The following is a 57,671-nucleotide window of genomic DNA, read 5'->3' on the forward strand; positions in this document are numbered from 1 at the left end:
GTCCTTGCCCTCCTTCCAGACCAGGTGCCCCGCGTAGCGCTTCTTCTTGCCTGCCTGGAAGAAACGGCGGTAGACCTTCTCGAACTTGATGGAGAAGTAGTGCGTATCGGCGTTCAGCTCGGTCTTCGCAAAGTCGCCGTAGCTCGCGTTCAGCGTCGCCTCGATCTCCCTCGCCCGCGCAATGGTCGCCTCGAGATCGCCCGGCGGAACCTCGATCATGCAGGAGTCGGTGTCGCCGTAGAGGACGGTGTAGCCGAGATTGGTGATGATATCCCGGGTGTGCCTGATGATCGCCCGGCCGACCGAAGTGACCGCCGACCCGATCTCGCGGTCGTAGAGCCTGAACCGGGTGTAGCCCGAGACTCCGTAGTAGGAGTTCATGATCACCTTCAGGACGTTCTGCTGGAGGTCGTAGAGAACGTACTCCGGCGACCCGAAGGGGTAAAGGTTTCGGAGGCGCTTGCGCTCGTCCCGCTCCTCGAGGAGCTCGGCGATGATGCTCCTCGTCAGCCCGTCCGGCTCCCGGGAGAACCGGATGCCGTTCGGGGCCCGCAGTTCGCCGTCCGGGTTCTTCGTCTCGGGCGAGGCGTTGATCGTCATCATCGCCATCGGGTAGAGCGATTTCAGGTCGAGGACCACCACGTTCTCCCGGAGGCCCGTCGCGGGCTCAAAGACCGTCGCTCCCTCGAACTCGTCGCCTGCGGCGAGCCCTTTTGAAGGGAGGACGAACGCGCCCGACGCCTTCCGGAGAACGAAGATGTCGATGACGTTCGAGGAGTTCAGCGTCCGGTCGAGCGGGCACCCGACGTACCGGGCGATCTCCCGGTAGAACTCGATGATGTTGTTCTTTTGATCGATCCCGACGCAGAGCTCGACGTCGCGGTAGTTGTACTCCACAAGCCGCTTCGGGTCGGTACGCCAGAGGTCGGTGATCGTCCCGGTGTAGCGGACCTTCGTCACCCCGAGTTCCTCCCCGGCGATCGCATCGAGCCGGTAGGACTCCTTCTGGGCCTGGTGCATCTTCCGGTAGGCAGCGAGGAGATCGAAGATCGAGCGGCCCCGGACGGCGTTTCGCTCGGTCTGTCCCGGGATACGGGCGAGATCCTCGGCCTTGAGACCGAGCGCCCCCATCCGTTTCACGATGTAGGGGATATCGAACTCTACGAAGTTCCAGCCCGAGAGGATATCGGGGTCGCGTTTTTTGACGTAGTCGAGGAGCCCCTTGAGCATCGCGATCTCGTCCGGGTACCGGACAACCCGGTGCCGCTCTTGGACGCAAAGATCCGGCGCGTCGCCCGCCGCCTCGCCGGGTTGCCAGAGGAGGGTCGTGTAGTCGTCGTCGAACGAGTCCCAGCAGGTGACGCAGATGATCGGGTCGCGCTCGGGCTCGGGGAACCCCTGCTCGTCCACGCACTCGATATCCATGATGCAGGTGCGGGCCGGGGCTTTGATCTCGGCCGGCGCGAGTTCACGACACTCTATCTCAAAGGCACCATCGGGCGATTCAACTGCACCGGCAGGCAATTCGACACCGGCGGTAAGACCGCAGTCTATCATGAATCGGGTGGTAAACGGGATATCGGCCTCATAGTGCTGCGAAAATACATCGCGGACGGCACGGACATCGCCGGGACGCCGGGTGTAGAGCCGCCGGAGGGGAACGCCCTGGATAGAGCGATAGGTTGTATTTTCTTCAACGCCGACGATCTCCTGCGGGAGAGATCTGCCATCCACCTGATCGGCAGGCGCATAGAAGTAGGGCCGAAAACCGCGCACCCTGACTTGAATGGCCTTCCCGGATGCGTCCCGGCCGAAGATATAAACGACCGGGGTATCGGCACCGACGTTACCGTACTCTACTTGATGGATGCCGATCCGCGCTTTCCCGAAGTCCCCCAGCGTTGCCGGAACGCTCATGCCGGACTCGAGCACCCGGTCAGCCATCGAACCTCCTGCAGAGTTCCCGCACGAACGCTCCCGCCTCCGCCATCTTCGCGGACTCCCAGGGATCGAGGTCCCACTCCTCGATGCCGAGGATGCCCTCGCGGCCTATCCGGGCGGGGACGCCGAGGGAGCAGCCGGAGAGGCCGTATTCACCGTCCAGCACGCACGAGCAGGGCAGCACCTCGCGCCGGTCGTGGAGGATCGCCCGGATCAGCATGGCGATGTGATACGCCGGCCCAAAGACCGTCCCTCCTTTGCCGCGGATCACCTCCATGCTCGCCCCCCGCATCCGGGAGAGGGTTGCTTCGCGCTCACCGGCATCAAGATCGCTGCCGGTCTTCGAGAAGATCGGTACCTGGCGATCGCCGTGCTCCCCGAGCACCCACGCAGGCCCGCCGATCCCTACCTCGCGGAGGAACCCGCCAAACCGTGCGCTGTCGAGCTGGCCGCCGAAACCGATGCACCGCTGCCGGTCGATGCCCATCATCTTCCAGAGGCCGTAGTTGTTCGCGTCCATCGGGTTCGTGACGGAGATGACGACACCGGGGAACCCCTCCAGGAGCTCGCTGCACCGCTTCGCCACCGGGATATTGGCCTCGAGAAGGTCGGCCCGGGTCCTGATATCCGGTGTCCTCGGGGTGCCCGCCGCAAAGACGAATATATCGGCATCCCGCATCGCCGCCGTTTCGGTGGAGACCGTGACGTCGATACCCGTGTGCTGCAGGTCGAGCACCTGTGCCCGGAGGAGGGGCTCGTATACATCGTAGACGACGATCTCGTCTACGAGACCGAGCGCGGCGGAGAGGAACGCCGTCTCGCCCCCCACCTTTCCGACGCCCAAGATTGCAAGCGAGGTCATAGTATCGGTCCTGATTCTCGGTAATGGTATATGGTATGCGCGCAAAGAGGCCCTTGACTGCACGGAGAATAACGATCCGGCGGGGAAAAGAGCCATCTTACCGTCTCCCGTGCCGGTACCCGGGCTCCGGAGAGCGGAGCACATGTTTTCCTGTTAGTACACTTGGCGCGAGAGTATAATAATACTCTACTCCTACCTTTTTTCAATGGTTGCGCTTTATCCAGGCCCCATCGAGGTCGGCGGCGTCCGACTGAGGAACCACCTGCTGCTCGCGGCCGGCGTCCTCGGTACCACCGGGGCGTCGCTCGCCCGTATTCTCGCGAACGGCGCGGGCGGCGTGGTCACGAAATCCATCGGCCCGAGCCCGAAAGAGGGGCACCCCGGCCCCTGCCTGGTCGTGGTCGACGGCGGCATCATCAACGCCATGGGCCTGCCGAACCCCTCGGCCGCGTTCAAGGACGAACTGGCCGCTCTTCAAGGGGAGCCGGTGATCGTGAGCATCTTCGGCGGGACGCCTGAGGAGTTCCGGACGGTCGCCGGGTGGTTCGCCGGCACGGCCTCCGGGCTCGAGTTGAACCTCTCCTGCCCCCACGCGGAGGGCTACGGGGCGGCCATCGGGAGCGACCCGGCTCTCGTGGAGGAGTGCACCCGGGCCGTAGCCTCCCTCGGGGTTCCGACCTGGGTGAAACTCACCCCGAACGTCGCCGATATCGCCGAGATCGGGGCGGCAGCGGAGCGCGGCGGGGCGGACGCGATCGTCGCGGCCAATACCGTGAAGGCGATGCGGATATCGACTGCACTCCGTCGGCCGGTGCTCGGGAACCGGTTCGGCGGGCTCTCGGGTAAAGCCATCTTCCCCGTTGCGGTCCGGTGCGTCTACGACCTCTACGAGGCGTGCTCCATCCCGATCGTCGGGTGCGGCGGAGTCTCCACCGCCGACAACGTCGTCGAGATGATGATGGCGGGCGCGAGCGCCGTCGAGATCGGGAGCGCGATCATCGACGACATCGGGATCTTTGCTGCAATTGCAGACGACCTCTATAGCCTCGACGGCATCGACGCGGGCGAGATCGTGGGGTGCGCCCATGCATGAGCAGATGCCCGCAGGGGTTACGATAACACAGATCGTTGAGGAGACACCGTCGATCAGGACGTTCGTCTTCGACCGCGAGATTGCAGCACGGCCGGGCCAGTTCGCGATGATCTGGGTGCCGGACGTGGACGAGGTCCCGATGGCCCTCTCCTCCCCGTCCTCGATCACCGTCCAGAACGTCGGCGACGCAACCGCCGCTCTCTTTGCGATGCACGAAGGCGACCGGATCGGGATACGGGGTCCGTACGGGAACGGGTTTGCCGTCTCCGGCAGAACGCTTGCCGTCGGCGGCGGTGTCGGGGCCTCCCCGCTGCTGCCGCTTGTCACGGCAGGGCAGGTGGACACCTTCCTCCTCGGCGCCAGGACGGCCTCCGAACTCCTCTTCGCGGAGAGGATACGCGATGCGGCGACGCTGATGGTCGCGACCGACGACGGCACCGCCGGCCACCACGGGTTCGTGACCCAGCTCTTATCAAGGGTGGATCTTGCCGACTTCGAGCACATCTGCGTCTGCGGGCCCGAGGTCATGATGGCGGCGGTGCTCGCCGTCCTCGACCGGGAAGGGTGTGCCGGGCGGGGGCTCTTCTCCCTCCACCGCTACATGAAATGCGGGGTCGGCCTCTGCGGGTCGTGCTGCACCGACCCGCACGGCCTGCGGGTCTGCAGGGACGGCCCCGTCTTCTCCGGCGACGTCCTGCTCGACAGCGAGTTCGGGCACTATGCGCGCGACGCAAGCGGGAGCAGACGCCACGTTTAGCGCCCTCTCTGGCTGAAATACAGAGGGTCAGGCCAGGAAGTCTTCCTGGGGTTCAAAGAGAAGGGAGAGGATGTTCTCCACCCACCCGAACACCCTTGAGGTTATCGGGACTTCCCGGGCCCCGGCGCTTACTTCCGCCGCCGTATCCGTGCCGGTGTTCTCGGGGGCCGGAGGAACGGTCACGCCGACCGTCACGTTGTCCGACGGTTCGGTCTCGTTGATCGCTGTCTCCGGCTGATTCCAGGCCTCGATCAGGTCCGGATCGTTTGTGAAGAGACGGATTGACCGATCGCCTTCGCCGCCCCCGACGACGAGGAACGAACCGTCGGGGGTCACCGCGACGGACTCCGCACGGCCCTTGAGGGCGATCTTCTGGACCTCGGCTCCCGTGTAGTCGAGGACATGGATTGTCCTGCCGGCTGCAGCAAAAATCCTCCTTGCCTCGTTCGTCAGGGCCGTCGAGATGACGGCATCCCCCACGGGGTATTTCCAGAGGTGTTCCCCCTCCCCCGTGGAGAGGTAGAGGCACCGGTCGACCGACCCGGCCGTCACGAACCGTCCGTCGGGGGTGAGGTCAATCCCCCTCACCATTTTGCCGGTCCCGTAACTCCAGGACTCTCCCTCCCTGCTGTTGAGGAGGTAGACCCCCTGGTTATCGCAGCCGATAGCGATCCTGCGGCCGTTCTCCGATATCGCGAGATCGTAGCTGTCGGTTCCCATGTCGTAGTCCCAGAGCTGTTTCTTGTTCCGGTCGAAGATGTAGACCGCACCGTTGTCGCATCCGGCGGCAACGTACATGCCGTTCGACGAGAGATCCACACTCCGGTAGACGAACGTCGTCTTCTCGGTCCAGAGCAGGTCTCCGTCCCCGTCGTAGAGATAGAGCTTGTCTGCAGCAACCCCTATCCCCGACCCTTCGGGCGATATCCCGACGCTGTTCACCCTTCCGCCGACATTGGCCTTCCAGAGGACGTCTCCCTGCCGGTCGAGAACGTACACCGCGGAGCCTGCAGAGGCGACGATCGTGGAACCGTCGTGCGTGACCGCCACGGAACTAACAGGGCCGTTGGCCCCCTGTCCCCAGACGGGAACGTACTCCCCCTCGTCCGCGGAGGCAACCCCACACAGGGCAGCGGTAAGGCAGCATAACAGAAGGAGCACCCTCTTGATACGCCCGGAATCCACAAGCCCGGAACAAGCCCGGACCCTGACGGTAGAACTGGATGAAGTCACTTCCCCCGATGACATCAGGCCCTGATCCACGGAGATAACATATATACCTTTCGGGCAACGTTCCGCATCAGGGTTCCGGGACGGTTCTCCGGCTCCTGCCCGGCCTCAATCAGGGACGGCCGGAGGCCGCCGCGGTTTCGGGAATACCGGTAGAACTTTTTGAGGATTCGAGAGGGGCGGCCTCGGGAACTCACCGGCCGGGTCGCGAGAAAAGGGCGGTTCACGACCGGAATGCTCGCAAGGACGGTGCGGAGGGCGGTCTCCCGCCCGCTTACGGGCCAGGGCTCCAAACGTTCAGCAGGGGTCACGCGGGTCGTCGGTATCGTGCCCTGCCACAGGATCGATCGACTCCAGGTCTTCGAGATTGTTGATATTCGTAAACGTCAACAGACCCGGATCGATCTCGCGAATCTTTTCTACAGGCACGTACCGGGTATTGAGACTCCAGATCATCGGCCGGAGCGAGAGCGACTCGTGCTTCTCCAGGTAGCCGAGCAGTGCGCTCCTCCGGTAGACCGCGTGGAGCGGTTCGAGCATATCGGCATTCCAGCAGGGAATAGCGGCATCGTAGCCGACGGCGGCATCAAAGAGCATTCTCACCACACCCGGGTGAATACAGGGCATGTCGCAGGCTGCAACGAAGACGTACTCACCGTGCACCGCGAATGTCCCCGCGTGCAGCCCGCCGATGGGGCCAAGACCTCTCCGGACGTCCGATATGCACCTGACATCCCCAATATGGCCGAACCGCTCGCACTGTTCGGGGTCACGCGCGACCACCACGATCTCGTCCGCCACCTCCTTCAGGGTGTCGATGAGACGGTCGATGAAGGTCTTGCCCCGGAACGTAAAGAAGTACTTCTCCCGCCCGCCGGCACGCCGTGCCGCCCCGCCAACGAGGACTATTGCAGATCGCATGCTCTTCTCTCCCGGCGTCAGATCCGCTCCCGGAAGCGGATCAGTTCGGCGATACAGGTGTTGTAAGCCGCATCGATGCCGTGCTGTTCGGCGAGTGCCGCCACCGCACCGTTCATGAAGTCGATCTCGGTCTTCCTCCCGCCGGCGATATCCTGGAGCATCGACGAGTGGTGGGCGGCCGTCGCGGGGAGCTGGGTCGCCCGGAGATACTCCAGGTACGCCTCCGCCGTCTCCCAGGGGAGGGGGACGGCCTCGGCCTCCGCCACCCGGTAAGCCTCCTCTACGATTGCGGCGACGACCCCCCATGCGTGCGGATCGGTGAGCGCGCCGTAAGGAACGTTCATGAGGGCGCCGAGCGGGTTTAATGCGCAGTTGTAGAGGGTCTTGCCCCAGATGTCCGTCCTGATGCCAGCGGTCGCCTCCGCCCGGATACCAGCCTCCCGGATGAGGGCGGCGAGACGCTCGACCGCGTCGTCCGTACCGGACGGGAACCGCCCGAGTTTCATGGGCGCCGCCTCCACGGAGACGTGGACCGACGCATCGCCCCGCCACTCGAACCCGGTGATGATCATGGCGCCGATGACCCGATCGGTGAACCGCGTGATGATCTCCTCGTTTCCGATACCGTTCTGGAGACTCACCACCTCGCGCCCCCTGATGGCGTCGGCGAACTGGCGGCAGATCGCCTCCGTGCCGGTGGACTTTGCGGCGACGATGTAGTAGTCGGCATCCCGCCACGCGCCGGGGAGATCCTCGGAGCAGCTGAACCGGTATGCGCCCTCTCCCCATATGCCGGTCATCAGAAAACCCTGTTTCCGTACCGCATCCGCGTGCCGCGTCCTCGCTACGGCGTGAACGTCCGCAACGCGGGACAATTTTGCGGCAACGGTCAGCCCGACCGCCCCGGCGCCCAGGACCACGATCTTCATTTCGATATAACTATGGCGAAGTTACCTGTTAACTTCTCGCTTTTTCGGCGTGCAGACATCTCCCCGGCGCTCCATACCAAGCAGGATCTCTTTGATCGCGAGATCAGGGGAGAACCCGCCCATGCCGGTCTTCGCGACGACCCGGTGGCAGGGTACCACGATCGGGGTCGGGTTCCGGGCCATCGCCGCCCCGACCGCCCGGGGCGCGGTTCCGACCATCCGGGCAACCTCGCCGTAGGTGACGGTCTCCCCGCAGGGGATTGCCCGGACAGCACGGTAGATCTTCGCAAAGGTCGTATCGCCCTCGGTCGCGACGCTCCGGAGGGAGGTGAGGTCCGCCGGCCGCCCGGCACAATAGCGCAGGATCTCTTCCGGGACCCGGCCGGGGATGCCGTCACGAGCGAACCGCACCCGGTAGACGAGGTCGTCCTGCCACGCGACGTGGACGTGCCAGAGGCCGAACCGGCACGAACCGGTCAGGATCGCCATCTCTCGGCCTCCTTTTTGAAAGCATCTACGGTGCATGCCGTCATCTCCTCCTGCATCCACGGCGGCAGCCCCGCGTGAACCCGGCGCTCCAGGAACCTCTTCTCCCCGAGGATGAGCATACCCCGATCATCGGGCGTACGGAGCACCCGGCCGAGCGCCTGCAGAGCGCGGTTGACCGCCGGGAGGGTGTAACTGATGAACTCCCCCTCCTCGCCGAACTTCATCCGGAAGTAGTCGATCACCATCTTGCGGACGCGGTTGAACGGCGCGAGCGGGAGACCGATGACGAGCGCTCCTGCAAGCATCTCGCCGCGGTAGTCCAGGCCCTCGCTCCACTTGCCGCCGCAGACCGCAAAGAGGATGCCCGAGCGGCCGGTTCCCGGGAGGGCCATGAACTCCCGGAGCATCGTGGCCGAGGCCGCGGTATCCTTGGACTCGATGTAGATCTGCTTCTTTCTGATGCGGGGTGCGCAACGCTCCGCGAAGGTGTTCAGGAGGTCGTAGGAGGGAAAATAGACCGCAAGGTTCCCGGGGAGGCGGGCAAACGTGGTGATGTAGTCCTCGGTCCGTGCGAGGTTCTCTCTGTCCCGGCGCATCGAGTAGGCGGTGGTGATGTCGTTTGCGCAGAAGATGCGGCGGTTCTCCGGGGGGAAGGAGTTCGGGAGCGACATCGCCGTGACGGGAAGGTCGCCGAAGTAGTAGCGCCGGTAACTCTCGATGGGGGAGAGCGTCCCCGAGATCAAAACGCAGCAGGCGTGCGCCCGGGCGATGTCCTGGAGTTTGGTGCTCGGGTCGATGTTTCGGACCTCGAGCGCCACCGCCCCGTCGTCCTCTTTGCGGTAGACCGTGAGGTATGCCGGGTCGGCGGCGGAGCGGAAGATCCGGTAGAAGAACTCGGTCAGCCGCTCGATTGCGCTCTCCCGGAACTCGCCCGCCTGCATGTTCTTCTCGCGAATCCCCTCGCTGATCTTGAGGAGGTCGTCCACGATCTCCTCCACGCTCCGGTAGAGCGTGCCGGAGAGGATCATCCGCTGGAAGATGGCGGGGTCGAACCAGTCCTCGGCCTCGTGCGAACCCTTGAGCGCCTCCATGAACCGGTTGATCTGCGGCAGGATCTGGACGATGGCGTCCGCCTGCGGCGATCGCCGCCGTCCGGAGAGTTCGTGACCGGCCTGCACGATATCCCGCTCCTCGATCGTCACGCTCTCGATGCTCTGGACGACGTCCCCGCAGTTATGAGCCTCGTCGATGAGCAGCATGGCGTCGTGCCCCTCGATCCCGAGCGACTGGTAGAGCTGTTCCCGGATGGCGTCGTCGAAGAGGTGGTAGAAGTTCACGAGCACAACGTCGGCGTCCCGGGCGGCATGCATCATCGTGTCGTAGGGGCAGATGTCGCCGCAGAACCCGGCGAGCTGGTCAGGCCAGATCAGCTCGGTGCTCACCCGCTCGGCCCGGACACGCAGGGCCGCCGACGGGATCATCTTCAATCCCCCATCCTCGGGCTCCACGAACGATTTACCGTGGATGAAGTAGGGGCAGATGAGCGGGTGCTCCGGGTCCATCTTGCGGATCTGCTGCTTGATCTGCCGGTCGTTCGCCGGGACGAGCGAGCCCTTCTGCGCCCGCTCCCGCATCAGCGCCGTCGAGAAAGACTTGACGCCCTCGCACCGCCGGTAGATATCGCCCTCGCCGCCGAGCGGGCACATGCTGGACTTGCCGATGAGGTAGGCGAACTTGAGGTTGCCGCGCTTCTTCCGGATGAGCTCGAGCTCGCGCATGAACGTGGCGAGCTGGCTGATGGTCCGGACGGCGACGAGCACTTTCCGGCCCCGGCTCTCCGCGAGGAGCGCGGAGACCACGCTCGACTTGCCGCTCCCGGTCGGCGCATCGATCATGGCGATGCCGCCGTCGCGTGCGATGGAAGCGGCCGCTTCAAGCATCTCCCGCTGATGGGGCCGGTACTCCCGGTACGGGAACCAGTCGTCGAGGCTATCCATTGCATACAGTTCGACGGCTGACATCAATGTAGTTTGGGTGCCCGGGGCGAAAGTGAACGGTGGCGGTACTGCCCGAACGGCGGAAGGGAGGGAGGGCGCAGACCGGGACGCCCTTGCGGAAGTATTATATATTAGCCCGCTTACCGCTCGCCGGTGAGACTGTATGTCACTCAAGGCTGAGGTCATTGAAAAGGTATCGGCTCTTCTCGCGGCTGCATTCGGCCTGATCGCCGCTCTCGCATGGAACGGAGCCATTCAGGAGCTTTTCGCGGAGATTTTTGGAGATCAGAGCTCGCTTGTCGCCATGTTCGTGTATGCCATCGTCGTGACGATCATCGCGGTGATCGCGGTCATCCTGATCGGCCGCGCTGCAGCGAAGGCGAAGAGAGAGGATGAGATAGCGGCAACAAGAAGGTGAAGCCCAAAAATCCCTTCATTTTCGATAAACCCACCTGAACCACCCGGATATCCTATGAGCCTGCACGACGACCGGGTGACGGGTGGAGCGGCCCCCCGCTCACGACCGGTCACCGTCACGGTCATCGATTACGATGAGTCCCGCCTCGGCGAGCGAACGTATACGCTGCCAGAGCTCCGGCTCCCGGCTCGCCGTCCGGCGGTCATCTGGATCGACGTCGACGGCGTCCACGATACCGGGGTGATCCAGGCGGTCGGGGATGCCGTCGGGATTCACCCCCTGACCCTGGAGGACATCGCGAACACCCGCCAGCGGCCGAAGATCGAGGATTACGGCGATTACCTCTACGTTGCAGTCCGGATGCTCGCTCCCGGAGACGGCGAGTTCCACAGCGAGCAGGTCAGCCTGGTGCTCGGGAGAGGTTACGTCGTATCCTTCCAGGAACACCCGGGCGACGTCTTCGAGCGCATCCGGGAGCGGCTGCGTGCAGGAGCCGGGCGGCTCCGAAGCGAGGGGGCCGATTACCTCTTCTATGCCCTGCTCGACGCGATTGTCGACGGCTACTTCTCTGTGATCGAGGTCTTCGGGGAGCGTATCGAGGTGGTCGAGGAGGAGGTGGTGGCAGACCCCGACCGGGAGACCCTGCAGGCGATCTACGCCTTAAAACGGTCCCTTGTTGCCCTCCGGCGGTCGGTCTGGCCGCTCCGCGACGTGGTGGCGGAACTCGAACGGGGCGAGTCGCCCCTTATCCAGGAACCGACGCTCGTCTACCTCCGGGATGTCTACGACCACACCATAGAGGTCGCCGAGACCGTGGAGACCTACCGGGATACAATGTCCGGAACCCTCGACGTCTACCTCTCGAGCCAGAGCAGCAAGATGAACGAGATCATGAAGGTCCTCACCGTCATCGCCACCATCTTCATCCCGCTCACCTTCATCGCCGGGGTCTACGGCATGAACTTCGCCTACATGCCGGAGATCAGCCATCCCTGGGGATACCCGGCGGCCCTCGCCTCGATGACGGTCGTCGCGGCCGCGATGCTCCTCTACTTCAGGAAGAAAGGCTGGATCTGAACCGCGGCCGCCACCCCTTCCCGCCCGTAACCAGGATATCATTATATCCCGCAACGTCAAAACCCGCGCCATCTTGCTGCGAGGAGAAGCAGGGCGAGGAGTATGCAGGCGGACCGACGGCAACCGGAGAGGCAGGAAGAGAGACGGGCGACGCTGAGAACCGTCGCCGTCATCGTGATCTCCGGCACCGCCACGGCCCTGTTCCTGCTTGCAGCACTCCTCTACCCGGACATCTTCCTCGAACGCGTCTTCTACACGTCCCTCACGATCAGCCTCGTCTACTTCTTCTTCCTCGTCGTCGAGTCGCTCACCCTCCGGCGCATCAAGGACGAGCGGGAGCGCTACTCGTTTCGGAGAACGGTGTCCATCTTAAAGTTCGTCGTCGTCGCCGTCATCCTCCTCCGGGTCTGGATCGACACCAACTACATCTTCGTCGCCTACGGGATCATCGGTGCCGGGATCGCCGTCGCGCTCCAGGATCTCTTCAAGAACTTCGTCGGCGGGATCCTGATCATCGTCTCGCGCACCTACCAGATCGGCGACCGTATCGAGATCAGCGAGACGATGGGCGACGTGATCGATATCGGGATCCTCGCGACGAAGATCCTGGAGATCCACGCCCGCGACGTGAAGGGGGATCAGGCAACGGGCAGGATCGCCGTCGTCCCGAACGGTGCCGTCCTGTCATCAAGGGTCTTCAACTACACGATGGATCACACCTTCGTCTGGGACGAGATCTCCATCCCCATCACCTACGGGTCGGACTGGCGGCGGGCGGTCTCCCTCTTTCTCGATATCGTTCGCCGGGAGACAGCGGCGACGTCCGGACGGGCCGAGCAGGAGATCGAGAGGATCGGCATGCGTTACTACCTGCCGAGGAGAGAGGTGGAGCCGTCCGTCTACCTGACCCTCACCGACAACTGGATCGACTTTTCTATCCGGTACGTGACCGATGTCCGGAGGAAGCGGGCCACGAAAGACGACCTCTCCCGCAAACTCCTCGAGGCGGTCGAAGCGGCCGACGATATCACCATCGCGACCGAGAACATCATCGTCTACGACGGCGGGCCGGTCGAGGAGGCATAATCGACCCGACAGTGATGTTTTATACCATGGGATGGATGCCCCCTCCCGGGGATGGTATCCGTGGCCCCTGCCGGGCGGCTCGCCGGGTGATTTGCCGGGACCGGCAAGGCGTATCCGCCTCTCCCCCGGGGAGCAGGGAGTCGGGAGGTGGTGATGCGGCCGGAAAAAACCTGTGGGATACTCTCGATCCGGGTGATCGACTACACGGAGGATCGCATCGAGGAGCACGAGTGCATCGAACTCACCGAGGCATGGTCGTGGATCGGCCGGGAGACGGTCACCTGGATCGACGTCGTCGGGGTGCCGGAGCGCGACGAACTCGTGATCCTCGGCAGGCAGGCGGGGATCCACCCGCTCACGATGGGGGATATCACGGCCCCGGACCAGCGGCCGAAGGTGGAGGAGTTCGGGAGCTACGTCGCCGTCATCGCGAGGATGCTCTCGGAGAGAGACGGCAGAGTCACAAGCGAGCAGGTCAGCCTGATCTTCGGGGAGAACTACGTCATAACGTTCCGGGAGCAGCCCTTCCAGGTCTTCGAGCAGGTCAGGGAGCGGCTCAGGAACGAGCTGAGCGTCACCCGGGGATCGGGGCCGGATTTTCTCGCCTATACGCTCCTCGACGCCATGGTGAGTGTCTACCTCGCCATCCTCGACGCGGTCGACGACCGGGTGGAAGACCTCCAGGGCAGGGTTCTGGCTGCCGCGGACCCGCTTGCCTTAAAACAGATCTACGAACTCAAGGAAGATCTCCTGACCATCCGGAGAGCGGCCGTCCCGGCACGCGAGGTTCTCGGGGCGCTTGCAAGCCGGGAGTTGAGCCTTGTCCGGAAGGAGACGATCCCGTACTTCCGGGATATTTACGATCGGTGCATCCAGGCGGCAGAGGTTGCGGAGTATACCAGGGATACCCTCTCCGGCGTGATGGATCTCCATACCTCGAACCAGAACAACAAGCTCGCCGAGATCACGACGATCCTCACCATCGTCGCGAGCATCTTCATCCCTTTGAGCTTTATCACCGGGTTTTACGGGATGAATCTCAGGGACATACCGCTCGAAGACTCGCCCTGGGGCTACCTGCTCGTTCTCCTCCTCATGCTGGGTGTCGCGCTCGCGATGCTTCTCTACTTTAAAAAGAAAGAGTGGATATGACGGCGAGCCCTGCGGCGCGGGGAGAGGGGCGGCAACCCCCTTTTTGTAGCGAGAATGCCAACACTTCTCTATTATGGCAATCCATCCCATCGACTACCGGTACGGCACCCCGGAAATGCGTGCCGTCTGGAGTGAGGAGAACCGCTTCCGGGCTATCGTCACGGCCGAAGTGGCGCTGGCACGAGCGGAGGCGGCGCACGGGATGATCCCCCGCGAGGATGCGGAGACGATCGCGACACGCGCGCCGGAAGCGCGCCTCGAGCGGGCGAAGGAGATCGAGGCCGAGATCAACCACGACATGATGGCGATCGTCAAGGCCGTCACCGAGGTCTGCGGCGATGCGGGCAGGTGGATTCACTACGGCGCGACCTCGAACGACATCCTGGATACGGCGACCGCCCTGCAGGTCCGCGAGAGCCTCATGCTCATCGAGGAGAAACTCGGTAAACTCCTCTGCGTGCTTCTTGCCCGGAGCGCCGAGACGAAGACCCTGGTCTGCGCCGGCCGCACCCACGGGCAGATCGGTGTGCCCACCACCTACGGGCTGCGGTTCGCGATCTGGGCGAGCGAAGTCTCCCGCCACATCGAGCGGCTCCGCCAGATGCGACCCCGGGTCGTCGTCGGGCAGCTCACCGGAGCGGTGGGCACCCAGGCAGCCCTCGGGGATGCCGGTATCGAGATCCAGGAGACGATGATGGAGTTCCTCGGAATCCGGGCCGTGGACGTCTCCAACCAGCTCATCGCAAGGGACCGCTACGCGGAGTACTTCATGTTCCTTGCGAACGTCGCGACGACGCTCGACAAGATCGGCCTTGAACTCCGGCTGATGCAGCGCTCCGAGATCGGGGAGCTTGCGGAGGCGTTCGGGAAGAAGCAGGTGGGCTCGAGCACGATGCCTCACAAGAGAAACCCAATAAAGAGCGAGCAGGTTTGCGGCCTTGCCCGGATCGTGCGCTCCGCGGTCGAGCCGGCACTGCAGAACAACGTCCTCTGGGACGAGCGCGACCTGACGAACTCCTCCCCCGAGCGGGCCCTCTTCCCCGAGCGTCGGTGCTCGCCGACCACATCCTCAACGTGATGATCAACGTGATGGATGGCCTTGAGTTCAATAAACCGAACATCCGGAAGAACCTGATGCTGCTCAGGGGCGTGAACCTCGCCGAGTCGGTGATGATCGACCTCACCAGGCGGGGCATGAGCCGGCAGGAGGCCCACGAGGCGATGCGGACGGCGAGCATGCAGGCCCTCGCCGAAGACCGCGACCTCGCCGAGGTGCTCGGCGAGCGGCCCGAGGTCACGGCGTTCGTCACCCGCGAGGAACTCGACGCTCTCCTCGACCCCGACGCCTACATCGGGACGGCCGTCCGGCAGGTGGAGCGGCTGATCGAGAAACTCACGCCGCTCTGCCGGTGAAAGGGTTTCGGACGCCCTTCATAGTTTGAACCGGGGAGGGGCATCGAAGAGTTTTCGATAGAGCGAGCTGAAGAGCGCGGTGTACTCCCCGGCCTTCTCGGTGGCGAGGTAACGGGTCCTGTCCTCCTCGGTCACTTCAGCAAGATACCCTTTTTCCACGAGGAACCGGAGATACTCCTGCCCGGTCTTTGAGTTCAGGTCGCACCGGTTGATGATGGCGGTAAACGACTGCGGCGTTCTGCAGAAGACCAGGATTTCCCAGTAGATCTCAAACGCCGTCCTGCGCCCGCTCATCGCCGATCCGTCTCCAGCGTTTCTTTCAGGAGAGCCTCGGACTCCTCGATCTCGTCGAGCCGCTCGTCCCAGACGTTTGCGAACCGGGAGAAGTAGTACGAGGAGGCAAGGCTGACGAGGGCAACCCCGAGCGTGAGGAGCATGAACGGGATGACCAGGTAGTTGTTGATGGTGAAGGAGATACCGTCCGGTGAGACGGAGAGGTGCTCCAGGCTGACAGCGAGCCCGAGAAGAAACGAGCAGATGCCGCCGAGCGTGCAGACCAGGATCATGGTGCGGATGGTCGCGCGGTTGTCGCGGTAGTGGGAGAGCATGCTTACGATGAGGCGGGTGAGAGCCTCGTCCGGGACCTCGCCTCCCATCCCATCGAGGTCGCCCTTGATCATCTCGATCCCTTCGAAAACCCGGACGCTGGTGAGAAGCCAGCGGAAGCCCGTAAGGGCGGCAACAAGTGCGATGAACAGGACGACCGGGGAATAGATCACATACTGCGCGGTAGAGAAGGTCTCGTACATGGAAACCGCCTCTCCGACGATCACGCTGATGCCGAACGCCATCACGAGGGCGGCAAAGACGATGTTCGCGATGGTGATTACATAGAAGTGCCGGATCTCGCTTCTGAACCGGGCGAGTGCTGATTCGTGCATGGAGGTTTTCACCGGTCTATCTATCTATTTGCGTTCTGCAAGTAAAGAGAATGAAACTAAGATACGTATCGGTGTTTCGCAGGGATATCCGACGCGAACAGCCGATACCGGCCGACCCCTTGCCCAAAATAGAATAACGAGACGGGAGTCGGATCAGAACAGAGCGCGGCACCCCGCCGGAGAAAGAGGCTGGCAGCGATTCAGGCGGGATGCACCATCGCATCCCGTTCGGTCGCCGCGATCTCCCGCAGGAGCCCGAAAGGTCGGCGATCGGGTAGTGCCCCCGCCGGCATGTTCAGAACTCTTCCGCGATGCCGTAGCCGTACGACCGCAATACCTCGCTCCCCCGCTGCTCCGGGTATGCGGCAAGCACGAGCCCCCGCGACTCCAGGAACTCCTCGGCGGATACGATGGAGATAGGTTGGATCTGTTCGTCTTCGCCGGGCTCCATCGACCAGATGTGGATGTAATAGATATCCGGCAGCCCCTCCTCTTCGTGCAGGTAGAGATCCCTTCCGCGCCCGAATGCCCCGCCTGCGTCACCACCCCGCGGCGCGACGGTTCACCGGACGCGCACCTGACGATGCTCAAAGGACGCTCCCTGAGGAGCATCCTGATCCTGAGGATTCACGCCTCCCGAGGGCGACCCCTGAAGATACACCCGGCGGGATATGGTCGAGCGTGGTGGCGCTGATCCTCTAGCCCGTCGTCTTCTTTGCCGTCGCATACACGCAGTTCGTGCGGACGGATATCCGATGATAGACGGGCGCGCACTTTCGCTCCCGGGGAGGGGCTACATCGTAGGCAAACCGATTATTCCGTCGGGTTTCGATATTCGGGGAAGGTATGCAGGATTCTTACCGCGGTATGCACTCATACCCGCGATCCGGGGATCGAGGTATATTTCCACTGGATATCGGCAGTACTGCCGGGAGATGGAACAACGAGCGCGTATCAGGAGAATGCGACGGCCCGGGTACAGCCACGACAGTTCGATGTTTGTCACAGAAAAGGTATATGGGGGAACGTTGACGCCTTGAACGGTGACACCGTGTACGGTATCCCGCGGGGGCCGGGAACCCCGATTGCCGTCGTATCCCGGCCCCCAAATACGTGCCCGGAGGGCAATAGGGCTGCTGGCTGCCAGGGGATAGCCGTTGCGGTTCCGTGTCCCTCCAGGCACTGTTACGGAATTTCGAGTGACATAGTATCGCAATGGGAAGGAAATGTGCCGAAATATATCCATGAGACGCACAGGAGAGGCCTGTATGAACCGAAAAACGATATGTATCGTCCTGCTGCTGATCGCGTCCGCTCTCCCGGCAGCGGCCGCACCCGTCGTCCAGCTGACAAACGATTCGGCATTCGATTCGTACCCCTTCTGGTCACCGGACGGCGCCAGGATCGCCTTCGTCTCATCCGACGGAGTTCATGCCGGCATCCGGGTGATAGAGCGCGACGGCCAAAACCCGGTACCGGTGACGGACGACCGTTCGTGGAATCTTTTCACCGAGTTCGATCCCTGGTCACCGGACGGGAAGAAACTCCTCTTCCTCTCCGACGGTGGAAGAGGGCTCGACCTCTGGACAATGAACCCGGACGGGACCGGGAGGGTGCGCCTGACCGAAGGCGGCCGCATCGTCCCCATTCCGGGGCTCTCCGGCTACGGGGCGGACTGGAGCGCCGATGGAAAGCGGATCGTCTATACCTCCTGCCTCTTCGATGATGCAGCCATCCAGGAAGTGAACCTCTCGGCCATCCGCACGGAAGCGGACATCTGGATCATGGACGCGGACGGCGGCAACAAGAAACAACTGACGAGCGGCGGAGATGCGCGCCTGCCCCTGTGGCAGCCGCAGGGGGACAGGATCGCATACCTCGCAGACAGATCCGGGAACCGGGAGATCTGGGCCATGCAGAGCGACGGAGCGGGCGAGACACAGGTGACGTTCAGCGAGGGGAGCGTATCCGGGTATTCCTGGTCCCCGGACGGCACCAGGATCGCCTACGTAGTCGCGTCACCGCCGGGGACATTGCCGGAGTTCTCTCTCCGAATTATCAATAGCGACGGATCGGGTTCGGAGCAATTGACAACCGGAAACCGGGACAGATCACCGATCTGGTCGCCGGACGGTACCAGGATCGCCTTCCGGTCGGAATCGCGGGACCGGGCGCTCTGGGTGATGAAGAGCGACGGCTCCGGCCTCGCACCCCTCGGTCCTGATAATCCGGCATACATGATGCACCAGTGGTCTCCCGACGGCAGAACGATCGTCGTGAGCGATGGAAACAACCTTTATGCGATCCCGCTCGAAGATCCGGCGGCACCCGCATCGCCGGGATTTGAGGTAGTTTCTGCAGCGGGTGCACTGTTTCTCACGGCATGTCTGTTCAGACTGCGAAAACAGAAATGAGGGGGAGCGGGAACGTGCCGCACGAAGACGATTACCAGTGGAGCGCGACGCGTTAACGAGTAGCGCACCTGACGGTGCTCGAGCTCCGTTTCTGCCGAAACGTCGCTTATCGCCATCGCCGTCTTCACGCCGCTCACTCCTTCTCCCGTGCTCCCCGCAGTGCTTTTACATCCCCCACGGTCACCACGCGAACCGCACCGCCCTGGACGTCGCCTCCGGCATCGCCCATCCTGTCCTCGATCCAGCCCTCCATCTCCAGGTACGCCGCCCGCAACCCTTCGAGAACATCCGGATCGGCATCCCAGAGGCCGCGTTCGTGCGCTTCAAGCAGCCGTCTCCCGATCTCCTCCAGCCCCCAGGGATTCTCGTGGGAGCAGACGTTCGCGAGCGGAAACGGCGTGGGGGGACGCTTTCGCTCGATACGTCGGTGGAGACGATGAAGATCAACCTGACTTCCCAATCACCGCCCACGATCGAAATCGTGGTCAATACAGGCCTCCCGGTTCCGCTGAACACGCCACTCTGGGAGGCGTGCAACGAGACGCTGCACGAGACAAGGATATATGCCGATGTCGTTAACTGCACGTCCTCCTCCGGAGACGGCCGGGTGACGCTCACCTTTGCCGAGGGCCACGCGCCCGAGGTGACGCTGCGTCCGGTCAGGATCGCCATATCCGCCCGGGGGTGATATATTCAGGCCGAAACCGCCCGAACAGCCCGCATCTCGCGCCGACCGGTGTACGCACATTTATAATTTAACAGTGCAAACACTGACACAGATCCGTTTTTTGAGGCGTCCGCGTACCGCGTGAGCCTCATGGCGATACCTGCCGGATTACGGAATATGCCGACCATGAACCTGAAGGGCTGGATAGAACGTGACGGAGTGCGCCTCACCCCCGCCGATGTGGAGCAGCTGCTCGAAGTGGGACCGGAGGCACTCAATGGGTGCGGCGGCGAGTTCCTGCTTACCTACGGTGACTGCACCGCCCGCGACGCACTCGGGATCATGCCCGGCCCGGTCCCGCCCGGGACCATCTGTTGCGGGGGGCGCGAGGTTGCCCGGATAAACCCCGATCCGCCCTCCTGCACCCTTGAGGAGGCGATCGTCACCGCGGTCAACCTCAGGAGCGGCAAGGGCGCGGTGGCGTTCTCCGGCGGCGTAGACTCTGCTCTCGTCGCCCACCTCGCCCGCCTCCCCTGCGTGGCCGTGGGGCTCGAAGGGTCGCACGACGTCAGGCGGGCCGCCGTAGCCGCCCGGATGATGGGGCTCGACCTCGAGATCGTCACGCCGACCGAGGAAGAGGTCGCGGAGGCGCTCGCCCGGGTCGTCCGGGTCATCCCCGACCCGACGAATCCCCTCGAGGCCTCGATTGCAACGACCCTCTCCTTCGTCGCCGCGTGGGCAAAAGAGCACGGCCATACCCGGATCCTCGCCGGGCAGGGAGCGGACGAACTCTTCGGCGGCTACGCCCGCTACCTCACCTCCCCCGACCTCACGGCGGAGCTCGAACGGGACTTCGCCGACCTCGGACGCCAGAGAACGCGGGATCAGGCGGTGGCGGGGCTTCACGGGGCATACTTCTCGATGCCCTACCTCGACGTCCGGGTGGTGCGCGCCGCCCGGGCAATCCCGGCCGCCGAGCGGGTGCGCGGCGGGGTGAGAAAACACCCCCTGCGCGAGATCGCAGAACGCCACATTCCCGTCGAAATCGCCCGGGCCGAGAAGAAAGCGATGCAATACGGGAGCGGGATCTGGAGAGCGATGCAACGGCTCGCACGTAACAATGGTTATAAAAAGTCGGTACAAGGGTACTTAACGGATATCAGTAGGGCGGAACATGATTACTGAGAGCGATATTGAGCATATAGCAGAACTTGCGGATATCGGCATTTCAAAAGACGAGGTGCCGGAGTTCACCACCCAGTTCAATGCAATCCTGGACTACTTCGAGGTTCTCGACACCGTCGAGGGAGAAAGCGCCCCGGACGCCGGGATCGTGAACGTCTTTAGGGACGACGAGCCCCGCCCCTGCCTCACGCAGGAAGAAGCACTCGCGAACGCAGGGTCGACCGAGAACGGGTTTGTTAAGGCGCCGAGGGTGATGTGAGTGGCGGGAACCCTCGAATTCTCGCCGGACGACCGGTACAACGCCTTCATCACTACCTGCAGCACAGCGCCGTTCACCGACGGGGCGCTCGCCGGTACCGCCGTCGCGATCAAGGACAACATCTCGACGGCAGGGATACAGACCACCTGCGGATCGAAGATCCTCGAAGGCTACGTCCCGCCGTATGACGCCTACGTCGTCGAACTCCTCAGAAAGGCGGGCGCCGCTATCGTCGGCAAGACCAACATGGACGAGTTCGGGATGGGCACCACCACCGAGACGAGCGCGTTCGGCCCCACCCAAAACCCGGCGGACCTGTCAAGGGTGCCCGGCGGATCGTCCGGAGGGAGCGCCGCCGCCGTCGCCGCGGGCCTCGTCCCGATGGCGCTCGGCACCGATACCGGCGGCTCGATCCGGTGCCCCGCGGCGTTCTGCGGGATCGCAGGCCTCAAACCCACCTACGGCCGGGTCTCCCGCTACGGCCTCATCGCCTACGCAAACTCCCTCGAACAGATCGGGCCGATGGCACGAACCGTGGAGGACGTTTCAAGGCTGATGTCGGTGATCGCGCGGTACGACCCCCGCGACTCGACGATGCTCGACCGTCCGTACGACCACCAGCCCTCGGCCGAGATCAAAGGGCTCCGGGTCGGGATACCGGAGGAATACTTCGGCGAAGGCGTCGACCCCCGTGTGGGAGAGACCGTCCGGGACGCAATCGGGGTTCTCGAAGGGCTCGGGGCAGAGACCGTCCCGGTGAGCATCCCCGGGATGCGGCACGCGCTCGCGGCCTACTACGTCATCTGCACGAGCGAAGCCTCCTCAAACCTCGCGAGGTTCGACGGCGTCCGCTACGGCCCGGCGGTCGATACCAGGAAGTCCTGGCACGAGGCCTACCAGGACCTGCGGCTGGAGTTGTTCGGCGCCGAGGTCAGGCGCCGGATCATGCTCGGGACCTTCGCCCTCTCGGCGGGCTACGCCGGCCGGTACTACGCGAAGGCGCAGGTGGCCCGCCGCAACATACACCAGGACTTCGAGCGGGCCTTCCGCGAAGCGGACGTCATCGCCGGTCCGACGATGCCGACGACGGCCTTCCGCCTCGGCGAGAAGTCCGACCCGCTCTCGATGTACCTCTCCGACATCCTCACGGTGCCGGCGAACCTCGCCGGCATCCCGGCGATATCCGTCCCGTGCGGCAGAGTTGACGGCCTCCCCGTGGGGCTCCAGATCATGGGAAGGCAGTTCGAGGACGAACGCGTCGTCGATACCGCTTATGCCTACGAGCAGGAGGTGAGGGCATGAAGACAATCGTCGGGCTCGAGATCCACGTCCAGCTCTCGACCGCAACGAAGCTCTTCTGCGGGTGCTCGACGGACTACCGCGACGACGAGCCGAACACCCACTGCTGTCCGGTCTGTCTCGGCCTCCCCGGGGCGCTCCCGCGCCTGAATAGAAGAGCGGTCGATTACGGCCTGAAGGTGGCAAAAGCCCTCGACATGAAAGTCCTGGAAGAGTCGGAGTTCGCCCGGAAGAACTACTTCTACCCCGACCTCCCGAAGGCCTACCAGATCACACAGTACGATAAACCCCTCGCGGTCGAAGGGACGGTCGAGATCGAGGACGACGAGGGGCACGAGAAGATCGTCCGGATCACCCGTGTGCACCTCGAAGAGGACCCGGGGAGGCTCGTCCACGTCGCGGGCGGTTCGAAGTACTCGCTCGTCGACTACAACCGGTCGGGTATCCCGCTTCTTGAGATCGTCACCGAACCGGACATGCGCTCCCCGCAGGAGGCCCGCCGGTTCCTCAACAAACTCCGGACGGTCCTCGAGTACCTCGGCGTCTTCGACGGCGAGCGGGAGGGCGGCCTCCGGGTGGACGCAAACATCTCCCTTGAAGGCTCCGAGCGGGTCGAGGTCAAGAACATCTCCTCCTACAAGGGCGTCGAGAAGGCCCTCACCTTCGAGGTGACCCGGCAGAAGAACCTGCTCCGGCGCGGCCAGAAGGTGACGAGAGAGACCCGCCACTTCATGGAAGGGCGCGGGATCACCACCTCTTCGCGCAGCAAGGAGGAGGAGCACGACTACCGCTACTTCCCCGAGCCCGACCTCCGACCGCTCCGGGTCGCGGACCGGGTCGCGGCAATCGACCTTCCCGAACTTCCCACCGCCCGTAAGAACCGGTTCATGGCGCAGTACGGCATCTCGCTCAATCACGCCCGGACGCTGACCGGCGACCCGAAACTCGCCGACTTCTACGAACGCGTTGCGTCCGCCGATCCCGTCCTCGCCGCCACCTGGGTTGCCGACACGCTCCTCGGGGAACTCAACTACCGCGACATGGGCATCGCCGCCGTCCCGGCCGAACGCATCGTGGAACTCCTCGCGCTTCTGCGGACGGAGACCATCACCGATACGGTCGGCGTCCAGGTTCTGCGGGAGATGCTCGATGCCTGCGCCGCCGGCAAGCCCTGCGAGCCTCCCGCCGTGATCGTGGAGCGCGAAGGGCTCGCCAGGGCCACGGGAGACGAGTTCGCGCAGGTCGTCGAGAAGGTGGTCGCCGCAAACCCACAGGCGGTGGAGGACTATCGGGCCGGAAAGAAAGGCGCCCTGAACTTCCTCGTGGGGCAGGTGATGAAAGAAACCCGCGGGCGGGCGGACCCGAGGGAACTCGGGAAGATCGTATCCGGGTATATTGATACAGGCGGGGTGTAATCCGCAGTGCATCTGATCATCGCAGAAAAGAACATCTCGCAAACAGGATCGCGCAGATCCTCGCCGGTACCGAGAAAGTGAGAGCAAAGAAGGACGGAAGCGTATCCACGTATTCCTTCGACACGAAGACGGTGGTCGGCCTCAAAGGGCACGTGGTGGAGGTAGACTTCGAGCCCGGCTACACGAACTGGCGAAGCGAGACCCACACGCCGCGAACCCTCATCGATGCAGGCATCGTCAAGAAGCCGACCGAGAAGAAGATCGTCAACCTCATCCAGAAACTCTCGAGGAAAGCGGATCTCGTCACCATCGCGACCGATTATGATACCGAGGGAGAACTGATCGGAAAGGAGGCCTACGAACTCGTCCGTGCGGTGAACCCCAACGTCAGGATCAACCGTGCCCGGTTCTCCGCGATAACCCCGGCGGAGATCCGCACCGCGTTTGAGAACCTGACCGACCTCGACTTCGACCTCGCGGCTGCCGGCGAGGCCCGCCAGACGGTCGACCTGATGTGGGGAGCGGCGCTGACCCGGTTCATCAGCCTCGCGGCACGCCGGGGCGGCACGAACATCCTCTCCGTCGGGCGGGTGCAGAGCCCGACGCTCGCCATGATCGTCGAGCGGGAGCGTGAGATCGAGAGTTTCGTTCCCCAGACCTACTGGATGCTCTCGCTTGAAACCGAGAAGGACGGCGTACCGATCGAGGCGCGGCATACCGCCGGGCGGTTCACCGACCACGAAGCGGCCCTCGCCGCGGAAGCGGGGACAAAGGAGCCGCTCGTCGTCACGGACGTGAAAGAGGGGCAGAAGAACGACCGGGCGCCGACGCCGTTCGACACCACGACCTTCATCGTCGCGGCGAGCCGCCTGGGCCTCTCGGCGGCGAACGCGATGCGGCTTGCCGAAGACCTCTACATGAACGGGTACATCTCCTACCCGAGGACCGACAACACGGTCTACCCGAAATCGCTGAACCTGAACGCGATCCTCAATACCCTCAAAGGAGGCGTCTTCGATAAGGACGTCGCCTGGGTGCAGCAGAACCGGCGGCCCGTCCCGACCCGGGGCAAGAAGGAGAGCACCGACCACCCGCCGATTCACCCGACGGGCTCCGCGACCCGCGAGGCCCTCGGGCAGGACCGGTGGAAGGTCTACGAACTCGTCGTGCGGCGGTTCCTCGCGACCCTCTCCCCCGATGCGAAGTGGGCGACCACAAGGTGCACCTTCGATGCGTCCGGAGAGTCTTACAAGGCCACGGGCGGCAGGCTCCTCTACGCCGGGTGGCGCCGGATCTACCCCTACTCGGAGGCCAAGGAGAACATCCTCCCGGTGCTCGCCCAGGGTGAACGGCTGCCGATCAGGAACGTGAACCTCGAGGAGAAGGAGACGCAGCCGCCGGCGCGCTACTCCCAGAGCCGGCTCATCCAGGTGATGGAGGAACACGGTCTCGGCACGAAGAGCACCCGGCACGAGGTGATCGGCAAACTCGTCTCCCGCCGCTACGTGGAAGGCAACCCCCTCCGCCCGACACTCGTCGGGAGAGCCGTCATCGACGCCCTCGACAACCACGCCGAGACGATCACGGAGCCGGAGATGACCCGGACGCTTGAGGAGCACATGGAGTTCATCAAGCAGAGCCGGCGCTCCCGCGAAGACGTCGTCACCGAGTCCCGCGAGATGCTGCACCGGGTCTTCGACAAACTCGAGGCGCACAGGTCGGAGATCGGCACCGAGATCATGGAGCAGACCGCCGAGGAGCATACCGTCGGCCCCTGCCCTGCCTGCGGCCACGATCTCCGGATCCGGCACATCGGCGTCTCCCAGTTCATCGGCTGCACCGGCTACCCCGAGTGCCGGTTCAACATCAGCCTGCCCGGCAGCACCTGGGGCAAGGCAATCCGGGTCGAAGCGACATGCCCGGAGCACAACCTCTCCCACGTCCGCCTGATCCGGAAGGGCGCACGGCCGTGGGACATCGGCTGCCCGCTCTGCAGCCATATCGCCTCGAACGTCGAGGCGCTCCGGATGATGCCCTCGATGACCGACGACCTCATGCAGCGCCTGCACGCGCACCACATCTACACGGTCTCCGAGATCGCGGGCATGCAGCCTGAAGATCTCGCAAACACCGTCGACGTCGGCACAAAAGAGGCCGTAGAGCTCGCGAGAGAGGCAGAGGATGCACTTGAGGTTCTCCGCCGCCGTTCGGAACTCAGGAAGTTCGTCCGCAAGATTGTCCCCCCGAGAAGGGGTCGCAGTCACGCGAAGATCATCAAAAACCTCCTCGAACAGGGGATCGGCGATATCCACGCGCTCTCGGTGGCCGAACCCGCCGCGCTCAAGAAGGCCGGGATCCCGGAGGCTGCCGGAACCGAACTCCTTGAGGCGGCCCGCGGGCTCTGCAACGAACGCGCCCTCCGGGAGGCCGGGGTTCCCGCGGTCAGCCTGAAGAAGTACCAGGCAGGCGGCGTCGCGACTCCCGACGATTTCTGTTACCTCCCCATCCCCTACCTTGCAAGCAAAACCGGCATTAACCCGGAAACCGTACATAAACATGTGGATCTGGTCTGCAGGCACCGCGGGCACCCTGCCCCGCAAAAGATCACCAAGGCAGCCTTTGAGCGCGGGCGAAAAGAACTCCTGGAGGTCCCCGGACTCGGTGAGGCGACCGTGGACAGGCTCTACCTTGCAGGCATCTACGACGCCGCAACGCTCCGTGTTGCCGACCCGGAGGAGGTCTCCTCCGTCACCGGCATCCCGAAGGCCAGACTCCGCGACTACATCGGCCACCTGAAGTGACACCATGCACGCGAACTGGAAGACCTGGGCACATGTAACGAAACTTGACCCCGATAAACGCCTCCCGAGAGGAGCCGTCGAGGAGATCGCAACGAGCGGGACCGATGCCCTGATGCTCTCGGGCACCCTGAACGTGACGCGGGAGAACCTCCAGGAACTCCTGGATCTGGTCTCCGCCTATGGGCTGCCGCTGGTGGTGGAACCGGCGAGCCCCGACTGCGCCATCTTCGACGGGGGTATCGATCACCTCTTCGTGCCGAGCGTGTTGAACACGAACGACGTCCGCTGGATCGTCGGGAAGCACTACGCCTGGCTGCGCCAGGCGAGCGGCATCGACTGGGAGATGGTGGTGCCCGAGGCCTACATCGTCCTCAACCCGAACTCCGCCGTCGGCCGGGTGACGGGGGCGGACTGCAGCCTCTCGACCGGGGACGTTGCCGCGTTCGCACAGGTCGCGGACCGCTACTTCCGGTTCCCGATCGTCTACATCGAGTACAGCGGAACCTACGGGGATCCCGCAATCGTGCAGGCGGCGTCCGAGGCTGTCGAGAACGCCACCCTCTACTACGGCGGCGGGATCCGTTCGGCCGAGCAGGCGGCGGAGATGGGCCGCTATGCCGATACTATTGTCGTGGGGAACGCGGTCTACGAGGAAGGGATCGACGTGCTCCGGGCGACGGTCCGGGCGGTACAGTGAGGCATGCCTGAGATCTCAATCGTCCTGATCGAGCCCCTCTACGAGGGGAACGTCGGGTTTACCGCACGGGTGATGAAGAACTTCGGGTTCACCCGGCTGGTTCTCGTCAACCCCTGCACGCTCGGCGACGACGCGATCATGCGCGCCTCCCACGCCCGCGACGTCCTCGATAATGCCCGGCGGATGACGATCAAGGAGGTCTATAACGAGTTCGACTTCGTGGTCGCGACGACCGGCGAGGTGAGCAAGTCGGTCTGCACCCCGATGCGGATGCCCTACTACGCGCCGGCGGAGGTCAGGGAGATCGTCGCCGACATCGACGGGACGGTCGCGATCCTCTTCGGGCGGGAGAACTGGGGGCTCGCGAACACCGAACTCGCGCGCGCAAACCTCATCTGCACCATCCCGACCTCGGAGATCTACCCGATCCTCAACCTCTCCCACGCGGTGGGCATCCTCTGCTACGAGCTCGCGAACCTGCCGCGCGGGACCTATCCCCTCGCGAGCCCCGTCGAGATGGATTCGCTCTACCGGCACATCGACGCGTTCCTCAACCGGATCGACCACCCGGACTTCAAGCGGGAGAACACGATGACCCTGATCTGTCGGGTGCTCGGCCGGACGAAACTGACCATCCGCGAGGCGAGCACGCTTCACGGCTGATGCGCCGGACGGAGTGGCATCTCGAAAACAAAGAATAGTTTGCGGGAGAAATAGAGTGGAATGATTCTTGTCGACTGGCAGATAGAAGACCGCATCAGGCGCGGGCATATCAGGGTTGATCCCTTTGAACCCGGCCTGATTCAGCCAAATTCCCTGGATATCAGGCTCGGTTCGCACTTTGTCTGGTACGTCCCGGGAAAGACCGTGATCGACCCCTACGACAGCGAGACCGTCTGCAGAGACACCGAAGAGACGGTGGCCGACTCGATCGTCCTCGCACCGGGCCGGTTCCTCCTCGCCGAGACGCTCGAGGCGATCGAACTCCCCGACGACGTCGTTGCGAGCATCGAGGGGAAGAGCAGCATCGCGCGCCTCGGTGTCGAACTCCACCAGACGGGAGGCTGGATCGACGCCGGGTTTCGGGGGACGATCACGCTCGAGATGTGCAACGTGAACTCCCGGCCGGTCAAGGTCTACGCGGGGATGCCGATCGGGCAACTGGTCTTCTACAGAACAGATCGCGCCGCGCGCCCCTACAACATGAAGCAGGACGCGAAGTACATGGACCAGCGGCAGGCGACCCTCTCACGCTACCACGAGAACGCGCGCCGCGCGCAGGACTGATGCCGGGAATCCGGCGAGAGCGGCGGCCCGGGGCACATGCTCCCCGCCCGCCGAGCGTCATGCACTATATAGCAGGAAAACAGATATTGAACGATTCAACTGGGGATACCAATGCGACTTCTTCTAATCCACTCTGATCACATCGAATACGAGGCCCGGAAGAAGACGAAGGTCGCCGAAGAGGACGCCGTCCCAAAGGACGCCCTCGACGAGGCGCTTGCCGTCTTCTGCGCGGTTGAGTCTGTCGACGAAGAGAACATTGAGGACGCCGTCAGGCAGGCGGCGGACGAGATCGTCGCCACCGCCCGGCAGCTCGGCACCACCAATATCATGATCTACCCCTATGCCCACCTCTCCTCCGACCTTGCATCGCCGGGGGCGGCGGTGAGTGTTCTTAAGGGCATCGAGGGGGCCCTCGTCGGTACGGACGGCTTCGTCGTGAAACGCGCGCCGTTCGGCTGGTACAAGGCATTCTCGCTCTCCTGCAAGGGCCATCCGCTCTCCGAGCTCTCGCGGACGATCGTCCCGGGCGAAGGGGCTGCCGCGCCCAAGAAGGAGATCGAGCACGAGTTCTTCGTCATCACCCCCGAGGGGGACCGCAAAGACGCGGCCGATTACGCGAAGGAGGAAACGCCCTTCGCCGCCCTGATCCGGAAGGAACTCGGGTATCCGGGGCCGGAAGGGGCCGAGCCGGTGCACGTCGACCTGATGCGTGCGAAGGAACTCGTGGAGTACGAACCACGTGCGGATGTTGGAAACCACCGCTGGATGCCCCGGGGCAAGCTGATCCGGGACCTTCTCTCCGATTACGTCCTTACACAGGTGCTTGACTACGGCGGGATGCCGGTCGAGACCCCGGTGATGTACGACCTCGGTGATGCGGCGATCGCGGAGCACGCGGCCAAGTTCGGGGAGCGGCAGTACCGGTTCAAGAGCGGCAACCGCGACATGATGCTCCGGTTCGCGGCGTGTTTCGGGATGTTCTCGATCATGCACGACATGCACATCTCCCCGAACACCCTCCCGATGAAACTCTACGAGCTCTCGACCTACTCGTTCCGCCACGAGCAGAAGGGCGAGGTGATCGGGCTGAAGCGTCTGCGCGCCTTCACGATGCCCGATATGCACACCCTCTGCCGGGACATGGACGGCGCGCTCACGGCGTTCGAGGAGCAGCTCGCGATAGGCTGGAAGACCGGCGAGGATCTCGAGACCCCGCTTGTCGGGGTCTTCCGGTGCACCCGCGACTTCTTCGAGCAGTACGAACTCTGGGTGAAGGGGATCGTCGCGAAGTCGGGCGTCCCGATGCTGATCGAGGTCCTCTCGGAGCGGACCCACTACTGGATCGCTAAAGTCGATCTTGCGGCGATCGATGCACAGGGGAGGCCCATCGAGAACCCGACCGTCCAGATCGACGTGGAGAGCGCCGACCGGTTCGATATCAAGTACTACGCCCCGGACGGGACGGGAGGTCCACCCCCCGATCCTCCACTGTTCGCCGACGGGCTCGATCGAGCGGGTGATCTGCGCGATGCTCGAGGGCACCGCGGCACAGGAGGTCCCCTCGTTCCCGACCTGGCTCGCCCCGACCCAGGTCAGGCTGGTGCCGGTGGCGGAGCGGCACGTCTGTTTCGCGGAAGAGATCGGCACCCGGCTGAACGCGGCCGGCATCAGAGCGGACGTCGACGACCGGGACGAGAGCGTGAACAAGAAAGTCCGCGAGGCCGGGATGGACTGGGTGCCCTACGTCGCGGTGATCGGCGACCAGGAGGCCGAGACCGGCCGGCTCATGGTCACCATCCGGAAGCTCTCGGAGAAGAAGAAGCCTTTCAAGGAGTCGATGACCGAGAACGAACTCGTCCAGGCGGTGAAGTTGGAGACCGCCGGAAAGCCCTTCCGGCCGCTCTACACGCCGAAGCTTCTCTCGCGGAAGCCCCGGTTTATTTAATCACTCTTTTTTTTGTGCGAATTTTCGGGGCGCGACGACCCGATGGGTGCGATGGTCCGAAGCGCGACCGGCCGAAGGGTGCGATGTTCCGTAGGAACGGAGCAGGAGCACCGAAGGTGCGGGGCGGGAGCGTGAGCACCGGAGGTGTGAAGGACCGGAGCTTGAGAAAACGCGAAGCGTTTTCGGGGTCGGAGTGGGAGCACCGCAGGTGCGACTTGTGATGGTTCGTAGGAACCGGAGCGCGAGCACCGCAGGTGTGACTTGCGATGGATGTGCCCGCCATCGCGTCCTTCGGACAGCCACGCGGAAGTGGCAGCAGACGAAGCGGTCGAACGACACCTAGCACGGATTTCATGAGGATATCGCCCCTGGGGGTGGGGCTGACGGGGAGGGGGGAGCATCCCCCCTCCCCTGTCTCCACATACGAGGGAATTCCTGTAACCCCCACTCGAAGACCTTCGGTCTTCTCAAGCTCCGGACGTCCCGTCCGTCGCACCCCGCCCGGTCTCCGGCCTCCTCCTCCGCACCTGCGGTGCTCATGCTCCGGCCCCATGGCCCGTCGCACCCCGCCCCAGGGGGCGGGGGCAGTCCATGGCGATAGGCGATGGTTCGGAGAACCGGAGCTAGAGCACCGAAGGTGCGAAGCCGGTGGAAAGCCGTGTACGGTTTGTGACGCTTCTGACAACAGTAGGACGGGAACCCAATGTTTGACATCGTCAGTTTGGCCACTCATCCTCCCATCCCCAAACCACCCCCCCGCCACACCACAGACATGCCTGCCAACACCCTACCAAACCCCGCCCCTGACAAGGTTTAAAAGCCCCGGACGCTACTGTCCCACCGGTGCATAAAGTCATGGACACCGAAGAATACCGTTCCATCATATCGAATGCCATCGACCGCGAGATCGAGGCATACACCTTCTACCGCACGGTCAGGGAGAAGGTCACGGACGAGAACTTAAAGAACCTCTTCAACGAACTTGCCGGGGAGGAGAGCCAACATCGGAAGACCCTTGAGGGCTTTCTCACGAAGGAACCTGCGAAACTCGGGTTTGACACGAAGCGGGACTACAAAGTTGCCCAAACCCTGGAGACACCCCCGCTCTCGGCCGACTTAAAGCCGCTCGACGGCCTCGTCATCGCAATCAGAAAAGAGCTCGACGCGATGCAGATGTACACCCAGCTCGCGAGCCTCAGCGTGGACCCGGAGCAGATCGAGTTGTTCGAGAGCCTTGCCGCGATGGAGCGGGGCCACAAGGCGCGCCTCGAGGATATCTACACCAACATGGCGTTCCCGGAGGTCTGGTGAAGGCGAGGCCTCGCGGTTCCGCTATTCTTTTTTCGCACGGGGAGGGGAGAGGAGATTTTGAGAAAAGGGTGCAGGCTCTCCCCCTGCATCAGTCGACAGGGCAGTATGCACCTTTGTAGAACCAGTTCCGGTAGACAATCGGAGTGATGAGCGTGGTCAGCAGGCTCATCAGGACGATCACCACGAAGATACTCTGGCCGATCAGCCCGATTCCAGCCCGATCAGGGCGACGATCATCGCCACCTCGCCTCGCGGCGCCATCCCGAACCCGATGATGAGGGAGTCCTCACGGCACATCCCCATCGCCCGGGCAGGGAGAGCGCACCCGACGACCTTGGTAACGATGGCGATCAGGGTCAGCGCCACCAGGAAGAGGACCATGTCGGATGTGAGCGCGCGGACATCTGCGAGGATCCCGAGCGATACGAAGAAGATCGAGGCGAAGACGATCTGGAAGTACTCGGCACCCTCGTGGACGCCCTTACTCTGCCGGAGCTCGACACCGGCAAAAGCGACCCCGGCAAGGAACGCGCCGATGATGCCCGATAAGCCCACCAGGTCGGCAAGCATCGCATACAGGAACGCCACCATCATGGCGAAGATGAAGACAAACTCAGGATACTTCCGCGCCAGGGGAGTTGCGTCCATTCGCTCGATGACCTTTCTGATGCCGAAGTACCCGACGGCACCGGCGACGACGATGAATCCAACGGCTTTGCCGAGCATCACGCCGACCGATACCACCGAGATATCCCCGCTCACCACCAGATCGGTGGAGACGGCAAGCACCAGGAGGGAGAGGACGTCGTCGATGACCGCAGCGCCGATGATTGCCTTCGCTGCCGGGGTCTGGAGCACGCCGATCTCCTTGAGAACGTTTGCGGTTATGGCGATACTCGTCGCTGTCAGCGCCGTGCCGACGAAGACCGCGCTCGCGAAGTCGAACCCGAAGAAGACGGCGGTGGCATAGCCGCCTATCCATGGGAGGATCACGCCGAGAAGGCCGATGACGCCGTAGCGCGGATCGAGGATATCCCTGATGTTAAATTCGAAACCGATGACGAAGAGGAGGATGATTGCTCCGAGATGCGCCAGGGTCGCGACGAAGTCCGTGTAAGTGATCAGGCCGAGAACGCTCGGTCCGACCAGAACCCCCACAAGAATCGCCCCGATCGTCGCCGACTGATTGATGCGGGATGCCACAAGGTAGCCGGCGAGCGCGAGGAAGAGGAGGAGGCTCATTTGAATCTCAATTGCTAGGGCAGCGCTTTCCATGGTCACCCATGATCTGGGAGAGAGGCCTTAAGAAATATGTGGAACACCGGAGAGTTGCAGCGCGATCCGGAACCGCCTCTCCCCCGCGCCGGAGATTCCGCTGGCGATACGGGGCTACGGCATCACCCCGGCACTACCGGACGAACCCGGCCCTTCCGGCATACCGGGCCGTATCCCCGGCCGCCTCTTCGATCCTGATGAGCTGGTTGTACTTCTCCACCCGCTCGCCCCGGGCAGGCGCTCCCGTCTTGAGGTGGCCCGCCTGCATGGCGACGGTGAAGTCGGCGATGAACGTGTCGACGGTCTCGCCGCTCCGGTGGGAGACCATCGCACCCCAGTGCTGCTGCTGCGCGAGATGCACCGCGGCAATCGTCTCGGTCACCGTCCCGATCTGGTTGGGCTTAATCAGGACGGCGTTGGCGGCCCCCTTCCGGATACCCAGATCGATCCGATCGACGTTCGTAACAAAGAGATCGTCGCCGACGAGTTCCACCCGATCGCCGATCGTTTTGGTCAGCAGCCGCCAGCCGTCCCAGTCGTCCTCGGCAAGCCCGTCCTCGATGACGATGATCGGGTATGCCGCCACAAGGTCGCGATACCGGTCCACCATCTCGGCAGCGGTCAGGGTCAGCCCTTCGGTCCTGAGCGTATAGACATCGTCGCTGTAGAACGCGCTCGACGCCGGATCGAGAGCAATCCCGATCTCCTCGCCGGGCGCATACCCGGCACGTTCGATTGCCTCCACGATCAGGTCGAGCGGCTCGGTGTTCGTGGAGACCGCAGGGGCAAACCCGCCTTCGTCGCCGACGCCGGTCGTGTAACCCCGTGCCTTGAGGATATCTTTGAGCGCATGGTAGGTCTCGCTCCCCCACCGGACCGCTTCCGCGACGCCCGGAGCGCCGTAGGGAGCGATCATGTACTCCTGGAAATCCGGGCCCTGCCAGTTGGCGTGAACGCCGCCGTTGAGGATGTTCATCATGGGGACGGGAAGGAGCGGCTTTAGCGGGTCTCCCAGGTACTCCCAGAGCCAGAGACCCTCTGCGGCGGCGGCGGCCCTGGCTACGGCCATGGAGACCGCAAGCGTGGCATTGGCACCCAGGTTCCGTTTGTTCGGTGTTCCGTCGAGATCGATGAGCGCCCCGTCCACCGCCGCCTGGTCGCGGGCGTCCATGCCCTGCAGGGTAACGGCGATCTCGCCGTTGATCTGGCTGACGGGTCTCTGCACTCCTTTGCCGCCGTAACGCTCTTTTACACCGTCCCGGAACTCGACGGCTTCGTGCTTCCCGGTCGATGCGCCGGACGGGGTCGCGGCACGCCCGGACGCCCCGCCGGCGAGCGTGACATCCGCTTCGACGGTCGGGTTCCCCCTTGAGTCCAGTATCTCGCGGGCATGGATAGATCGTATCCTCGTGTCAACCTCGGTCATACTCGATGGCACCGTGGGGCGGGAGGGTATCGAGCGCAAAAAAGGTATCGACGGCGCCGGATCCGTCCGGGCGACGGCGGCAGTACGGTCCGATACCGTATTGCCGTTTGCGCTGAACCCGATTTCCCGTTTTTGTTCGTCGCCGGAGGTTATTGAGGCACAGGCAGGTATGCAAAGTTCCGGCGAGATACAAACAGAGCCGGCGACGGTGCGGGTGATGCTCCCCCATCACCATGTCCGGCCGCAGTGCAGGCAGCGATCCCTGTGCATGCTGAGGATATTCCCGCACTGCGGGCACCTCCAGCGGACCTTCTCCTGTTCGACGAACTCCGTGACTCCCCGCTCCCGTATCTCGCGCAGGTTGTCGAGGACGCTCGTCCGGTATTTTGCATAGCGCCTGTCCAGGCGTTTCAGCCGCGTGCAGGGATATCCGGCGCATTCGTAGCAGTACTCCCCCGTACGGTCTTCGCACTGCCGGAGCCTGCACCGGGCGCAATACGCGTTCAGGCTGGCTGCATCCTCCGTCCGGCAGCCCGGGCATCTGTTCTTCTCCCGCAGGTAGGCGATGCAGAGCCCGCAGTTTATGCCGCAGGGGGCGATCAGGACAGGAGAGAGATGGCTCATTCTCGTATGCTCGCCGTACGCCAAAAAATCCCTTCCGGTTTCGCCGCCGAACAAGATGAGAGTGGCTGCGAAATACTCACGTGTATCATCTTATGTGAATGGACAATACTCCCGGGCGGAACATAAAAAAGTGGCGTGGGTATCGAACTTCACGCCCTGATACCCCCGGGCGGATTCGAACCGCCGTCGCCGGATCCAAAGTCCTGCATGATTGACCACTACACTACGGGGGTACGAGAAATCTAAACCGCCGATACCCGCGGCATCGGCTCCTATATTCTATGTACCGCGGGATTATATCGGTTTGGTCGCGGGCAGGCGGGGGGAGGGAGGGGGTCCCGCCCGGCGGCTCACGTCCGCTCGAAGTCGTCCTCGAACCTGATGATATCGTCCTCGCCGGTGTACTCCCCGATCTGGACCTCGATCAGTTCGAGCGGCAGGAGGCCGGGGTTCGCGAGCCGGTGGAGCGTTCCCGCCGGGACGAAGGTGGACTCGCCGTTCCGCAGAAGAGAGACCTCGTCCCCGATCGTCACCTCGGCGCACCCGGTGACGACCACCCAGTGCTCGGAGCGGTGATGGTGCATCTGCAGCGACAGCCGCCGTTTCGGGGGGACGGTGACCCGCTTGATCTTGTAGGATTGCCCCTCCTCCAGGTTCGTGTAGGAGCCCCAGGGCCGGTGGACCTGCGTGTGGAAGAGCGCACGGGAGTCCCCCTTCTCGCGGAGGGCCTTTGCGATCTCACCCACCCGCTGGGCCTCGTCCCGGGCGGCGACCAGGATCGCGTCTTTCGTCTCGACGATGGCGAGGTCGCGGACCCCGACGGTGGCGACCAGACGGTCGGCAATGATCAGGTTCTCGGAGGAGTCGATCCCGATATGCTCGCCCCGGACCGCGTTTGCGTCTCCATTCTTCTGAAGGGCAGCGTAAAGTGCGTCGAAATTCCCCACGTCGCTCCAGTCGCATTCAAGCGGCACGACCGCCGCCCGCCGGGTCTTCTCCATGATCCCGTAGTCGATGGAGAGGGCGGGAGTTGTGTTGTACGCCTCCTCGAGGGGCTGTTCGAACGCTTGGGCCACCTCCGGTGCGCAATCCTCGCACTCGGCAAGGAAGAGACCGGCATCGAAGCAGAACATGCCGGAGTTCCAGAGGTAGCCGTCGGCGACGTACCGGCCGGCGGTCTCGAGATCGGGCTTCTCGACGAAGGCGTCCACGGTTGAGCCGTCTCCGAGAGGATCGCCGGGGCGGATATAGCCGTATCCGGTGTGTGGCGAGGTCGGCCGCACCCCGAAGGCCACCAGGTAGTCCTTGCTAAGCCGCTCCGCCCGGCGGAACGCGTCCTGGAACGGACCGGGCGTGGTGATCAGGTGATCCGAGGGGAGAACCGCGACCGTGTCCGGCCCGTCCCGGGTGATCTCGCGGGCACCGTAGTAGATCGCCGGCAGGGTGTTCTTGCCCACCGGCTCCACGAGGACGCGGCAGTCGCACCCAATGGCGGCGAGCTGGTCCCGGACCAGGAACCGGTGATCGGTGTTCGTGACGATGGCGATCTCCTGCGGCGAGGAGAAGAGGAGCGCCCTCTTCACGGTCTTCTGGAAGAGAGACTCGTCGTCGATCAGCGGGATGAACTGTTTCGGGTAGTGTTCCCTTGAGAGGGGGAAGAGGCGGGTGCCGCTCCCGCCTGCAAGTATGAGCGTCTTCATGGGATCGACTCCGTGCCGGAGGCACTCGATTGTGTACTCTATGCGGCAGGGAGGATAAAAACGTAAGGTTCTCCGTGAGTTCGGACGAACGCGGCGGTCTCGCGATGTGACGGGCCGGACCATGGGTGCATGCGGGGTTGCACCATACGGCAAACCGTATCGCACCCGACAGTGTATCGGCCCCGGGGGCCCGGAAAAATGAGTGAACCTGCCCGGTCAGGCCCGGGTCATCGTCGAGTTCCCCGGGTAGAGCGCCCGGGCCTGCGGGTCGAGGTCTTCGGCCACCGCAAGAACATGCTCGGCCTCAGGGTAGTTCCCGAGCCTGCCGAGCACCATGCCGTACGTCACCAGGGCAAAGATGCACGACCGGTCGATCGCGAGCGCCTGCCTGCACGCAAGCGCCGCTTCCTGGGGGCGGTCGAGCCGGGTGAGGATCACCGCCCGGTTGTTCCAGGCGTAGACATCGTCGTTGTCGCAGAGTATCGCCGCACTGAATGCAGCGAGCGCTTCCTCGTAGCGGCCCTGCCTCTCAAGCGCCACCCCCCTGTTGTTCAGGGCTCCCGGGTCGTACAGACCCTCCGTGGCGACGTCGCTGTACGCCCGTGACGAATCTCTGTCATTACCCTTGCGGGGCATCTCCGGTGTAACCAATTGGGGCATACGTCTGCACCTCGCCCCCCTTTACTGTGGAGTAACGATATATAGGTTCCTGCACCTGCCGTGCCCGGGAGCGTGGCAACCCCGGATCAACTAACCGGGCTCCGGGAACCGTTATCGGCCGCCGTCGCGGAACCACGCTACTGTTTCGCGGAGCCCCGCCTCAAGCGTGCAGCGGGGAGAGAACCCGAAGGCGTCGCGTGCCCGGGCGATCTCGGCGAGCGAGTCGCGTATGTCCCCCGGCCGCGGCGGCTCATAAACCGGCCGGCGGTGTATGCCGGCGATCTCCGCGAGAACGGACGCAAGCCGGTTCAAACTGATCCTGCTGCCCCCGGCGATGTTGAAGACGCCGGAGGCATTGCCTTCCATCGCCCGGATGTTCGCCCGCACCACGTCGCCGACAAAGATGAAGTCGCGGGTCTGCTCCCCGTCGCCGTAGATGATCGGCGGCTTATCCTCAAGCATCCGGGTGATGAACTTCGGGATCACCGCCGCGTACTCGGAGTTCGGGTCCTGCCGGGGACCGAAGACGTTGAAGTAACGCAGGAATACCGTCCGGATACCATAGAGGTCGGCAAACACGTTTCCGTAGTGTTCGCCCGCAAGTTTCGAGACCGCATAGGGGGAGAGCGGTCCCGGCGCCATCGTCTCGCATTTCGGGAAGACCGGATCGTCGCCGTAGATCGCCGAGGTGGAAGCCGCCACGACCGCCGGGACGCCGCACTCCTTTGCGGCCCAGAGAACGTTCAGGGTTCCGGCCACGTTCACCTCGTTCGTCTCCAGGGGGTTTGCTACGGATCGGGGAACCGAAGCAATGGCCGCCTGGTGGAAGATGCCGTCCGCTCCGGCACAGGCATCGACGAGCAGGGCGAGATCGGTGACGCTCCCCTCGACGAACGTCACCCGGGGATGAACCAGGAGATGCTCGATGTTCTCCCGCCGCCCGGCGGAGAGGTCGTCGACGATCACGACTTCGTGGCCGTCACGTGCCAGTTGTTCTGCAAGATTGGACCCGATAAATCCCGCCCCGCCCGTGACGATGTAACGCATATGGATTGATAGGCGCTCCAGTGATTTGAGCGTTGCCGGGAGAGAGAAAAGGGCAAAGGCACGGGAACGCTTCCCGGGGGGAGGAGACAAGACGGGTTTTTTCCGCGAAGACGCGGACGCGGCCCCGGTATCTACGCCGCCGACGCAAGAACAGGGGCAATATACCAGTTCAGACAGCGTGTTCCCGGCCCCGATACGGCTGCACCCCGAGATCCCATGCCAAGCCGAACCTATATAGCATCATGCAGTTCATCCGGATCGCCCGACGTGCCCGATCACTCCTCCTTTTTTCCGTTCGAGAGCGGGAAATACTGCTGATAGACGCGTTTCCGCTCGTCGATGTCGGTGTGCAGGTAGATCTCGGTCGTCTTGATGGAGGAGTGCCCCAGGTTCTCCTGCACGACACGGAGGTTCTTTGAACGGCGATAGAGTTCACTCGCATAGGAATGCCGGATTTTATGCGGCGTAATCCCGGAAGGGGCGTATTGCTTGAAGAGATGCTGGACGGTTCGCGGGGAGATGTGATTGCCCTGCTGGCCTGAAAAGAGCGGCCCCTCGATCGTGTTGCCGATAAACCGGTTAATCTCTTCGAGAGTCTCTTCGTCGATGAAAACAGTTCTTATTTTGTCACCTTTACCCTTCACCCGTATCGTCTGCTCCTCGAAATCGATGTCCTCAACGCATATCGCACAGAGCTCCGAAACACGGACGCCGGTGGCATAGATAAGGCGGACAATCAGCCGGTCGCGCTCGCTCTCGATGGTGTTGATCAGGCGGAGAACCTGGCTGTGTTTGAGGTATTTCAGTTCCTGATTCTTGATCCGGGGCCGCTCCACCCCGAGCATCGGGTCGGCGACCACGGCGCCCTGCACGTAGAGATACTTGTAAAACGAAGAGAGCGTCGAGATCATCCGGTGGAGAGTCTTGGGCTTGTAGTCCTGCTGTTCCGCAAGATAAGAGAAGAAATCGGTGACGAGAGCCGAAGAAACGTTGACGTCGGCATCCAGCGGAGCGTTCTCGAACGCAGCCCCATCAAACGAGACCCCGTCCGAGTTCTGCCGCAGCCAGGCGTATCGGGCGAAACGCCGAATAGTCTGCAGGTATTTTTCGATGGTCCGGGGCGAATAGTTCCGCATCCGGAGGTAACTGCTGAAGCGATCCAGCCATTCCGAGAAACAGGCGTTTTCCATTGTACAATAAATTAAATAACCGAGCATATCAAGATTGCGGTAAATGCCTATTCCCCGCAACGCATTATGCCGCCAGAGAACGCGGGCCCGGCGCAGAGAAGACCCGCCAGCCCAACCACACGGTACCCGCACCGGGAGAGCCGTTACGGAGAGAGACACGTCCCGGCCGCAGGAACCCGCCGATCTCCCGGGAGACGGGCGAACACCCGGGAAACGAGAGCACCCGCCCCCGGAACCATGCCGCCGCGGAAGACGAACCACAGTTCCCGGAACACACCTAAAACGCGCCAGAAAGTTGCAGAAAGGCCGGGCAGACCCGGATCCTTAAAAAATGGATGGAAGGTGATGCAGATTGGTTCGGAGTTCGGAGGTATGAGGGGCTGCACCCCAGGTGGGGGCGGGGCAGCAAACCCTACTGAATACGTCCCCGTTCAGGTATATGAACCCCTTACCGCGCGGGGAGAAAGTGAACGGACCGGGAGCAGCACAGGCGCCACGCGACCCCTGCCTGGCGCCCATATATAAATGACCTCCATATGCGAGCACAGACGCCCGACCGCCCCCTCCGACAACCCCTTGCATCAGAAGGATCACGATCCCGGCTCAGAATCGCGATATGAGGGCGCCGGATCCGGACGACCACCCGAAAATCGGGGCAACGGCGCGCTCCGGGAGATCGGGCAGGACAAAACCAATTTGATGAAGATCCGTACTGCCGGACATTTACCCGGGTGCCGCACCCTCAAAGCCCATATGCCCCCGGACCGTTCGGGCACCGGCGAGGGCTGCGAACACAGGGTTTGTGAGTTCAAAGCAGTCCGAAACCCAAATGGGTTTCCGTATGCCCCCCACCACGATCAGAACCATCTCCGAAGCCCGATACGATCTCACCCGCCAGCCGTTATCGAGCACTCGAACCGATTATTGTGCCGCAAACAGGAGAATAGCCCACTCCGATGACCGGATCACCGCCCCGAACCCGGGAGCAAAGAGACAGACATAAACCCTATGATGCTATATCTTGACAGAGAGTGATCGTGACACCGGCAGCACCCGCACGACAGACCGATCCCGGCGGCGCATCCGGTTTCTTTTGAACCGTCACCGTTCAACCAGCCTTATTATTGAAATAGCAAAACCAACAAGAGGTAGGTAAAATGGAAGAACCTGACAGCATCAAAGACCCGAACAAGTACCAGAAATTCAAGAAGGTGGATGGCGCCACCTACCAGCGGGTCAACCAGTTCCTGCGCAAACACACCCACATCACCGCCCGCGAGTGGGCGATCGCACGCCTCTGCGCAGACTTCAAGACCACCAGCGGCTCGGAGATGACGTTCATCGGGGAGAACCTCCCCGAACTCTGCCCGTTCATGGTCGACTCCTACTCCCCGCAGGCGGTCAACCAGGCAAGGAGCTCGTTCAAGAAGAAGGTGAAGAAAGCAGGTGCCACGTTCTTTTACGGGGCCATGTGCGGCTTTTTCACCGCAGAGGAACTCGACGAGATCCTCTTTGAGGCGAGCGAAGTCGCCCGGTTCCTGCTGGAGGTGGAAGGAACGAGCCTGAACCTCGACGACGAGATCGACGTCGAGGACCGGATCACCGAGGTGATGCGTGGCGTGGCCGAGGCGGCTTCGGTCATCCTGAAGACCCGGCCAGGCCAGGAAGGCGAGAGCCAGGAAGTACAGGAGCCGGGAGAGCCGGAAGTACAGAGTCAAGAAGAAAAGGAGGAGATATGAAGATCATACAGATCGTCGGCCGCTCGAACACCGGGAAGACCACGTTCATAAAGAGCCTGATCGGGGCGCTTTCCAAACAAGGGACCGTCGGAGCAGTCAAACACCTGGGACACCACGGCTTTTCGCTCGAGCCCGGAAAGGACACGACCCTGTATTATGAATCGTATGCTGCTATATCCGGCGGTGTCGACGAGGAGAAGTCGGTCATCGTCAGGCGGGAGAACGATCTTAACTCCACACTGGAGATCCTCTGCAACGCCGGGGTTGAGTATGCTATACTCGAGGGGTTCAAGTCGAGATCGTTTCCGCGGATAGTGATCGGCGATCTCGAAAGCGAGAACGTCGTGCTCCGCAACCCCACTATCGAGGAGGCGATCGCCGCACTCGACCGGTTCGAGGACTACCATACCGTCGAGGGGCTGGTCAGGGAACTGAAGCGCGAGTGCGACGTCCCGCACGCCGGGGCCATCCTCACCTTCAACGGGATCGTCAGGGAATGGTCGGGGGACGACCGGACCGAATACATGGACTTCGACGAGACCGTCGACGCCGTGACGGAGAGCATCCGAAAAGAGATGGAAACCGTCCCGGGAATCATCGGTGCCCGGTTCTACCACCGGAAAGGGCGCCTCTATGCTGGAGAGGATATAACATATCTTGCTATACTTGCGGAACACCGGCAGGAGGCGTTCGCCGCCGCCGCCAACGCAATTGACAGGCTAAAACGAGAACTACACGACGTGGAGAAGTGATGGGATGCGAAATGGAAAACAGATGTTTGGAACGAACGGCGTGCGGGGTGTGATCGGAGAGACGATGTCGCCGGCCCTCGTCCTCAAGATCGGCGCAGCGCTCGGATCGATGAGGAGAGGCACCATCGCAGTCGGCAGAGACACGCGAACATCCGGCGAAGCCCTGACCCATGCCCTCAAGGCCGGACTCCTGATGACGGGGTGCGACGTGGTGGACATGGGCGTCCTCCCCACCCCGGCCCTGCAGTACATCATCAAGACCAACCGGTTTGGCGGCGGCGCGATGATCACCGCATCCCACAACCCGCCCGAGTATAACGGCGTGAAGATCGTCGAGGCCGACGGTACCGAGATGTCCGATGAGGAGATCATCCGGCTCGAAGGCCGGTTCTTTGCAGAGGAGTTCGATGTGGTCGAGTGGGACGGTGTCGGCAAGGAGAGCGCCGCACCCGTCCGGCTGGAGGAGTACATCGAGGCCGTCGTGAACCACTTCCCGGAAGGCATCGGCAAGGGCATGACCGTCGTCGTCGACCCCGGCTCCGGGCCCGCAGCGCTCACGACCCCGATCATCCTCTCGAGGATGGGGTGCCGGGTCCATACCATCAACGGCAGGCTCGACGGCACCTTCCCGGGCCGGATGCCCGAACCGACCCCCGAAGGATTGCAGCCCCTCTCGGAGATGGTACTCGCTACGGGCGCCGACTTCGGGGTGGCGCACGACGGCGACGCAGACCGGGCGGTCTTCGTCGATACCAAAGGACGCTATATAGAAGAGAACTACGAGTTCGGTCTGGTCGAGGACTATGTCTGCGGTAGAAACGGCGGCGGACTCGTCGTCACCCCGGTCGCCACCTCCCGGCTGATCCGGGATATCGCGGAGAAACACAACTGCACCGTCGACTACACACCCGTCGGGAGCATCTACGTCGCGAGGAGGATGATCGAGCTGATCGGCGAGGGCAGGAAAGTCTCGTTCGGGGGCGAAGGAAACGGCGGGCTGATATACCCCGACCACCAGTTCTGCCGGGACGGGGGCATGACCGCCGCCATGATGGTGGCGGTGCTCGCGAGCCATCAGGACAGGAAACTCTCGGATATCGTCGACGAACTCCCGGCGTATCACCTGGTCAAGGAGAAATACCATACCGCCGACCCGGCGGCGCTGGTCCGCACCGTCGAAGAGGCATTCACGGGAGAGACCGTCGAGAAGATCGACGGCATCAAGATCATCAGGGACAACGTCTGGGCGCTGGTGCGGGCATCGGGCACGGAACCGATGATCAGGATCATGATCGAGGCAAAGGACCCGGCCGTCGCGGACGCCATGTACCGGGAGATAATGATGGCCGCGACGGGCCGAAGGGCCAGAGCGTGAGAAAACCCGAAGGGTTTCGAAGCGCGACGGACGGGACGTCCGGAGCATGAGAAAACGCGAAGCGTTTTCGAAGCGCGACGGGTCGCAGAGCCAGAGCGCGAGCACCAGGTGCACGCAGTCTGTCTGGCACGATCGCCTCACCGCGCCGACCCCTCACCCGCGGGATCGGGAGCCCCATGAATCAGTTCCGCCCGGGGTGCCCGGGATGACTGCTATACTCCACCTTATCCCTGATATTTTTGAGGAACTCTCCGAATCCATTGAAAAACATTCTTGTGAGAGGGGGGCAATCTATATATCTGATAATGGACATGCATGATGCAGAACCCACGGGAGAGCGCTGATCAAAATGGATGGAAAACTACAGATAAAACAGAAGATCAACTCCGCTATCTCTTCTGGCGATCTGCGTGAGCTTGAAAAGGTGGTTTCGGACATATCGGAGACCCAGACGAGGAAGGAGAAGAGATCGCTCTACGAGCAGATGAATACCGCCCTGGTCGAAGCGGCGTTCAACGAAGGCCAGCCGGAACTCTTGAGCCAGCTCGTCGAACCGACCAGAGAAGAGATATTCGAACTCGCCAGGCGTGCCGCCGTCACCTATAGCGAGAAAAAGGACGAAGCGTGGTTCTCGGCAATATTCACCCTGGTCGATAAACTCGATCGTAAAAGCCATCAATCCGATATCCTCGCCAGGATCTCCCGTGACCTTGTCGAGGCCGGGGTTGATTCCGGCGACATCCACTACATCGAGAAAGGCGGAGAGGCCTTCGATAAGATCAGCATCCGCAAATACCGTTCTGCAATCCTCTCCGAGATCATCCCGCTCTTCATCCAGTACGGGCAGAAGCACCAGAACGTCGACATCATGCAGTATGCTCTCCAGATGCTTCCCGAGATCGGCGACATATCGCGGCAGTCCCAGCTCCACGCCGACGTGGCCCGGGCGATTGCGGGGGCAGGCATCGAGGCCGGCGACATCAACCTCGTGATCGGCGGGCTTTCAAGCGCCACCGAGATCAACCAGAAGATCCGGCGCACCAACTCGATCGCCGACATCGTGGACGCGACCTGGAAATCCTCGCTAAAGAAGGAGATCTCCGATGTCGAACAGATCATCGATTCCCTCCCGGACATCCCCGAAGAGCGGCTCACGGAGGTTCTCGCGATCCTGACCGAGCAGCTCCTCGACCGCCAGCGGGACAAGAAACAGGTATACACCAAACTGCTCAGGATCGACGACGAAAAACCGTGGGCAGGGCAGACCCTCGTCCTCGAACTCCTGAAGAAAGCCGAGCGGAGCGGGGAGCGCTGGTTCCTCGAGAAGGCGTTCGAGTTCAACGCCCGGGGCGCAGAGACCCAGCTCCCCATCGAAGAGATCGTCCTCTCCGGGATCGCGGTCGTCGAGAAGAGCGGCAACCCGACCATCCTCCTCGACATCACGCCGCTGATCGACGAGTCCTGCGACGCTACGAAAGCCGCCCAGCTCTACCGGCAGATCACCGACGCACTCTCCCGCATGGGCGACTTCTATCACGCAATCGAGGTCATGAAAAAGGCCAGCAGCAGTGCACAGAGGATCAACGCCCAATTTTTCGACACCAGTGTCCGCCTGATCAAGGAGGGTGTCCGGCGCGACGAGATCGGGCTCGTCCGCGAGAACATCCTCGCCACACTGGATATCGAGATCGCCGATTCGCTGGTTCACCAGGCGGTGACCGACTTCTGCAAGGAGTACGACTTTGACGAGGTCGTCAGGCATATACCAGCCATAAAGGAACTCACCAGCTCGCACCGCGGACAGGACACCCTGCTTCTCGAGTGCAACACCATCCTGATCGAGCGAGGATTCGTTCGCCAGAAAGAGCCTTCGGCCCTCGTGGATCTGGTTAGCCAGATTGGAGAACAGGATCTCCGCGAGCAGGCAATCTCGACCATCGCGGTCGAGATGGCAAGGATCGGCGTCGTCCGGAAAGACCGGGATCTCCTCCGGAACGCGACCGGACTCACCTGCGAGATCGTGGATCAGCGGGCACGGGCCGAGGCGATGGGGGGCATCGTGGACCAGGCTGCCGTGCTCGCCGTTGAGGACGCCGACCTCGACCTGCTCCACGGGATGCGGGTTCTCTCCACGTCCCTCTTGGAGCGGGACTACTGCCTCTTTGCGATGGGCAAGGTCGTCCACGGCCTGATCATGTACGGGATCGAGCAGCTCTCGCTCCAGGCGCTGGACGAGGCGGGCCAGATCCTCTCCCAGATCGCCGACCCGTCCCTGCAGCGGCAACTGGCCGATCCCCTCATCGAGGGCTACGTCCGGGTCGGGAGCCTGCAGGTGGCAGACCAGCTCACCCGGAGGAAGGCGCAGATCTTCGACGGCATGATGGAGCCGTTCGAAATAGCGCTCGATCTCCTCAAGACCAGCACCCCGCACGAGGAGGTATCGATCAAGATAGCAAGTTACGTCGATATCATGCTCGAGTACACACAGATCTACGCGAGCCCGATCTTTGCGGCACCCATGTCGCTCTTCTCCCTGGAGATCGACGGCGACTACGAGCGAACCGCCATGATCCAGCGGATCCTCACGTTCTTTACCGATTACACGAAAGAATTCGACTCGGCCGATCCCTATGAGGTGACGGCTTACCTGCTCGAAGGGATCGAAGGAGGGGCGGCAGCGCAGCCGGTGCTCGAACTGATGTACCGGCTCTTCGAGCACACCGGCGACGTCTACGCACGCTACACCGGGATGTACCGGATCGTGAGCGCCTACTCGGCTCTCGAAAACGTTGAGCAGGCCGAGACGATCATCCGGAGGCTCCACGAGACCATCGGCGACCTCTCCGATCCGTCCGTCCGCGCGATCATGCTCTCCGACCTCGCCGGACTCATGGCCGGGATCGATCACGATGCAGCCAGGGAGTATCTTGCCGAGGCGCAGAAGACGCTCGATGCCATAGGGAGCGAGCGGGAGGCGTTCGTCAGGAAGAACCTGATCTACGCCGCAAGAAACCTCAGTGCCGTCAACCGGCAGGAAAAAGACGTCGAGTGGGCGATGGGGCAGGTCGGCAGGATCGAGGATCCGGTCGAATACGTCGACGCTCTCGCGGCAGTCTTCGACATGGTCAGCGAACCCGCACAGAGAAAGGAGATCCTCTCTTCGATGTGCCACACCGTCGTGAACATCCCCTCCCCCTACGTCCGGCTCTCGATGCTCTTTGACGTGGCGCAGTTCGCCGAGACGTACGGCGACCAGGAGGAGATCGAGGAACTGTTAAACGGCATGGAGCAGACCGCCGGCTACATTCAGATCCCGTTCATCACCGCCATGACGAAGCAGCGGATGGCCCAGATGCTCTTCTCGTTCTACCGGGCGAGCGGGAAACCTGCCGCCCGAGAGCGTGCCGCCGAAATTGTCTCCGCCATCGATGACGACAGGATCCGGTACAACCTGACGGTCCAGCTCGAGCAGACCATGCCCCAGTCATGGAAGAACACCGTCTATGCCAGGATCCTCGACTGCCGGGACAAAATCCGGAACGGCGAGTACACCACAAAGGACATGGTCACGCTCGATCGGGCGATACGTGCGGCGCCCGACAGGGCAAAGCGGGCGGCCTACTACACGGAACTCTACCTCATTGCCCGGGGCGCAGGGCAGCATGAGGTTGCGGACAGGATGCTGCTCTGCGCTCTCGAAGAGGCCCGAATCATCAGGCCGCTCTCACGGCGGGCATTCGTGCTCGGCGATATGGCGTGCCGGATCTACGCGGAGCGTTACGAAGACCGCTCGAGAGAGATCCTCGATCTGGCCGTGAGCGAGGCGCTCAACATCCGCGACTCGATGATCCGGGACGAGGTATACGACGAGCTGGATATGTCCATGCGGATCATCCAGGAGCACTGGCTGTGAAGACAGTCGAGATCAAAGTCTCGGGAAGAGTGCAGGGCGTCGGGTTCCGCGCGTGCATCAAGAGGATCGCCACCAATCTCGGTGTCGGCGGCGAGGCGATGAATCTGCCCGACGGGCGGGTGCTCATCACCGCAACCGCCGACCCGGTCGTCCTCGACAAGTTTGTCTCCATGCTGTACGGGTGTCCCCGGGTCGTCATCAGGGATATCATCCAGCAGGAGGTTCCCCACGCCCCTTACCCCGAGTTCACCATCCAGCGGGGCAGTTACCAGTACAGCACGTGAAACTCGGCGTTCGCAAGGAGCGCATCCCGCACGATGCGCACCTGCGCGTCGATACGGTCCTGATCGATGGAGTCGCGGAGCGCCGTGGCCAGCCGGGACGAGAGATCACCGCCAAGATAACACCGCTTTTCTCCGCATTCGTAATCCCCGCTTGAGATCTCTTCGCGGGCAAACCGGATAACGGCGCGATCCACCATCGAGGCCTTCTGCGGTTCGATGAGGTCGTGGACGAAACTCCCCGCCCCTTCGTGAAGCATGCCGAGATCGGGATCGAGGTGAGCCCCGATCACCGAGACGCAACAGTTGCCGTAAAGCATCGCGTACCCGAGCGAGAACATTGCGTTGACGGGGTCGAGGTAAGGACGGCTCGTCCTGCGGCGGAACCCGAGTTCCGGCGGGAGCGTGCGGGAGAGAATCTCGTAGTACATATCGGTGGTCAGGCGGGAGAGCCGCCGCAGATTCTCCATCGTGACCGAGGCCGAGAGTTCTTCCCGGGCCTGGTGGAGGAAGTCGAGTTCTCCGGCGTAGAAGATGTCGTGCCCGGTGTGGTCGTAGAGTTCCTCGAGGAGGAGAAGCCTCGACTGGAGAGCGGCCCGCGCGAGCGGCTGAGCGAACCGGTGGGGGCCGGCCCGCTCCTGGGCGAGGCGCACCGACTCGTCCGGCCGGTAGCCGTAAGGGTAGAGATACCCGACGGGCGTGCCGTCGATATCGAAGATAGTGATGGCAGCGCCGGCTTTGAGGAGATTCGTCACCGCCGAGGTGTGCAGGGTATGCCCGCCGACGACCAGAAGGTGCTTCACCGCCTGTATGGGATAACGCCGGGTATCGCTCCCGCGCGCGATGATGAGCTCCCGTGTCGTCGCCTTGATGTGCCCCCCGTAGCCGAAGACGGGGAGCCAGGGTTCCGTCGCTGCCATCTGATCACTCTGGAAATGACTATTGGGCTGTTTTCGATGATTAATGCATCGAATCTCCCGGATACAGAGAGAACGCAATCTCAGTGTAAGAAGAGTGGATCGACCGGCCGGCCGCCTGTGCCGCCGCCGTCCGGTGCGGGTGCCCGCGGGGGCTGCTCCGGAGACGGTTCGGGGAGAAACACCCTGACGGCACGGGACAGTGGAGCCGGAGCAGTGGAGTGTCACGGCGTACCATGCCACGCATTGACAAACCTTTTCCGCACCGCCGGCTCATATAACGGTAAAGTATGCCCGACGGCCTGCCGGAGCGGGACCGTCAGGAGTATCGCAACCAGATACCGGGCAATATAGCCGGATGGAGCACGATCTCTCCAACCGGCGAACAACCGATGGGATACTATGTTCTGGAATAGAGAGATGGAGACGATCCGATCTAGCGAACTCGCGGATCTGCAACTGAAGCGGCTGAAATGGTCGCTAGCCCAGGCACAGAAAGTAGGGCTGTACCAGAGAAAACTGAAAGATGCCGGCATCTCGCCCGACGACATCAGGACGCTCGACGACGTGGAGAAACTCCCTTTTACCTACAAAAAGGAGCTCCAGGCCGGATACCCGTTCGGCCTCTTCGCGGTTCCCTTAAAAGAGATCGTCCGAATTCACACCACCTCCGGCACGACGGGCAAGCCGACCGTTGTCGGCTACACCCGGCAGGACCTGGATAACTGGTCGGAACTGATCGCACGGAACATGACGATGATCGGTCTTTCCGAGGACGACGTCTTTCAGAACGCCGTCAACTACGGCCTCTTCACCGGGGGGCTCGGGTTCCACTACGGCGCCGAGAAGATCGGGATGACCGTGATCCCGAGCGCGACCGGAAACACCCGCCGCCAGATCGAGATGATCGAGGACTTCGGGGTGACCGCCATCCACTGCACGCCGAGTTATGCCCTTCACCTCGCCGAGGTGGCCGAGTCGATGGGAAAGACGCTGGATACCCTGAAAACGGGGATATTCGGGGCCGAACCCTGGTCGGAGAGCATGCGGGCAGAGCTCGAACGGCGTCTCGGGGTGAAGGCCTACGACAGTTACGGGCTCTCGGAGATGTACGGTCCCGGCGTAGCGTTCGAGTGCCCGGAGAGGGACGGGCTTCACATATGGCACGACTGCTACCTTGTCGAGATCATCGATCCGGAGAGTGGCGAGCGGCTCGCTCCCGGGGAGCGCGGCGAACTCGTCATCACACCGCTCGTCAAGAACGCTCTGCCGCTCGTCCGCTACCGCACCGGCGACGTGACCCGGCTGATGGATGACGGGTGCGCCTGCGGGCGCGGGCAGAAGATCGAACGGATCACGGGCCGGAGCGACGATATGCTGGTCATCCGGGGGATCAACGTCTTCCCGTCCCAGATCGAGCACGTGCTGCGCGCCCTCCCGGAGGTCGGGGAGCAGTTCATCGTATATATTGATCGCGTCAAACATCTTGACGAGATGACTATCGAGGTAGAGATGAGCAGGGCGGGGTTCTCCGGCGAACTGCAGGATCTTGCCCGCATGCAGAAGAAGATCTCCGGCGAACTCCACAATACGCTCGGCCTTCGGACCGCGGTGAAACTGGTGGAGCCGGAAACGCTCCCCCGGTTCGAGGGGAAGGCAAAACGGGTCGTCGACCGCCGGGGGGCGATCTGATGGCACCCTGGAACCCGCGGACGGAAGAGATGCCGCTCGACGAACTGCGACGGCTCCAGTTCAAGCTCTTAAAATCCCTGGTGTACCGGCTCTACAGCTTCAACGACTTCTACCGGCGCCGGATGAAGGAGCAGCAGGTTCACCCCGACGACATCAGGGCGCTCGAAGATGTCGCGAAACTCCCGTTCATGTACAAGAGCGACCTGCGGGACGGCTACCCGGACAGGATCTTTTCCGCCGAACAGAACGAACTGGTCAGGTACCACGTCTCCTCCGGGACGACGGGGAAACCGACGGTCGTCGGCTACACGGAGCGCGATATCGAGAACTGGAGCGAGTCGCTCGCACGGGCGTTCTCCTCCTGCGGCCTCGGGCGGGGCGACGTTATGCAGGTGAGTTACGGCTACGGCCTCTTCACCGGCGGCCTCGGGGCCCACTACGGCGCCGAACGGGTCGGCGCGACCGTCCTTCCGACGAGCGTCGGGAACACCGAGCGGCAGATCGAACTCATGCAGGATCTCCGCGTCACCGCCATCGCCTGCACCCCCTCCTATCTCCTCCACATCGGAGAGGTGGCGGAGAAGATGGGCGTCTCGATCAAGAACGACACCGACCTTCGCATGGGCTTCCTCGGCGCCGAACCCTGGTCGGAGCAGATGCGGGGCAGGATCGAGGACTGGCTCGGGATCCGCGCCTACGACATATACGGGACGAGCGAACTCTCCGGCCCGATGTTCACCGAGTGCGCCGAGCAGCAGGGGATCCACATCTGGGGCGACCTCGCTCTCATCGAGATTATCGATCCCGCGACCGGCGAGGTGCTCCAGCCCGGAGAGCAGGGCGAGCTGACCATCACCATGCTGCAGAAAGAGGCGCTTCCCATGGTCAGGTACCGGATCGGCGACCTCACGGCAATCGAGGAAGGAACCTGCGCCTGCGGGCGGACCCATCCGCGCATCGGCCGAATCCGCGGGAGGGTGGACGATATGCTGATCGTCCGGGGCATCAACGTCTTCCCCTCACAGGTGGAGCACGCGCTGCTCGAGATCCCCGAGGTCGGCAGGCATTTCCAGATCGTCGTCGACCGGAAAGGTGCGCTCGACTCCATGCTCGTGCGGGTGGAGGTGAGCGAGGAGGCGTTCTCCGACAAGATCACCGAACTGATGGTGATCAAGAAGGCCGTGGAACACCGCCTGCGGAGCTCGCTGAACGTGGGCGTGGACGTCGAACTGGTCGAACCGGGAACTCTTCCGCGGTTCGAAGGCAAGTCGAAGAAGGTTGTTGACAGGAGGTCATTGTAATGGAGAAGTCGTATATCGTCAAACAGATCTCAATCTTTTCGGAGAATCGCCCGGGGCGCCTCGCGGCTATCGCCGGCGCGCTGCGTGATGCGGGGATCAACATCCTTGCGTTCAGCATCGCCGAGGCGGACGGGTTCGGGGTCGTCCGCGCGCTCGTCGACCGGCCGGAGGACGCATACCGGACGCTGACCGATCTCGGGTTCCGCGTCTCGTTCACCGACGTCATCGGCGTAAAGATGCGCGACGAGCCCGGCGGCCTCTCGGATATCGCGTCGATCCTCGGGGACGCCGGGATCAACATCGAGTACGCCTACGCCTACTCAGGAAAAGATGCGGCCGTCCTGATCCTGCGCGTGGACCAGGTCGAGGACGCCGTCCGGCAGATCCTCGCCCGCGGCGGGGAACTCCTCAAGGCATCCCTCTCGAGGTAACCCCGGATCACATGGGAGTCCGGGGCGCTCCCGGCCCCTCGGCCTCGTCCTTGCGGAACATATGAACCCTTCCCGCGATGCGCCTGATCGGGAGGACGAACGCAAGGCCCATCCCGGGCTGGTCCAGTTCTGCGGCGGCGACGATTGCATCGAGCACCGCATCCGTCCGGTCGGCGGCGACGGCCGTTAAGATGATCTCCTTCTCGGGCTCGATGGCGATCCCGAGAAGCGTCTTTACCTCATGAATACCGGTTCCGCGGCCGAGGAGGATGGTTCCTCCCTCGGCCCCGGCGCCGCGGGCCGCCGCGAGCACCGGCTCGGACCAGCCCCGTTTTACGATCGTGACGATCAGTTCGTTACCGTAATCGTTGCTCACGTATCTTCACCTCGTGTTCTCCGGTAGAGGATGCCGAGCATCAGCACCGAGAGGATGGGTGCAAGCGCGATCAGCGCAATCAGCCCGAACCCGTCCACGACGGGGTTGCGGCCCTCGATCCCCGCCGCAACCCCGACGGCAAGGGAGAGGAGGAAGGTGACCGCCATCGGGCCGGTGGCGACACTCCCCGAGTCGAATGCAATCCCGACAAACTCCTTTTCAGTGAAGAGAAGAAGGATGATGACGAGGAGGTAGCCGGGAATAAGGAGCCACAGCAGCGGGATGCCGTAGACGAGGCGGGCCATCCCGAGCGCTACGGAGACGGCGACCGCGAAGGAGAGGGTGTAGAGGATCAGGGACTCCCCGATGTAACCGCTCGACGACTCCTCAACCTGATAGCCGAGAACTCTGACTGCAGGCTCCGCATAGGTAGCGAGAAAACCGAGGAAGAACCCGAACGGGATGAGCAGCCACCGCTGGTCGAACGCGGCTACGGCCTCGCCGATCTCCCTGCCCGCCGGGAGGAACGCGACATTGACGCCCTGAAGAAAAAGAACCATGCCAATGGAAGCGAGCAGGACGCCTTTGGCGAGGTTCACGACGTAGACTCGCGGAAGTTTCAGGTAGAGCGCCTGAAAAATCCCGAAGAAGATGAGCAGGGGGAGGAGCGCCTGGACAACCTCGAGGGCAACCCGGTCGATGCCGGCGAGAACCGCCGCTGTGATCATGGGTAGACCAACCCCATCGCCATTACACCGAGGATGGGAGCGATCGAGGCGAGCCCGATCAACCCAAAGCCGTCCGTGAGAGCCGAACGTCCGGCAAGAACCGCACTGACACCGGCGCCGAGCGCCAGGATGATCGGGATCGTCAGGAGTCCGGTGGTTATCCCTCCCGCATCGACCGCCACGGCGAGAAACTCGGGCGACGAGAACGGCGCAAGGAGGAGAATTGCACCGTATCCCGCAACGAAGAGGTACGCGAGAGGAAACCCGAAGATGATCCGGAGGACGCCGGCGGTGATGACGAAACCCACACTGACCGCGATCGCGAGGAGCAGGGGAACCGCGGGGATGCCGGTTCCCGGAACGGCATCAAGCATATCTACGAGGACACGGAGGTTCGGCTCCGCGATGATCGTCAGGAAGCCAAAGAGAAACGAGCCTGCGACGACCAGCATAAGCGAACCCCGGGCGGGCAGTTCAGACCCAATCGCCTCGCCGACGGGGAGGAGGCCCGCCTTGACACCGGTGAGAAAGAGCGCGATCCCGAGAACGACCATGCCGCTACCGAGCAGGAACTGGAGGAGATCCGACGGCGGCACCCGGAGCAGAGCGGCCTTGAAGATGATGATGACAAGAATGATGGGTAGGACTGCCCGGAGAACCTCAAAGACCGACTCCCTGATATCTCGCATCACGCTGCCGTTCCTCCCCGATGCCGGTGATCAGGTATTCTATCGCAAAAAGAGATAAAAGCGGTGCCCGCCGCCGGTCAGTGCCGTTTCTCCCATTTCAGGAGTTCGGAGACCTCCGAGAGCGTCCGGCCGCGCCGGATCTCCTCGCGGATCCGCTCCTCGTTCTTCCTGACCTCCATTGCTCTCCGTGCGACCTCGTACGCGCGTTCCCGGGGAACCACCACGACCCCGCTCTCGTCGGCGACGATCCAGTCGCCCGACCGCACCTCCTGTCCGCAGCAGGCGATCTCGGTGTTGATCTCCCCGAGACCTTTGGGTTCCCCGGCGTTCGGGACGGTCGCCGTGGCGAAGACGGGGAACTTCATCTCCCGGATATCGTCCACGTCCCGCACCGCTCCGTCGATCACGACGCCGGCAACCCCCCGGTTCTTCGCGGAGTGAGTGGCAAGTTCACCCCAGGGGGCGACGTCCGTCCTCCCTTCGTTCCTGACGACGAGAACATCTCCCGGCCCGGCGACGTCGATCGCCTCGACGGGTTTTGCCCAGTCGCCGGCGAGGGTCCGGACCGTCACCGCCCGGCCGACCGCCTTGACCCTGCCGCAGATCGAGACGATGCCTGCCATCGCGCCCTTCCGGTGCATGGCATCGGTGACGTTCGGTGCGGAGACCGCTTCGAAGAGGCGGCGGATAACAGCGTCCGGGCTCTCCTCCTCCCGCGGCCGGATCTCGGGCCGGTCGATGGCCTCCCGCACCCGCCGCGCCGCCCCGGTCACGTCGGCGGCCTTGACGATGTTTCCACCGACAATGACGATCGAAGCCCCGGCGGCGACCGCCTCGGATGCGGTCTCTGCATCGAGCCCGCCCGCAACGGCGACGGGCGTGCCCACTTCCCCGGCAAGGCGGCGGAGGAGGTCGAGCGACGACCTGCCGATCATCTGCTGGTCGATGCCGACGTGGGCGTTGATGTAGTCGACGCCGAGCGCGGCAAGTTCCCGTGACCGGGAGACGGGATCGGCGACGTTGATGAGGTCGGCCATGAGCCGGACGCCGTACTTGCGGGCGGAGCGGACCGCCTCGACGATCACGGCATCGTCGGCGTCCGCGAGGATGCAGACGACACCGGCGCCGGACTTCGCCGCCATCTCAACCTCAATCGCCCCGGTATCGGCGATCTTCATGTCCGCGACGATCTCGTGACCGGGGAAGCGTTCCCGGAGCGTCCGCACGGCCTGCATCCCCTCGCTCTTGATCAGGGGCGTCCCGACCTCAATCCAGTCCGCACCGCCACGGACCGCCTCATCTGCGATCTCAACCGCACGATCGAGCTCAAGGAGATCGAGCGCCACCTGGAGAGTAGGCGTTGCCATGCAGTACAGTATGGCGAGGGTTCTATTTATCTGGTGCCGGGCCGGGGAAACCTATATGCCGTGAGATGCTTGAGGGGGGCGCCGGCACGGATGTGATGACGGATGGTCGAGATTGGTTATAAACTGGCGTGCGAGGAGCACGGTCCGCTTGATCTGGTCTGCAACGCCCGCCAGGCGGAAGACGCCGGCTTTGCGTTTGCCATGATATCGGATCACTACCACCCCTGGACGAGCAGGCAGGGACAGAGCCCGTTTGTCTGGGGCGTCATCGGCGGCATCTCGCAGGTGACGGCGGCTCTTCCGCTGGTGACGGGCGTCACCTGCCCGACGATACGGATTCACCCCGGCATCATCGCCCAGGCCGCCGCAACCACCGCCATGATGATGCCGGGGCGGTTTGCCCTTGGTCTCGGGTCGGGAGAGAACCTCAACGAGCACGTCTTCGGCGACCGCTGGCCCCCGGCGCCGGTCAGGATCGAGATGCTCGAGGAGGCGGTGGAGGTGATACGGCTGCTCTGGAAGGGCGGGATGAAGAACTATTACGGCGCTTTCTACACGCTCGAGAACGCGCAGGTCTTCTCGCTCCCGGATGAACTCCCCCCGATCTACATTGCGTCGGAAGGCCCGATCAGCGCGTCCATGGCCGCGCGGGTCGGCGACGGGTTCATCAACCCGGGCAGCAACGCCGAGGAGAACCTCGTCATCTTCCGCGACTCCGGGGGCGGGGATAAACCGGCATACATCGAGAACTCCGTCTGCTGGGCCCGGACCGAGGAGGTCGGGCGCAGAACCGCATACGAGCATTGGCCGATCCCCGCAAACACGGGAGAACTCAATCGGCTCCTCCCCACGCCGGTTCACTACGAGCAGGCGGCGAAGATGGTGACGCCGGAAGACGTGGCGGAGCACGTCGTCTGCGGCCCAGACCCGGAGGCGCATATCAAGAAGATTGAGGAGAGCATCGGGAAGGGGTTCGACCACGTCTGCATCCACCAGATCGGGCAGCAGCAACAGGAGTTCATGGAGTTTTACGCGAAGGAGGTTCTGCCGCATTTTGGAAAGTAGGGGAGGGGAGTAGAGACACCGGTTCATATTCACTCCATGCCCTGCCGTCACCCTCCATGCACCGGAGCACTGTAGCGAAGGTGAGGGCCGGGGAGGCGAGTACGGAGACAGTGGAGTCGTGACAACTAGCAACTTCAACCAAAGAAGAATTCGATACAGTGGACTATGGGAGCATCGCCACGCACTGCCCGCCCCCCTGCGGGGGGGCGGGAGGAGCGCGAAGCGCGGGTGGTGGGGGGTTGATGAGAAATTTGCGGGCGCCCACATAGGGGGAGCGCTCCTATCATGAAAGGGCCGACGGATAGTGTTCGAGGCTTGAGATGGCCGAAGATCTTCGAAGCACGTATTTGAACACTGTCTGATGCGAAGAGACAGGGGAGGGGGGCGTGCCCCCCTCCCCACCTGACGGTGGTCGAGCTCCGGGCGTTCCGCCCATCGCACTCCCCGTCAGCCCCTCCCCAAAGGGCGATACCCACCGAAAAGCCGTGCAAGAGTTGTGCGATCACAAGTGGTAGGAATAGAGTGTCGCAGGCGCGAGTAGCAGCAAACTGAATGTTCAGAGTCCAAACATCCTGTCCAACTAACCGCTCTCAGAGCAAAACCCCTCCTTCGAGCCAGCCCAAAAAAAAAGTTACAATTCCTCCGGATCCTCCTGATCCGTCCGCACCCGGCAGATGCTCTCGACCGGCAGGACGAAGATCCTGCCGTCGCCCGGCCTGCCGGTACGGCCGTTCGCCCGGACGATCCCGACGATCCGCTCGACATCGCCGTCCCTGACGACCATATCGATCTTCACCTTCGGGATGAGTTCGACCGGCACCGTCTTTCCCCTGAACCGGAGGGCGATACCCTTCTGCGCCCCCCGCCCCATCACCTCGCTCACGGTCATCCCGTAGATGCCGTCGGCCTCGAGCGCCGCCCTCACGGCATCGAACATCTCGGGCCTGATGACTGCGGTAACCATCTTCATCCGCACCACCTCAAACCCGCACGGACTCGCCGTGCTGGGCGATGTCCAGGCCGACATACTCTTCCTCCTCGGTGACCCGCAGGCCCATCGCCAGATCGACGACCTTTGCGATGACGTAGGTCACGCCGAACGAGTAGGCCACGACGACGGCCACATCCAGCATCTGGATGAGGAACTGGCCCGGATTTCCATACAGCAGACCGTCCACGCCGCCGATAGCCGCGACCGCAAAGATCCCGGTTGCGAGAGCGCCGAAGATCCCGCCCATACCGTGGATCGCCCACGCATCGAGGCTCTCGTCGAGTCCCTCGCGAACCCGGAAGAGCAGCGCGCCGTAGCAGACAAGCCCGGCAACGGCTCCGATGGGAATCGCGGCCATGGGCGTGACGAACCCCGCCGCCGGCGTGATGGCAACGAGCCCGGCAATCGCTCCGCTGATGATCCCGACCGATCCGGGTCTGCCGCGAACCCAGGCGGCACAGAGCCAGGCGAGTGCCCCGGCAGCGGCGGCGATGTTCGTCGCGACGAACGCGTTCGCCGCAAGGCCGTCCGCGGCAAGAGCGC

The 57,671-nt window shown here is 63.1% G+C and carries 48 protein-coding genes, 1 tRNA gene and 6 pseudogenes (2 of these 55 running past the window's edge); 29 read left to right on the top strand and 26 right to left on the bottom strand.

Translation table 11 applies throughout. The annotated features are described in order from the left end of the window. Positions 1-1,917, bottom strand: partial view of a DNA-directed DNA polymerase gene (locus EI28_RS01050; protein ID WP_048112042.1) — the 5' portion only. The gene continues 522 nt to the left of window position 1, outside the view; 1,917 of the gene's 2,439 nt are visible here — the first part of the coding sequence; it begins with the start codon at positions 1,915-1,917; its stop codon lies beyond the left edge, outside the window. 19 nt (positions 1,918-1,936) lie between these two features. Next, complete coding sequence (locus EI28_RS01055; RefSeq protein WP_048111949.1) at positions 1,937-2,803, bottom strand: malate dehydrogenase; 867 nt, start codon at positions 2,801-2,803, stop codon at positions 1,937-1,939. Between the two features lie 205 nt (positions 2,804-3,008). Here EI28_RS01055 and EI28_RS01060 point away from each other — a divergent pair, with 205 nt between their 5' ends. Together EI28_RS01060 and EI28_RS01065 are read left to right on the top strand one after the other, a co-directional pair. Beyond that, complete coding sequence (locus tag EI28_RS01060) at positions 3,009-3,896, top strand: dihydroorotate dehydrogenase (protein WP_048111950.1); 888 nt, start codon at positions 3,009-3,011, stop codon at positions 3,894-3,896. After that, the gene (locus tag EI28_RS01065) at positions 3,889-4,653 is read left to right on the top strand and encodes a dihydroorotate dehydrogenase electron transfer subunit (protein WP_048111951.1); all 765 of its coding nucleotides are present in this window, start codon (positions 3,889-3,891) and stop codon (positions 4,651-4,653) included. Before EI28_RS01060 ends, EI28_RS01065 begins: the two co-directional genes overlap by 8 nt. Positions 4,654-4,680: 27 nt before the next feature. On the opposite strand, the gene EI28_RS01070 is transcribed toward EI28_RS01065, so the two are convergent. The 5 genes from EI28_RS01070 to EI28_RS01095 form a co-directional block, all read right to left on the bottom strand. Next, positions 4,681-5,901: a WD40 repeat domain-containing protein gene (locus tag EI28_RS01070; protein ID WP_048111952.1), complete on the bottom strand. Its 1,221-nt coding sequence runs from the start codon at positions 5,899-5,901 to the stop codon at positions 4,681-4,683. Positions 5,902-6,180: 279 nt separating this feature from the next. Then, on the bottom strand, positions 6,181-6,804 hold the full coding sequence (locus EI28_RS01080) for a molybdenum cofactor guanylyltransferase (RefSeq protein WP_048111954.1): 624 nt from the start codon (positions 6,802-6,804) through the stop codon (positions 6,181-6,183). Positions 6,805-6,821: 17 nt separating this feature from the next. Further along, the gene (locus tag EI28_RS01085) at positions 6,822-7,733 is read right to left on the bottom strand and encodes a ketopantoate reductase family protein (RefSeq protein ID WP_048111955.1); all 912 of its coding nucleotides are present in this window, start codon (positions 7,731-7,733) and stop codon (positions 6,822-6,824) included. Between the two features lie 21 nt (positions 7,734-7,754). Further along, a complete protein-coding gene (locus EI28_RS01090) occupies positions 7,755-8,222 on the bottom strand; it encodes a methylated-DNA--[protein]-cysteine S-methyltransferase (protein ID WP_048111957.1) in 468 nt (155 codons plus the stop codon). Then, positions 8,210-10,219 carry an ATP-dependent DNA helicase gene (locus EI28_RS01095; RefSeq protein ID WP_048111958.1) on the bottom strand — a complete coding sequence of 670 codons (2,010 nt, stop codon included), beginning with the start codon at positions 10,217-10,219 and terminating at the stop codon, positions 8,210-8,212. The genes EI28_RS01090 and EI28_RS01095 overlap by 13 nt, the downstream gene beginning before the upstream one ends. A gap of 163 nt (positions 10,220-10,382) precedes the next feature. Between EI28_RS01095 and EI28_RS01100 the strand changes: the two genes are divergently transcribed. The 5 genes and pseudogenes from EI28_RS01100 (at position 10,383) to purB (ending at position 15,365) form a co-directional block, all read left to right on the top strand. Further along, a complete protein-coding gene (locus tag EI28_RS01100; protein ID WP_011843632.1) occupies positions 10,383-10,637 on the top strand; it encodes a DUF5654 family protein in 255 nt (84 codons plus the stop codon). Positions 10,638-10,691: 54 nt separating this feature from the next. Then, the gene (gene corA, locus EI28_RS01105; RefSeq protein WP_048111960.1) at positions 10,692-11,714 is read left to right on the top strand and encodes a magnesium/cobalt transporter CorA; all 1,023 of its coding nucleotides are present in this window, start codon (positions 10,692-10,694) and stop codon (positions 11,712-11,714) included. A gap of 102 nt (positions 11,715-11,816) precedes the next feature. Continuing rightward, positions 11,817-12,800, top strand: a complete 984-nt coding sequence (locus EI28_RS01110; protein WP_048111961.1) for a mechanosensitive ion channel family protein — start codon at positions 11,817-11,819, stop codon at positions 12,798-12,800. A 153-nt stretch (positions 12,801-12,953) separates the two neighbouring features. After that, positions 12,954-13,952, top strand: coding sequence for a magnesium/cobalt transporter CorA (corA, locus tag EI28_RS01115; RefSeq protein WP_048111963.1), 999 nt, complete (start codon positions 12,954-12,956; stop codon positions 13,950-13,952). A gap of 73 nt (positions 13,953-14,025) precedes the next feature. Beyond that, a pseudogene (gene purB, locus EI28_RS01120) lies at positions 14,026-15,365 on the top strand (adenylosuccinate lyase). Between the two features lie 18 nt (positions 15,366-15,383). Here purB and EI28_RS01125 read toward each other — a convergent pair. The 3 genes from EI28_RS01125 to EI28_RS14630 form a co-directional block, all read right to left on the bottom strand. Continuing rightward, positions 15,384-15,659 carry a winged helix-turn-helix domain-containing protein gene (locus tag EI28_RS01125; protein WP_048111964.1) on the bottom strand — a complete coding sequence of 92 codons (276 nt, stop codon included), beginning with the start codon at positions 15,657-15,659 and terminating at the stop codon, positions 15,384-15,386. Then, complete coding sequence (locus tag EI28_RS01130; protein WP_048111965.1) at positions 15,656-16,306, bottom strand: hypothetical protein; 651 nt, start codon at positions 16,304-16,306, stop codon at positions 15,656-15,658. The genes EI28_RS01125 and EI28_RS01130 overlap by 4 nt, the downstream gene beginning before the upstream one ends. Positions 16,307-16,601: 295 nt before the next feature. Further along, on the bottom strand, positions 16,602-16,757 hold the full coding sequence (locus EI28_RS14630; RefSeq protein WP_231476517.1) for a hypothetical protein: 156 nt from the start codon (positions 16,755-16,757) through the stop codon (positions 16,602-16,604). Positions 16,758-16,766: 9 nt separating this feature from the next. Here EI28_RS14630 and EI28_RS14325 point away from each other — a divergent pair, with 9 nt between their 5' ends. Further along, positions 16,767-17,000 carry a hypothetical protein gene (locus EI28_RS14325; RefSeq protein WP_197018453.1) on the top strand — a complete coding sequence of 78 codons (234 nt, stop codon included), beginning with the start codon at positions 16,767-16,769 and terminating at the stop codon, positions 16,998-17,000. A gap of 574 nt (positions 17,001-17,574) precedes the next feature. After that, entirely contained in the window at positions 17,575-18,720 is a 1,146-nt protein-coding gene (locus EI28_RS01140) for an LpqB family beta-propeller domain-containing protein (RefSeq protein WP_231476518.1), read from the top strand. A gap of 133 nt (positions 18,721-18,853) precedes the next feature. Here the strand turns inward: EI28_RS01140 and EI28_RS13295 are convergent, their stop codons facing one another. Then, positions 18,854-19,180 (bottom strand): cobaltochelatase subunit CobN, encoded by a 327-nt coding sequence (locus tag EI28_RS13295; RefSeq protein ID WP_231476519.1) that lies wholly within the window; start codon positions 19,178-19,180, stop codon positions 18,854-18,856. Here EI28_RS13295 and EI28_RS13300 point away from each other — a divergent pair. The 11 genes and pseudogenes from EI28_RS13300 (at position 19,157) to EI28_RS01195 (ending at position 31,589) form a co-directional block, all read left to right on the top strand. Beyond that, entirely contained in the window at positions 19,157-19,408 is a 252-nt protein-coding gene (locus EI28_RS13300) for a hypothetical protein (protein WP_231476520.1), read from the top strand. The genes EI28_RS13295 and EI28_RS13300 overlap by 24 nt on opposite strands. A gap of 156 nt (positions 19,409-19,564) precedes the next feature. Further along, on the top strand, positions 19,565-20,572 hold the full coding sequence (locus EI28_RS01150; protein ID WP_048111968.1) for an asparagine synthase C-terminal domain-containing protein: 1,008 nt from the start codon (positions 19,565-19,567) through the stop codon (positions 20,570-20,572). Beyond that, positions 20,562-20,831 (top strand): Asp-tRNA(Asn)/Glu-tRNA(Gln) amidotransferase subunit GatC, encoded by a 270-nt coding sequence (gene gatC, locus EI28_RS01155; RefSeq protein WP_048111969.1) that lies wholly within the window; start codon positions 20,562-20,564, stop codon positions 20,829-20,831. The genes EI28_RS01150 and gatC overlap by 11 nt, the downstream gene beginning before the upstream one ends. Beyond that, positions 20,832-22,133 carry an Asp-tRNA(Asn)/Glu-tRNA(Gln) amidotransferase subunit GatA gene (gene gatA, locus EI28_RS01160; protein WP_048111970.1) on the top strand — a complete coding sequence of 434 codons (1,302 nt, stop codon included), beginning with the start codon at positions 20,832-20,834 and terminating at the stop codon, positions 22,131-22,133. Further along, positions 22,130-23,545 carry an Asp-tRNA(Asn)/Glu-tRNA(Gln) amidotransferase subunit GatB gene (gene gatB / locus EI28_RS01165; protein ID WP_048111971.1) on the top strand — a complete coding sequence of 472 codons (1,416 nt, stop codon included), beginning with the start codon at positions 22,130-22,132 and terminating at the stop codon, positions 23,543-23,545. The genes gatA and gatB overlap by 4 nt, the downstream gene beginning before the upstream one ends. Before the next feature lie 6 nt (positions 23,546-23,551). Beyond that, positions 23,552-26,346 (top strand): annotated as a pseudogene (locus EI28_RS01170) (DNA topoisomerase I). 4 nt (positions 26,347-26,350) lie between these two features. After that, entirely contained in the window at positions 26,351-27,043 is a 693-nt protein-coding gene (locus tag EI28_RS01175) for a phosphoglycerol geranylgeranyltransferase (protein ID WP_011843613.1), read from the top strand. A gap of 3 nt (positions 27,044-27,046) precedes the next feature. Next, positions 27,047-27,744 (top strand): annotated as a pseudogene (locus tag EI28_RS01180) (RNA methyltransferase). A 22-nt stretch (positions 27,745-27,766) separates the two neighbouring features. Then, positions 27,767-28,330: a dCTP deaminase gene (gene dcd, locus EI28_RS01185; protein ID WP_048111972.1), complete on the top strand. Its 564-nt coding sequence runs from the start codon at positions 27,767-27,769 to the stop codon at positions 28,328-28,330. Between the two features lie 111 nt (positions 28,331-28,441). Then, a pseudogene (locus EI28_RS01190) lies at positions 28,442-30,278 on the top strand (threonine--tRNA ligase). An 855-nt stretch (positions 30,279-31,133) separates the two neighbouring features. Then, the gene (locus EI28_RS01195) at positions 31,134-31,589 is read left to right on the top strand and encodes a ferritin family protein (RefSeq protein WP_048111973.1); all 456 of its coding nucleotides are present in this window, start codon (positions 31,134-31,136) and stop codon (positions 31,587-31,589) included. A gap of 88 nt (positions 31,590-31,677) precedes the next feature. Here the strand turns inward: EI28_RS01195 and EI28_RS01200 are convergent. The 8 genes and pseudogenes from EI28_RS01200 to xerA form a co-directional block, all read right to left on the bottom strand. Then, positions 31,678-32,864: pseudogene (locus EI28_RS01200) on the bottom strand (cation:proton antiporter). 133 nt (positions 32,865-32,997) lie between these two features. Then, on the bottom strand, positions 32,998-34,290 hold the full coding sequence (gene eno / locus EI28_RS01205; protein ID WP_048111974.1) for a phosphopyruvate hydratase: 1,293 nt from the start codon (positions 34,288-34,290) through the stop codon (positions 32,998-33,000). 228 nt (positions 34,291-34,518) lie between these two features. Continuing rightward, a complete protein-coding gene (locus EI28_RS01210) occupies positions 34,519-34,914 on the bottom strand; it encodes a DUF3795 domain-containing protein (RefSeq protein ID WP_048111976.1) in 396 nt (131 codons plus the stop codon). Between the two features lie 160 nt (positions 34,915-35,074). After that, positions 35,075-35,147, bottom strand: a tRNA-Gln gene (locus EI28_RS01215). Between the two features lie 117 nt (positions 35,148-35,264). Further along, complete coding sequence (locus tag EI28_RS01220) at positions 35,265-36,614, bottom strand: mannose-1-phosphate guanylyltransferase/mannose-6-phosphate isomerase (protein WP_048111977.1); 1,350 nt, start codon at positions 36,612-36,614, stop codon at positions 35,265-35,267. Between the two features lie 216 nt (positions 36,615-36,830). After that, on the bottom strand, positions 36,831-37,274 hold the full coding sequence (locus EI28_RS01225) for a tetratricopeptide repeat protein (RefSeq protein WP_048111978.1): 444 nt from the start codon (positions 37,272-37,274) through the stop codon (positions 36,831-36,833). A gap of 111 nt (positions 37,275-37,385) precedes the next feature. Continuing rightward, positions 37,386-38,321: an SDR family oxidoreductase gene (locus EI28_RS01230; protein WP_048111979.1), complete on the bottom strand. Its 936-nt coding sequence runs from the start codon at positions 38,319-38,321 to the stop codon at positions 37,386-37,388. Between the two features lie 275 nt (positions 38,322-38,596). Further along, complete coding sequence (gene xerA / locus EI28_RS01235) at positions 38,597-39,511, bottom strand: site-specific tyrosine recombinase/integron integrase (RefSeq protein WP_048111980.1); 915 nt, start codon at positions 39,509-39,511, stop codon at positions 38,597-38,599. 1,157 nt (positions 39,512-40,668) lie between these two features. On the opposite strand from xerA, the gene EI28_RS01240 reads away from it, so the two are divergent. From EI28_RS01240 to EI28_RS01260, 5 genes are all read left to right on the top strand, one after another. Further along, a complete protein-coding gene (locus EI28_RS01240; RefSeq protein ID WP_048111981.1) occupies positions 40,669-41,250 on the top strand; it encodes a DUF5806 family protein in 582 nt (193 codons plus the stop codon). After that, a complete protein-coding gene (mobB, locus tag EI28_RS01245; RefSeq protein WP_048111982.1) occupies positions 41,247-42,002 on the top strand; it encodes a molybdopterin-guanine dinucleotide biosynthesis protein B in 756 nt (251 codons plus the stop codon). The genes EI28_RS01240 and mobB overlap by 4 nt, the downstream gene beginning before the upstream one ends. A gap of 4 nt (positions 42,003-42,006) precedes the next feature. Further along, entirely contained in the window at positions 42,007-43,377 is a 1,371-nt protein-coding gene (gene glmM, locus EI28_RS01250) for a phosphoglucosamine mutase (RefSeq protein ID WP_048111983.1), read from the top strand. A gap of 349 nt (positions 43,378-43,726) precedes the next feature. After that, entirely contained in the window at positions 43,727-47,290 is a 3,564-nt protein-coding gene (locus EI28_RS01255) for a hypothetical protein (protein ID WP_048111984.1), read from the top strand. Further along, positions 47,287-47,574, top strand: a complete 288-nt coding sequence (locus EI28_RS01260) for an acylphosphatase (RefSeq protein ID WP_048111986.1) — start codon at positions 47,287-47,289, stop codon at positions 47,572-47,574. Before EI28_RS01255 ends, EI28_RS01260 begins: the two co-directional genes overlap by 4 nt. Here EI28_RS01260 and cas1 read toward each other — a convergent pair. Then, complete coding sequence (cas1, locus tag EI28_RS01265) at positions 47,556-48,491, bottom strand: CRISPR-associated endonuclease Cas1 (protein ID WP_048111988.1); 936 nt, start codon at positions 48,489-48,491, stop codon at positions 47,556-47,558. The genes EI28_RS01260 and cas1 overlap by 19 nt on opposite strands. A gap of 399 nt (positions 48,492-48,890) precedes the next feature. Between cas1 and EI28_RS01270 the strand changes: the two genes are divergently transcribed. From EI28_RS01270 to EI28_RS01280, 3 genes are read left to right on the top strand one after another with little or no spacing between them, the layout of a single operon-like run. After that, on the top strand, positions 48,891-50,180 hold the full coding sequence (locus EI28_RS01270) for a phenylacetate--CoA ligase family protein (RefSeq protein ID WP_048111989.1): 1,290 nt from the start codon (positions 48,891-48,893) through the stop codon (positions 50,178-50,180). Beyond that, positions 50,180-51,481 carry a phenylacetate--CoA ligase family protein gene (locus EI28_RS01275; protein ID WP_048111990.1) on the top strand — a complete coding sequence of 434 codons (1,302 nt, stop codon included), beginning with the start codon at positions 50,180-50,182 and terminating at the stop codon, positions 51,479-51,481. The genes EI28_RS01270 and EI28_RS01275 overlap by 1 nt, the downstream gene beginning before the upstream one ends. Then, positions 51,481-51,912, top strand: a complete 432-nt coding sequence (locus tag EI28_RS01280) for an ACT domain-containing protein (RefSeq protein WP_048111992.1) — start codon at positions 51,481-51,483, stop codon at positions 51,910-51,912. Before EI28_RS01275 ends, EI28_RS01280 begins: the two co-directional genes overlap by 1 nt. A 7-nt stretch (positions 51,913-51,919) precedes the next feature. Here EI28_RS01280 and EI28_RS01285 read toward each other — a convergent pair whose 3' ends face one another. From EI28_RS01285 to hxlA, 4 genes are all read right to left on the bottom strand, one after another. Further along, complete coding sequence (locus EI28_RS01285; RefSeq protein ID WP_048111994.1) at positions 51,920-52,288, bottom strand: P-II family nitrogen regulator; 369 nt, start codon at positions 52,286-52,288, stop codon at positions 51,920-51,922. Further along, complete coding sequence (locus EI28_RS01290; protein WP_048111996.1) at positions 52,285-53,016, bottom strand: DUF1538 domain-containing protein; 732 nt, start codon at positions 53,014-53,016, stop codon at positions 52,285-52,287. Before EI28_RS01290 ends, EI28_RS01285 begins: the two co-directional genes overlap by 4 nt. Beyond that, on the bottom strand, positions 53,013-53,705 hold the full coding sequence (locus tag EI28_RS01295; RefSeq protein WP_048111998.1) for a DUF1538 domain-containing protein: 693 nt from the start codon (positions 53,703-53,705) through the stop codon (positions 53,013-53,015). Before EI28_RS01295 ends, EI28_RS01290 begins: the two co-directional genes overlap by 4 nt. A 77-nt stretch (positions 53,706-53,782) precedes the next feature. Continuing rightward, positions 53,783-55,072: a 3-hexulose-6-phosphate synthase gene (gene hxlA / locus EI28_RS01300; RefSeq protein WP_048112000.1), complete on the bottom strand. Its 1,290-nt coding sequence runs from the start codon at positions 55,070-55,072 to the stop codon at positions 53,783-53,785. 102 nt (positions 55,073-55,174) lie between these two features. Here hxlA and EI28_RS01305 point away from each other — a divergent pair, with 102 nt between their 5' ends. Next, complete coding sequence (locus EI28_RS01305; protein WP_048112002.1) at positions 55,175-56,137, top strand: TIGR03557 family F420-dependent LLM class oxidoreductase; 963 nt, start codon at positions 55,175-55,177, stop codon at positions 56,135-56,137. A gap of 631 nt (positions 56,138-56,768) precedes the next feature. On the opposite strand, the gene EI28_RS01310 is transcribed toward EI28_RS01305, so the two are convergent. Further along, a complete protein-coding gene (locus EI28_RS01310) occupies positions 56,769-57,107 on the bottom strand; it encodes a P-II family nitrogen regulator (protein ID WP_048112047.1) in 339 nt (112 codons plus the stop codon). Positions 57,108-57,117: 10 nt separating this feature from the next. Beyond that, positions 57,118-57,671: pseudogene (locus EI28_RS01315) on the bottom strand (ammonium transporter) (it continues 639 nt past the right edge of the window).

The sequence above is a fragment of the Methanoculleus sp. MH98A genome (assembly GCF_000691865.1).
Classification (GTDB): domain Archaea; phylum Halobacteriota; class Methanomicrobia; order Methanomicrobiales; family Methanoculleaceae; genus Methanoculleus.

Excerpts from the sequence above, each read along its gene's own strand:
- EI28_RS01055 (WP_048111949.1), bottom strand. The coding sequence starts at position 2,803 with ATGACCTCGCTTGCAATCTTGGGCGTCGGAAAGGTGGGGGGCGAGACG.
- EI28_RS01060 (WP_048111950.1), top strand. The coding sequence starts at position 3,009 with ATGGTTGCGCTTTATCCAGGCCCCATCGAGGTCGGCGGCGTCCGACTG.
- EI28_RS01065 (WP_048111951.1), top strand. The coding sequence starts at position 3,889 with ATGCATGAGCAGATGCCCGCAGGGGTTACGATAACACAGATCGTTGAG.
- EI28_RS01070 (WP_048111952.1), bottom strand. The coding sequence starts at position 5,901 with ATGTCATCGGGGGAAGTGACTTCATCCAGTTCTACCGTCAGGGTCCGG.
- EI28_RS01080 (WP_048111954.1), bottom strand. The coding sequence starts at position 6,804 with ATGCGATCTGCAATAGTCCTCGTTGGCGGGGCGGCACGGCGTGCCGGC.
- EI28_RS01085 (WP_048111955.1), bottom strand. The coding sequence starts at position 7,733 with ATGAAGATCGTGGTCCTGGGCGCCGGGGCGGTCGGGCTGACCGTTGCC.
- EI28_RS01090 (WP_048111957.1), bottom strand. The coding sequence starts at position 8,222 with ATGGCGATCCTGACCGGTTCGTGCCGGTTCGGCCTCTGGCACGTCCAC.
- EI28_RS01095 (WP_048111958.1), bottom strand. The coding sequence starts at position 10,219 with ATGGATAGCCTCGACGACTGGTTCCCGTACCGGGAGTACCGGCCCCAT.
- EI28_RS01100 (WP_011843632.1), top strand. The coding sequence starts at position 10,383 with ATGTCACTCAAGGCTGAGGTCATTGAAAAGGTATCGGCTCTTCTCGCG.
- corA (WP_048111960.1), top strand. The coding sequence starts at position 10,692 with ATGAGCCTGCACGACGACCGGGTGACGGGTGGAGCGGCCCCCCGCTCA.
- EI28_RS01110 (WP_048111961.1), top strand. The coding sequence starts at position 11,817 with ATGCAGGCGGACCGACGGCAACCGGAGAGGCAGGAAGAGAGACGGGCG.
- corA (WP_048111963.1), top strand. The coding sequence starts at position 12,954 with ATGCGGCCGGAAAAAACCTGTGGGATACTCTCGATCCGGGTGATCGAC.
- EI28_RS01125 (WP_048111964.1), bottom strand. The coding sequence starts at position 15,659 with ATGAGCGGGCGCAGGACGGCGTTTGAGATCTACTGGGAAATCCTGGTC.
- EI28_RS01130 (WP_048111965.1), bottom strand. The coding sequence starts at position 16,306 with ATGCACGAATCAGCACTCGCCCGGTTCAGAAGCGAGATCCGGCACTTC.
- EI28_RS14630 (WP_231476517.1), bottom strand. The coding sequence starts at position 16,757 with ATGGAGCCCGGCGAAGACGAACAGATCCAACCTATCTCCATCGTATCC.
- EI28_RS01140 (WP_231476518.1), top strand. The coding sequence starts at position 17,575 with ATGAACCGAAAAACGATATGTATCGTCCTGCTGCTGATCGCGTCCGCT.
- EI28_RS13300 (WP_231476520.1), top strand. The coding sequence starts at position 19,157 with ATGAAGATCAACCTGACTTCCCAATCACCGCCCACGATCGAAATCGTG.
- EI28_RS01150 (WP_048111968.1), top strand. The coding sequence starts at position 19,565 with ATGCCGACCATGAACCTGAAGGGCTGGATAGAACGTGACGGAGTGCGC.
- gatC (WP_048111969.1), top strand. The coding sequence starts at position 20,562 with ATGATTACTGAGAGCGATATTGAGCATATAGCAGAACTTGCGGATATC.
- gatB (WP_048111971.1), top strand. The coding sequence starts at position 22,130 with ATGAAGACAATCGTCGGGCTCGAGATCCACGTCCAGCTCTCGACCGCA.
- EI28_RS01175 (WP_011843613.1), top strand. The coding sequence starts at position 26,351 with ATGCACGCGAACTGGAAGACCTGGGCACATGTAACGAAACTTGACCCC.
- dcd (WP_048111972.1), top strand. The coding sequence starts at position 27,767 with ATGATTCTTGTCGACTGGCAGATAGAAGACCGCATCAGGCGCGGGCAT.
- EI28_RS01195 (WP_048111973.1), top strand. The coding sequence starts at position 31,134 with ATGGACACCGAAGAATACCGTTCCATCATATCGAATGCCATCGACCGC.
- eno (WP_048111974.1), bottom strand. The coding sequence starts at position 34,290 with ATGACCGAGGTTGACACGAGGATACGATCTATCCATGCCCGCGAGATA.
- EI28_RS01210 (WP_048111976.1), bottom strand. The coding sequence starts at position 34,914 with ATGAGCCATCTCTCTCCTGTCCTGATCGCCCCCTGCGGCATAAACTGC.
- EI28_RS01220 (WP_048111977.1), bottom strand. The coding sequence starts at position 36,614 with ATGAAGACGCTCATACTTGCAGGCGGGAGCGGCACCCGCCTCTTCCCC.
- EI28_RS01225 (WP_048111978.1), bottom strand. The coding sequence starts at position 37,274 with ATGCCCCAATTGGTTACACCGGAGATGCCCCGCAAGGGTAATGACAGA.
- EI28_RS01230 (WP_048111979.1), bottom strand. The coding sequence starts at position 38,321 with ATGCGTTACATCGTCACGGGCGGGGCGGGATTTATCGGGTCCAATCTT.
- xerA (WP_048111980.1), bottom strand. The coding sequence starts at position 39,511 with ATGGAAAACGCCTGTTTCTCGGAATGGCTGGATCGCTTCAGCAGTTAC.
- EI28_RS01240 (WP_048111981.1), top strand. The coding sequence starts at position 40,669 with ATGGAAGAACCTGACAGCATCAAAGACCCGAACAAGTACCAGAAATTC.
- mobB (WP_048111982.1), top strand. The coding sequence starts at position 41,247 with ATGAAGATCATACAGATCGTCGGCCGCTCGAACACCGGGAAGACCACG.
- glmM (WP_048111983.1), top strand. The coding sequence starts at position 42,007 with ATGCGAAATGGAAAACAGATGTTTGGAACGAACGGCGTGCGGGGTGTG.
- EI28_RS01255 (WP_048111984.1), top strand. The coding sequence starts at position 43,727 with ATGGATGGAAAACTACAGATAAAACAGAAGATCAACTCCGCTATCTCT.
- cas1 (WP_048111988.1), bottom strand. The coding sequence starts at position 48,491 with ATGGCAGCGACGGAACCCTGGCTCCCCGTCTTCGGCTACGGGGGGCAC.
- EI28_RS01270 (WP_048111989.1), top strand. The coding sequence starts at position 48,891 with ATGTTCTGGAATAGAGAGATGGAGACGATCCGATCTAGCGAACTCGCG.
- EI28_RS01275 (WP_048111990.1), top strand. The coding sequence starts at position 50,180 with ATGGCACCCTGGAACCCGCGGACGGAAGAGATGCCGCTCGACGAACTG.
- EI28_RS01280 (WP_048111992.1), top strand. The coding sequence starts at position 51,481 with ATGGAGAAGTCGTATATCGTCAAACAGATCTCAATCTTTTCGGAGAAT.
- EI28_RS01290 (WP_048111996.1), bottom strand. The coding sequence starts at position 53,016 with ATGATCACAGCGGCGGTTCTCGCCGGCATCGACCGGGTTGCCCTCGAG.
- EI28_RS01295 (WP_048111998.1), bottom strand. The coding sequence starts at position 53,705 with ATGCGAGATATCAGGGAGTCGGTCTTTGAGGTTCTCCGGGCAGTCCTA.
- hxlA (WP_048112000.1), bottom strand. The coding sequence starts at position 55,072 with ATGGCAACGCCTACTCTCCAGGTGGCGCTCGATCTCCTTGAGCTCGAT.
- EI28_RS01305 (WP_048112002.1), top strand. The coding sequence starts at position 55,175 with ATGGTCGAGATTGGTTATAAACTGGCGTGCGAGGAGCACGGTCCGCTT.
- EI28_RS01310 (WP_048112047.1), bottom strand. The coding sequence starts at position 57,107 with ATGAAGATGGTTACCGCAGTCATCAGGCCCGAGATGTTCGATGCCGTG.